Raw genomic sequence first — 56,507 nt, 5'->3', positions numbered from 1 at the left:
ATTCAAATTTCCTTGGGTATATAAAGTATTGCCTTGGGTGGCGAAAATGGCCGCTAGCATTTCCTTGACGCTGGTTTTGCCGTTGCTGCCGGTGACGCCGGCGATTTTGACAGGTAGTTTTTTTCGCCAGTAGCCGGCCAGTTCCGCCAATGCCAGGCGGGTATTCGCAACCAGAATTCGCGGCAGCGAACTGTCGACGGTTTTACTAACCAGCAGGGCGCTAGCGCCGGCTTGTTCGGCTTTATCGCAAAAATCGTGGCCGTCGAAGTGCTGTCCCTTGATGGCGACATAGACGTCCCCTGGCTTCAGGGTACGGGTATCTATACCCACGCCTGTTACCGGCAGATCATTGCCTATCAATCGGCCTTGCACGGCTTGGGTAATTTCAGCGAGCTGCAAATTCATGGTTTTGGGCTCCATGCCGCTAAGGCCTGCTGCACTACGGCTTGGTCGCTAAACGGAAATTTGACGCCCTTGATCTCCTGGTAATTTTCATGGCCTTTACCGGCGACAACCACGCAGTCGTCTTGGTTGGCTTGTTGTATCGCGGTGGTTATTGCGGTGTTTCTGTCGTTAATGACGTTGATTTTATTGCTTAGGCAGCCGCTCAAAATATCCTGGATAATCGTCTCCGATGCTTCGGAGCGAGGGTTATCGTCGGTGACAAGCACGTGGTCGGCGTACGTTTCGGCAATTCGGCCCATCAGCGGCCGCTTGCCTTTGTCGCGGTCGCCGCCGCAGCCAAAAACCGCCCATAATTCGCCTTGGCCTTTTGCGGCGATTAATACTTTTTCCAGCGCGTCCGGGGTATGGGCGTAATCCACGATTACCGCCGGTTTGCCGGTTCCGCCGAAGGATTCCATGCGGCCGGAGACAGCTTTTAAGTGGGATAATTGCGCCACGGCTGCTTCGAAGGGCCGGTCCATTGCCAATAACACGCATAGCACCGTCAGTACATTCTGCAGGTTAACAGCGCCCATCACCGATGTGGTGGCATGCGCAGTTTTGCCTGACCAATGCACGTCGAAACAGATTCCGCTTGCACTGTATTCTATGCGGCTGGCGGTTACGCATTCAACACCGTCGGTTTGAGCATCTAATGTACTGAATCCCCAGCGCTTCACGCGTTGATGCAGGGTTTCCAAAACATCGCGGTTACTGGCGTCGTCCAGATTCACGACGGCAAATGCCAAGGCAGGGTTTTTAAATAGTCCTAACTTGGCCTGCAGATACGCTTCCATAGTACCGTGATAGTCCAGATGGTCGCGGCTCAGGTTGGTAAACACGGCGCCTGTAAATTCGACGGCATTCACTCGACCCTGTTCTAAGCCATGCGAGGATACTTCCATCGCCACTGCTTTTTGGCCGTCTTCGGCTAATGCGCGCAGCATATACTGTACATCCAGCGCATCCGGGGTTGTGTTGAGTGTGGCCTGCAGTCGTCCGGCACGACCCCAGCCCAGGGTGCCGATCACGCCGCAGTCCTTTAGGGTCTGCGCCAGCAATTGGCTGCAGGTGGTTTTGCCGTTGGTACCGGTAATGCCGATCACATCGATTTGCCGCGAAGGATGGCCATAAAACCGCGCGGCGATCTCACCCAAATGCCGGCTTAAATTCGATATGGCGATAAAGTCGTCCTTTATTAAGGATGCGTCATGAACACCTTGCGGATCGTAAATCACAGCGACAGCGCCGTTGGCAAGCGCTTGCCGCGCATGATTCAAGCCATGCTGTAAGGCGCCGTTTAAGGCTATAAATACATCACCGGATTTGATTTTTCTGCTATCCAGGCGCAAGCCTTCGATCTGGTAATCGACGCTTATTTCGGCAATGGATGTCAATAAATCGCTTAATTTCATTGTCTGGTTAGTAATAAAGGCATGGTATCCATGCCATCCGGTTCCACACCGTAAATTCGTAAAATTCCGGCCATGACCCGGGAAAATGCCGGTGCTGCCACTAAGCCGCCGTAATATTGGCCTGTGGTGGGTTCATCCACTACTACGGCAATCACGAAACGAGGATTGCTGGCTGGCGCCATGCCTACGAACACCGATAAATATTTGTCATGGGTATATCCTCCCGATGCCGACGCTTTTTTGACCGTGCCGGTTTTTCCGGCGACTCTGTAGCCTTCCACTCGGGCCTGATAAGCGGTACCTTCCTTGGTAATCACATGCTCCAGCATATCTCTGACGTTGTGCGCGGTAGCCGGCTTAAATATTTGCTTCGAGTCAGGGTCTTCGTCACGCTTTAATAACGACACCGAATGCACGATGCCGTTGTCGGCCAAAGCCGTATAGGCACGTGCCAGTTGCAGTATCGAGGTTGATACGCCGTAGCCGAACGATAAAATGGCTTGATCGAATTCGTGCCAACCCTGGTAATCCAGCAACGAGCCGCTTGCCTCTCCGGGGAAGCCGACGCCGGCCGAAGTGCCGAATCCCAAATTGCTGTAGATGCCCCAGAAATATTCCGGCGGCATGCTCATTGCCAGCTTGGTTACCGCAATGTTGCTGGATTTTTGCAATACTAGAGTCAAATCCAGGGTGCCATAGTTGTGGATATCCTTTACCACGTTGTGGCCAACGTGATAGACGCCATGGGTCTCGATTAACGCATTGGGTTCGACGTAACCGCCATCCAGCGCTGCCGCCACCACAAAAGGCTTTACGGTGGAGCCCGGCTCGAAACTATCTACCATGGCCCGGTTCCGGTAGCGGTCGCTGCGCAACTCTTTACGATTGTTCGGGTTGAATGCAGGTTGACTAACCGAAGCCAGTACATCCCCGTTTTTGGCATCCAGCACTACCAATGATGCTGAATGGGCCTTATGTTTAAGCACGGCGGCCTGCAATTCCCGATAAGCCAAATACTGGATCCGCTCGTCTATGGTTAACACCAAATCCTGGCCGGGTATGGCTTCCTGAATATTCTCGACATCCTTGATAATGTGGCCCTTGCCGTCTTTAATCACCCGCTTTTTGCCGGGTTTGCCGCGTAAAATGTAGTCGTAACCGTGTTCCATGCCTTCCTGGCCGATGTCGTCGATATTGGTAAAGCCCAACAAGTGTCCGGCGGTGGCGCCCGCCGGGTAATAGCGTTTGAAGGCTCGCTCGAAATAAACGCCGGTGATTTCCAAGGCTTTCACTTTTTCGGCCAGGTCCGGGTTAATCTGGCGTTTAACGTATACGAAACGCTTGCCGGCTTCTTTTTTTAAGAATGCCTGCAGGTCTGTATCGGCGATACCCAAAATTTTGGCCATTTGTCCTACTTTGTCCAACTCGCTGTCCTTGAGCTGACGCATGTTCATCCAGATCGATTGCACCGGGGTGCTGATGGCCAGCGGTTCACCGTTTCTGTCCTTTATCTGCCCGCGATAGGCGGGTACGGCGACGATGCCGATATGCTGTAAATCGCCTTTGTCTTGCAGAAATTCTTTATCGAACACTTGTAAATACATGGCCCGGCCAGTCAAAGTCAGCATGGCAGTCAGCATGGTTCCCAGCAGCAGTTTCCGTCTGATAGGAAAATCCAGCGTTGGCAGTCTAGCTGTTACGGTACCCGTTGAAATACGCATTTAAGGTTTTATATACACAATTTTATTTTGAGCCGGTAAAGTCAGCATCAAGCGTTTTCTGGCTTCGATTTCAATTCTGTTTTCTTCGGTCAGGGTGGTTAGCTCCAATTGCAAACGCCCCCATTCCACTTCGTAATCGTCTAGCTGTTTTTCCTTTTTCTGTATTTCAATAAACAACTGTCTGGATTGGTATTTACTGTAAATCACCGCAATTGCCGACAGCAGCAGCATGGCAATCAATATGCTGAGCAGAATATTTTTTATGGCCGCCATTAAATCTTCTCGGCCACGCGCATAATGGCGCTACGAGCCCTCGGGTTAGTCTGCAGTTCCTGTGCTTTTGCGCGTATCGATTTACCCACTTTTTTCAATTGACCTTTGGCAATGTCCTGTTCTTTAACAGGTAGTCTTCCGGGATTATGTTTCAGTCCGGACTCTCCTCGAATAAAGCGTTTTACAATGCGGTCCTCCAGAGAATGAAAGGCAATGACGACGAGCCTGCCTTCTGGCGCCAATACTTGAATCGCTTGTTGCAATGCCGTCTTAACTTGTTCCAGTTCCTGGTTGATCTCAATCCGGATCGCCTGAAAAGTGCGAGTTGCCGGATGTTTGTATTTATCCTTGAATGGCACGCTGTCTTCTATCAATTTGGCCAATTGCAGCGTGGTCTGCAAAGGCTGCAACTGGCGCCTTTCCACGATGGCTTTGGCAATGCGCCTGGCAAAGCGTTCTTCGCCATATTCAAACAAAACCCGCACCAAATCCTGTTCTTCGACTTGGGCTAAGTACCGAGCGGCAGATAAACCATGTGTGGTATCCATTCGCATGTCCAATGGTCCGTCACGCAAAAAGCTAAAGCCGCGCTCCGCGTTATCCAATTGGGGTGATGAAACCCCCAAGTCCATTAAAATGCCATCCACTCTGCCGGTGTAACCTAACTTTTCCGATACGGCAGCCAACTCCGTAAAGCAGCCATGATGCAGATGAAACCTGTGGTCGCTCAATAAATGCTCGGCTTCGCTGCTGTTTATAGCGTCGATGTCCCGATCAAACGCCAGCAATTTCCCGCTTTCACCGAGCTGTTTAAGTATGCCGATGCTGTGTCCGCCGCGCCCGAATGTGCAATCGATATAAATACCATCGGCTTTAATCCCTAAGCTATCAAGAGCCTCTTCATATAATACGGAGTGATGTGGCATAGACCTTAAAACGACAGAGAACCTAGTTCTTCAAGACCCTCGGTATCGCTGCCATCCAGCCACTCCTGTTCTTTTGCCTGCCAAGCCGTATCGCTCCAGATTTCAAATTTATTCAATTGGCCCACCAGAAAAATATGTTTGTCCATTTCGGCAAATTCACGCAGCTTTTCCGGAATCAACAAGCGGCCTTGCGCGTCCATCTCGCATTCCGTGGCATGGCCGATCACAAAACGGCGCAGTTTCCCGGCCATTTTGTTCAGAGTTGGCAGTTTGCTGATGGTTTGTTCCAGCTTTTCCCATTCGGGCAAAGGGTAAAGCCACAGGCAACCCGCTTCACCGACACATTTATCATCCACGGCAACGGTCACAACCATTTGGCGCTCGCAGCAATCTTGTAACTCCTCCCGGTAACGGGTGGGAATCGCAATGCGGCCTTTCGCATCTAGATTGATTGAACTTATGCCTCGGAACAAGATGAACTCCAAATAATCTGAAAAAATCCCTTTTAAACCACTTTACCTCATTTTTGCACCACTATAAGTTTCAATAAGGTCTTAGTCAAGAGACATTCAGATTAAATTCTTTCTTTTTCTACAATGACTTACGCTGGATTTTATTGGGCAAACAAGGGTTTGTTTGTTAGAGAAATAAAGTTTATTTTTATCAGGCGGTTAAAAAATTATCCTGATGTCGAGTGTGACAAAATTGTCAGTGCGTGTTTGAGGGTGTTCGATGAGTGTGATGAGGGAATTTTGTAGCGTTGCTTGCCGGGAAATTGCAAAATGCAATATAAACGATGTTTTTTTATATTTCGGGTTTTTGTTCGCGGGCTAATAAGTTTTGTACGGCTTGAATGGGGGATAGGTTGTTGAATAATACGTTGTAAACCTGTTCGGTAATAGGCATTTCGACATGATGTTTTTGCGCGAGCAGGTAGGCTTCCCGGGCGGCGGATATGCCTTCAACGGATTGGTTGATTTCTTGAAGGGCCTGTTCCCGGCTTTTACCTTGGCCTAGGGCCAGACCGAAGCGGCGGTTTCTGGATTGATTGTCCGTGCAAGTCAGGATTAAATCTCCCAGCCCTGCCAGTCCCATAAATGTATCCGGTTGGCCGCCAAGTTGAGTGCCGAGGCGCATGATTTCGGTGAGACCGCGTGTAACTAACGCGGCGCGCGTGTTAGCGCCCAAACCGAGGCCGTCGGCTATGCCGGCGGCGATGGCCATGACATTTTTGCAGGCGCCGCCCACTTGTACGCCGATAATATCGCTGCTGGTATAGGCTCTAAAGTGATGATTATGTAGGATGGCTGCCACCTGCGAGGCAAAAGCCTGCGAGGCGGATGCCACGGTAATGGCGGTTGGGAGTCCGTCCGCGACTTCTTTTGCAAAGGTAGGGCCGGAAAGTGCGGCTGTTAAGACGTTGCCGCCGAGAATTTCAACGACCACTTCGCTCAATAATGCACCGTTGTCGCTATCAAAGCCTTTGGTTGCCCAGGCAATGCGAGGTTGGTTGCTCAGAAAGGGTTTTATCTGTTGAAGTGTGGATTTGAAGGCGTGGCTGGGTATCGATAACAGCAGCAGCGAGCTAAATTGGGCGCACTGCTGCAGATTATCGGTCACGGTCAGGTTGGCGGGAAATGGGCAACCCGCCAAATAACGTAGATTTTCACCTGCCCGGTTTAGAGCCGAAACATGTTGGGGGTTATGTCCCCACAATAACGTGTCGCACCCGTTCCGCGCCGCTTGTATGGCAAGGGCTGTGCCCCATGAGCCAGCGCCCAAAACGCTAATTGATGGGGGCATACGCTATTAATTAAGTGTCTTGGCTTCCGGGCTTTGTTGGTTTTGCTGGCTCTGTTGCAAGTGTTGCATATAAAGTGCGTCAAAGTTGACCGGGGCCAGAATTAATTGCGGGAAGCCGCCTTTATTGACCAGATCGGATATTGCCTCTCTAGCATACGGGAATAATACATTGGGACAAAAGCTGCCCAGCATGGGGCCCATTTCCTGTTCACTAAAGCCGGAAATAGTAAAAATGCCAGCTTGATTGATTTCGACCAGATAGGCTGTGGTTTCGCCGATTTTTACCGTGACGGTGATGGTTAGGGCCACTTCAAACATTGAGTTTTCTAAGGTCTCAACATGAGTGCCTAAATTCAAATCAAGCGAAGGCTCCCATTTTTGGGTAAACACCTTGGGCGAGTTTGGTGTTTCGAAAGAAATATCTTTGGTATAGATTTTCTGGATGGCGAATTGCTTTTCGCCGGCTGCGTTGGTTTCTGCCATGATTCAGTGCCAGTTTTAGGTTAATGTTAGTCGCGCGTTTTACTGATTTTGATCGGTAATTTATTTTCTTCCCAGGATTGCATGCCGCCTTGCATATGAAATACCTGTTCGAAGCCCTCTTTAGTCAGGGTTTTGCAGGCGGATACCGAGCGGGCGCCGGTTTGACAAATCACAATAAGGGGATGTGTTTTGTGTTTTTCCAGTGAGGGTAATTTCTCATCTAATTTGCCCAATGGGATATTGACGGCATTTTCGATATGGCTTTTCAAAAACTCGTTAGGTTCCCTGATATCGATGATTACCGTTTTGTCGTCATTCATTTTAGTTACGGCAATCAAGGGGGAGATTTTTTCGTAGCCGTTAAAGGAATTTGACAGCAAATCTTGAATCAGCAGAAAGATAACGCAGACGAGTGAAAACGAAAGCAGATAATGGTTGGTTACAAATTCGATATATTGGTCCATCGTGGGGTTTTTGTTGTTTGATTTGGGAGGAAGTTAGGTTCCGCAAAAAACCGTGCGCATCATTTCGATCAGATGAATAACGCGTTTGTCGTCGATAAAATAATAAACACGGTTGGCGTCCTTTTTAAAATCCAGAATGCCTTTGTCTCGAAGTATTGCCAAATGTTGCGAAATATTGCTTTGGCTGGTGCCAACCTGCTCGACGATATCTTGTACACTTATCGATTTATCGCCCAATACGCATAAAATTTTCAGGCGCAAGGGGTGAGACATGGCCTTTAGGCAACGCGCGGCTCGATTGATATCGTTGTCGTCATAGAGTGTGTGATCGTCGTTATCTTCCATAGGGTCTTCTAAAAATTCGATGTGCTGTACGGGTTATTTTCACGCTACGTCAGCATACACCTACTGTATAATGAAGGTAAAGCCAAGTGAAATTATTGCTTAAGTCACCGCAAAAACCCAGCAAATCTAACAGACTGGGCTTTAATGATCAATAGCCGGAACGTATTGGGCTATTCCACGCATTTTTGTTATCTGTAAATTCGTTGCATAAGCAATAGAAACCGATTGGATTTTAAAACGCAATGGTAAATCGATCGAAACCTTTGGTCTTAAATTTAAGCGTGAAGGCAACGCAATTATGGTGGTTTTTATCCCTTGAGTGGTTATCGGTTCGCAAAATACTGACGGTGGCGTGTCTGTGGCGTGGGAGTGGTGAATTAGTCGTATTGGCCGCGATTTTGGGTATACAGTGGTCGAAGGAGCTGGCGGACCGCTGCTTAATTGGGTAATTATGAAGATCAGGTTTTATGTTTTGCTGGCTTTTGCATGTGTCAGTCCGGGACTTTGGGCGGAATCCGATGCTGCAAAGGCTCGCGAATTGGCAAAGGTGCAGGCCAAAATCAAACAAGTCGGCGCCGATGTTAAAAAACTGGCCGCAGAAAAAACCGCTCGGATTGCGCAATTGCGAAAGTTGGAATCGCAATATGGTGAGCAGGTCAATGCGTTAGATGCCATTAAGTCGGAAATACAGCAACAAGAGCAGGCGCTTCGAGATGTCAGGAATAAAATTGTCGCGACGGAAAAAGATCTGCAAGCTCAGCAGGACGGTTTGCAAGGACTGGTCAAGTCTGCCCATGCCATGAGTCATAAAGAGGGGCTGGATGTGCTGTTAAACCAGCGGGATCCTGCTTTGTCCGGACGCATGTTGGTCTATTTTGATTACATGAGCAAAGCGCGTTTGCAAAAATTACAGGCAATAGAAGATGATTTCAGGACTTTGCGTCAGCTCGAGGCGCAGAAAGATACCGAAAGTCAATTATTGCAAGTAGCCCTGGAAAAGAAACAGCAGGAAACCGATGCTCTAAAGCTGTTAAAACAACAGCGGGAAAACTTGTTGGCGCAAATCAACCAGGAGCACGTGAATAAGCGGGATCAGCTCGTAAGTTTGATGCATGACGAGAAAAAATTAACAGCTCTAGTGGCATCGTTACAAAAAACTGATGATAATGGGCCGCAGACTCCTCCGCCTGAGCCGGTTGTCGAGAAAAAACCGGCAATTATCCAGCAGCGGCCGCTGCAAGCTCAGTCTAACAAAGCAGAAAAGCGAACAATTCCGCTGCAGATGGGCAAGGCTTTTGCCGAATTGCGCGGGCAGTTGCCCTGGCCTGTGCAAGGGGCGATCGTGGAGCGGTTCGGTAGTCGGCGATTCGAGACCACCTGGGACGGTACGGTTATTGGCGCGCGCGAGGGGGCGGCTATTCGTGCAGTGGCGGCGGGCCGGGTGGTTTATGCCGATTGGCTGAGGGGTTATGGGCTCATGCTTATTGTCGATCACGGTAAAGGTTTTATGAGTTTGTATGCGTTTAACCAGAGTTTGCATAAAAGTGTCGGTGAATATGTTAAAACAGGCGATGTATTGGCGTCCGTGGGGCGCAGTGGTGGTCGCTCTAGCGCCGCGCTTTATTTTGGTATTCGTCAAAAAGGCAGGGCTGTCGATCCCGAAAAATGGTGTCGCAAACCAGGTAAGGGTTAATTTTTTAGGAAACAGGTTGTTGGAGTTTTAAAACACATGCGGAAAAAAACAAACATTTTGATTTTATTGGTTGGGTTCATTCTGGGAGCCATGGTCAGCATATGCGGCAGTGTGCTCGCGGAAAAAGAAACCGCTGTTTCCTCAAAATCCGAAGATACGCAAACGTTGCCCTTTGAAGAGTTGCGGACGTTTACCGAAATCTTCGGGCGCATCAAACAGGACTATGTTGAGCCGGTGTCCGATAAAAAGCTGCTGGAAGACGCTATTCGAGGCATGCTTTCGGGTTTGGATCCTCATTCAGCCTATTTGGCCGATGAAGAGTATAAAGAGCTGCAGGAAGGTACCACCGGACAATTTGGTGGGCTGGGCATTGAAGTCGGCATGGAAAATGGCTTTGTCAAAGTGGTTTCGCCTATTGACGATACGCCCGCGCAAAAGGCCGGCATTAAAGCGGGGGATTTGATTGTGCGGCTCGACGACAAGCCGGTTAAAGGCATGACGTTGGGCGATGCAGTCAAAATCATGCGGGGCGAGCCGGGTAGTCAAATTGTCTTGACTGTCATCAGGGAAGGTGCGGAGGCGCCGTTAAAATTCGAGATAACGCGCGACATTATCAAAGTAAAAAGCGTCAAAAGCCGTTTATTGGAGAAAGGTTACGGGTATTTACGGATAAGTAGTTTCCAGTCAGGCACCGGCGAAAGTCTGGTAGAGGCTGTTGACGAGTTGAAAAAAGAAAACGAAGCCCCCTTAAAAGGCGTTATTTTAGATTTACGCAATAATCCGGGTGGTGTACTCAATGCTGCGGTTGACGTTAGTGATGCTTTTATTCAATCAGGTTTGATTGTTTACACGGAAGGCCGTATTAAAAACTCAGAAATGCGCTTCAATGCCACCCCTGACGATATCATTGATGGGGCACCTATTGTTGTGCTGATCAATGGCGGTTCGGCATCGGCTTCCGAGATTGTGGCTGGTGCGTTGCAGGATCATAAGCGTGCCATCATTATGGGAGAGAAATCGTTTGGTAAAGGCTCGGTACAAACTATTTTGCCGACCAGTAACGGTGGTGCGGTTAAGTTGACAACCGCGCGTTACTTCACGCCATCCGGACGTTCTATTCAAGCCGAAGGCATAGAGCCGGACGTCACATTAGCCCGTGTAAAGCTGGAAACCTTAGAAAAGGCAAAATTTGAGTCTATAAAGGAAGCGGATTTGTCCGGTCACTTGTCTAACGGTAACGGCGACAAAAAGAAATCAGAGGATAATGATAAATCCGATGATGACGATAAAGATGCCGATGGCAATGAGGCAGATGTTGAAATACGTGATTACCCTTTGCATGAAGCTTTAAACTTGCTTAAAGGTGTCAGTATTCTGAAAAGCCGCTAAGTTTGGGCAATAAAAAACCGGCTAGCCATCTGGTTAGCCGGTTTTTTTGTGCTTATCGATTATTAAATAAGGTACCGAAAAATAAGCGAGACTTAATAGGTAGACGCTTGGTAGCGAACTGTGAAATCCTTGATGGCGGATAATGCCAATTCCATGTCTTTGGGGTCATTAAATTCAAACGTATCCACGCCAACCCTGTGTAAATAAAACACCTGATCGGTCATGTAGTTGCCAACTGCACGAATTTCACCCTGATAGTTGTAGCGGCTTCTTAATAGACGGGCTTGCGAAAAAGTGCGTCCGTCTGAGAACGTCGGAAAATGCAGTTCTATTAGTTTGATGAACGGTAGGTCGTCGCCGAGCGCGGCAACATTGTCGGCCGGTGTGAGTCTTACGCCTACCTTGCCGGAATGTTGCAGCAGAGCCGGCTTATCTTCCGTCCAGCGTTTGACGGATACCGTGATGTCGCCGCCGGCCAATGGGGCGTCGTCGTCTACAAACGTCCAGGTGTTTTCTAAAATCTGTTGATTTTTAATGATTGGCATAAACTTTTTCTCTAAAGGGTTCCAGGCCTACGCGCTTGACGGTTTGCAAAAAAGCTTCCTCTTCCAGGCGGTGCTGAACATAGACATCCAGAATGCGGGTAATGGATTCGGTGATCTGATGCTTGGCAACCGACGGTCCTAGGCGGTCGCCTATGGCGGCTTCATTTTCCGATGAACCGCCCAAGGTGATTTGATACCATTCTTCGCCTTTTTTATCGACGCCCAGGATGCCGATGTGGCCGACACTCTGATGGGCGCAGCCGTTCATGCAGCCGGACATGTTGATTTTGACGTCGCCAATATCGTGAATGTAATCCAAGTCATCGAGCGCTTCGTTAATTTCACGGGCAACACCAATCGATCCTGCGTTGGCCAGCGAGCAGAAATCCAGGCCTGGACAGCAAATCATATCGGTTACTGTGCCTATGTTGGGTGTTGCCAGTTTGAGCGCATCCAGTTTTTGCCATAGGGTATATAGGTCGGCCTGTTTTACATCAGCCAAGACCAGATTTTGTCTATGCGTGCTTCTGACCTCACCAAAACTATAGGCGTCGGCTAAATTCGCTAGGGCATCGAGTTGGTCCGAGGTGATATCGCCAGGTGGGGAATCAGGTGCTTTCAATGAAACGAAAACCGCGCGGTAGCCTGAGACCCGGTGAACGACACTATTATATTTAAACCATTTGGCAAAGGCCTTATCATCGGCTAAGTGTTGTGCCAGGCCGGTGTCGCTGTTTGCTGTGGGTTCGTAAGCGGGAGGTGTGAATTGCGCTTGCATGGCGGCAATGCGTTCTTCACTTAATAGCATGTCATCCCGAATCTGTAGCCATTCGTCTTCCACCATCGCGGTAAATTTCTCCAGGCCGGTTTCCTTGACCAGAATTTTGATGCGGGCCTTGTATTTATTGTCGCGTCTGCCGAGCAGGTTATAAACCCGAAGAATGGCTTCCAGGTAGGAAAGCAGATACTTTTTCTCCAAAAACGGTTTCACGGTTTGACCGATGATTGGCGTTCTGCCTAGTCCGCCTCCGGCCAGGACTCTAAAGCCAATTCGACCTTCCTCATTGCGTACCAGATAGACGCCGATATCATGCAATTGCACCGCCGCTCTGTCTTGTTCCGAACCGCTGACGGCAATTTTGAACTTGCGCGGCAAGTAGGCGAATTCCGGATGTAAAGTCGTCCATTGGCGAATGATTTCGCAATAAGGGCGCGGGTCTTCCAGTTCGTCCGGGCAAACACCGGCTAAATGATCGGAGGTGGTGTTACGCAGGCAGTTGCCGCTGGTCTGTATGGCATGCATCTGTACAGTGGCCAGCTCCGCCAATAGATCGGGAACGCGTTCCAGCGCTGGCCAGTTGTACTGAACGTTTTGGCGAGTAGTGAAATGGCAATAACCTTTATCGTAGTCGCGGGCTACTTTGGCCAACATGCGTAGTTGTCTAGAGGCGAGTAAACCATAGGGTATGGCTACACGCAACATGGGGGCGTGAGTCTGGATATACAGTCCGTTCATCAGACGCAGTGCGCGGAATTCGTCTGGGCCGAGTTCGCCGTTCAGGAAGCGCTGCGTCTGGCCTCGGAACTGGGTAACCCGCTCTTCAATAAGTGTTTGATCCTGCTCGTTATATTGATACATTTACAAGTGGTTTTTTCTGTAGAGACAATTTTGATAAGGGTTGAAATAATATACTGGTGGGCATTAAATGACAAAGATTATTGTATGGTGATAACATGCCCTGCTGATTTTTTTACTATTAATAATGACTAAAACTTACGGATAAAGGGGGTTATCTTGTTGCGCTTACTATTGATTTTGGCTGGCTTGTTATTTTTGCCGGAAATAGCCATGGCTGAAGAGATTAAGAATCTTGGGCTGACGGGAACTGAGCGGGGTGTATACACCGTGCTGATTTTCATAGTGGCTTACGGTTTTGTGATGACTGAAGAGTTTACGCATCTGCGTAAATCAAAACCGGTTATTTTCGCTGCCGCGGTTATTTGGGCGCATGTGGCTATTTTGGCGCAGGAGGCCGGTGTACCTAGCGAAGAGCTGCATAAGTCATTCGAGCACGATTTGAAAGAATATGCCGAGTTGATGTTGTTTTTGCTGGTGGCGATGACTTATATCAATGCGATGGCGGAGCGAAATGTATTTGAAGCGTTACGCTCTTGGATGATAAGAAAACAGTTCGGTTACAAACAGCTGTTTTGGATTACCGGCATTATTACCTTTTTTCTGTCGGCGGTTGCCGATAACCTGACGTCTGCGTTGTTAGTTGGGGCCGTGGTTTTAGCCGTGGGCGCGGACAATGAAAAATTCGTTTCCATTGGGTTTGTTAATCTGGTCATTGCCGCTAATGCGGGGGGCGCGTTTTGTCCGTTTGGCGACATCACGACGTTGATGGTTTGGCAAGCCGGTTATGCGGAATTTTTTGATTTCTTCAAATTGTTCATTCCTTCGGTCGTGAACTATGCGGTGCCGGCTTTCTTTATGTGGCAAGCAGTGCCGGATGAACAGCCAAAGGCAACCGATGAGCTTGCTGTCGAAATGAAGCCGGGTGCACTGGTTATTTGCGGTTTATTCGGTTTGACCATCGTATCCGCAGTCAGTTTTAAGCAATTTTTACATTTGCCGCCTTTCATGGGCATGATGCTTGGTTTGTCCGTGCTGATGCTGTATGGACATTCGCTACATGTGCGTTACAGTGTCGAGGGTGGCGACGGCTTTGATATATTCAACAAGGTAAAAAATGCCGAGTGGGATACTCTTTTATTCTTTTTTGGCGTAGTGTTTGCTGTTGGCGGTTTGGGGTATATCGGCTACCTGGAACTAATGTCCGTCGGTATGTATGACGGGTTGGGCGCGACAACCGCCAATATTTTGGTGGGTATCATTTCCGCGATTGTCGATAATATCCCGGTCATGTTTGCCGTATTGAACATGAGTCTGGATATGGATTTGTATCAATGGTTGTTGGTAACCTTGACAGCGGGAGTGGGTGGCTCGATGTTATCGATAGGCTCCGCCGCCGGCGTTGCCTTAATGGGCCAATCCAATCATAAATACACCTTCTTCAGTCATTTGAAGTGGACGCCTGTTATTGCAGCTGGTTACATTGCCAGTATCGTCACGCATTATTTGATTAATGGGTAATTAGGCTTTTTAGCGCTCTTTAATTTAATTAAGGGAGGAAGTGTTTGGCAATAACACCACATAGTTGGCGCCACGCTTTCTCCGTTTATACCCAGCCTGAAGTGCTGGGTATGATCTTTTTAGGCTTTTCCGCCGGTCTTCCTTTTATTTTGGTCTCTTCGACTTTATCCGCTTGGTTGGCGGATGAACAAGTCAGTCTTTCGGTTATCGGTTATTTCAGTCTGGTAGGCGTTGCATATTCCATTAAAGTGTTTTGGGCGCCTGTTATCGACCGCTTGCCGCTGCCTTTGCTGACCCGGATTTTCGGGAAGCGGCGTAGCTGGATGCTGCTATCTCAAGTGGGCATTGCTGTGGGGTTGTGGGGAATGAGCTTGCTGCCTGTTGGTAATCAGTTGCAGCAACTGGCTTGGCTGTCCGTTTGGGTGGCGTTTTGTTCCGCAACCCAGGATATTGTTATCGATGCTTACCGCATCGAAGTGGTGGCTGTGAAATTCCAGGGTGCAATGGCAGCTACCTACGTGTTCGGTTATCGGTTGGCGTTGTTAGTGGCGGGTGCGGGTGCCTTATATCTGGCTGAGTTTATCAATTGGCAAATTGCCTATCAGGTAATGGCGGCGCTGATGCTGGTGGGTATTGTTTCGACTTTGCTTATTCACGAGCCCGCTCATAATGTCAATTTATCCGCGCAAACTATTGAGGCAGCATTGGAGCGTTCGTTGCATGTAGAGGCGGATGGTGGGTTACTACGCTGGTTTGTAGATGCGGTAGTGAGTCCCTTTTTGGAGTTTTTTCAGCGCAATGGGCGGCGAGGCTTGTTGATTTTGGCCGTGATAGCGCTATATAAAATGAGCGACATCGCCATGGGCGTCATGGCAAATCCGTTTTATCTGGATTTGGGTTTCAGCAAAAAAGAAATCGCCGATGTGACTAAGGTATTCGGTTTCTTTATGACTATCCTGGGGACCTCGCTGGGCGGCGTTTTTGTATTGCGCTATGGAGTTATGCGACCCTTGCTATTCGGTGCGATCATTGTGGCGCTGACGAATTTGTTGTTTGCGGTTTTGGCTGTGGTTGAGCCTAATTTGTATTTGTTGGCTAGTGTGGTAAGTGCGGATAATCTCTGTGGCGGGATCGCTTCAGCCGTATTTATTGCTTATCTATCCGGTTTAACGAATAGTGCATACACTGCAACTCAGTATGCCTTGTTCAGCTCGTTAATGACGTTGCCTGCCAAATTGATTGGCGGTTTTTCAGGGGAGATTGTGTCTGGCTATGGATATGACGGTTTTTTTGTGTATGCGGCGTTAATAGGTGTTCCGGCCATTATTTTAGTTGCATTGGTCATGCGCATGCCGTTTGGTGGCGAGAATGGCGATTTAAAAAATCGGACAAACGATTAAAGTTATTGATTTTTTTATTGCGGTAATTTTAAGCAGGCTTTATCATAAGCAGTTCTCTATTATGATGTGGCCCAAAACGGGTATGTGAGCAATATGAAACCAGAAATTCATCCTGAATATAAACAGATTACTGTCACTTGTGGCTGCGGTAACACCTTTCAAACCGGTTCAGTTTTGTCGCAAGATTTACACATAGAAGTGTGTTCTTCTTGCCATCCTTTCTACACGGGTAAACAACGGCTGGTTGATACCGCCGGTCGTGTTGATAAATTCCGTAAAAGATTCGGTAAATAAGTTCAAAAAACTGTCCTGCATAGCCGCTGGTTACCACGGGCGGCTATTAGTTATTTTAGCCACTAAAATAACGTTTCCTTTAACCACTCCTCGTCAAATTCGAATTCCGGTTGCTTGGGCTGGGAATATCTTTGCGGAGCAGTCTCGGTTGTAAAATACTCCCACAGGCCGTTTTTATCGCTCGGATCCAATAACAATCCGTCGCTGGGGTTGATATAGGCTTGCACGATACCTTCAGGTACGGTCAACGGTTTCTCCGGGACGTTCTCCAGCGCGGTTTTCATAAACTCAATCCACATCGGTAAGGCGACTTTGCCTCCGGTTTCTCCCCTGCCCAAGGGGTGCGAATTATCAAAACCTATCCAGGCGGAGGCGGCAATTTCCGGGGTGAAGCCGTTGAACCAAGCGTCTCGCTGATCATTGGTTGTTCCGGTTTTGCCAGCCAAGTCTGTTCTCTGTAACTGTTTAGCCAATGTTGCGGTACCCCTTTCAACAACGTCGCGAAGCAGGCTGTTCATCAGGAAATGTGTTTGTACCGAAATAACCCTTGGTGCGGGGTTGGCTTCGCTTTGAATGCCGGCCAAGCACTCTTTGCATACCGTTTTCGGGTTGGCTTTAAATAGAGTGGCTCCTGTGTGGTCTTCAATACGCTCGATTAAATACGGTGTTACCAGATAGCCGCCATTGGCAAATACGGCGTAGGCGGCAGCCATTTTAAGAGGGGGAGCATAGCCGCTGCCTAAAGCAAGCGACAAGGTTGCAGGCAATTGCTCGCGGGAGAAGCCAAAGCGCATTGCGGTTTCCAAGGCGTTGGGTATGCCGACGTCCTGAAGTAGGCGAATGGACACCAGGTTGATCGATTGGCGTAAGGCCTTTCGCAACGCGGTCGGGCCTAAAAATTTACGCGTGTAATTTTCCGGGCGCCAATCATTTTCCAGCGAAGGATCTTCTATAACGATGGGTGCGTCGTTAATGATGCTGGCGGGTGTAAAGCCTTTTTCCAGCGCCGCGGTATAAATGAAAGGCTTGAAGCCTGAGCCGGGTTGGCGCTTGGATTGAGTGGCGCGATTAAATTTACTGAGATAAAAATCATAGCTGCCGGTTATGGCCAATATGGCGCCGTTATAAGGGTTAACGGCCGCAAGCGCGCCCTCCGCCGCCGGTATTTGACTCAGTGTCCAGCTTTGGTCGGGCAACTGCCGGATCCAGACTGTGTCGTTTGGTTTGATTGTGGCTGAGAGCGTAGCCTGAGCGTTGGTGCTATGGATTTGAAGGGGCTTCCAGGGAATATGGTCCCAGGGAATCAGCATGGAAGAACCGTCGGATACCGTGGTCATAATTCCGGTCGGCGATAAGCTTGTCACTACTGCTTGCCGACAATCGCCCAAAGCTTTAAGTTTATGCAAAGTACTGCCCGGTCTGAACTTTTTATGCGGTAGCCCTCGGTAGCCGTGGCGATCATCATAGTCATGCAGCGCGCTCTGAACGGCTCTGTCTGAAGCGAGTTGCAGCCGTGATGGGACGGTCGTATGGACTTTTAGGCCTAATGTGTAAGCCTCGTCCCCGTATCGGTCCACTATTTCCTGGCGAGCCATTTCAGCGATGAAGGGGGCGTTGAACTCAATATTGCTCGGTTGAGTTGCGGCATCGTCAGGGGTATTTATCGCTTGTTGGTATTCAGCGGGCTGAATGAAGTTTAATGCCAGCATGCGGCGCAAAACATAATTACGCCTTTCCAGTGCTCTTTCCGCGTTCACGATTGGATTGTATACCGATGGTGCTTTCGGCAGCCCCGCTATCATGGCTTGCTGGTGCAGTTTGAGATCGTCTAAATTTCTGCCATAGTAAGTTTGTGCGGCAGCCGCTAATCCGTACGCCCTTTGTCCCATGTAAATTTTGTTTAAATAGAGTTCCAGGATTTGGTCTTTGGAATAGCGTTGCTCGATTTGTATGGCCAATAGTATTTCTTTCAGCTTGCGTAAAAAAGTCTTCTCTTTGCTAAGCAAAAAGTTACGCGCCACCTGCATGGTGATGGTGCTGCCGCCTTGGGTTTTTTTGCCTGTGATCATTAATTGATTGGCGGCTCTTAACAGTCCCTTGTAATCAACGCCGGGGTGGCTGTAAAAGCGCTCGTCTTCCGCGGCAAGAAAAGCTTGAATTTGTGGGTGAGGGATTTCGGCAACGGTGACGGGGATGCGTCTTTTTTCGCCATATTGCCCAATTAACAAGTTGTCCTGTGTATAGATGCTTAATGGTGTCTGTATTGGACATTTTCTAATTTGCCGATGTCGGGCAGTTCTTTGCTGAGCTCGACAATAAAAAAGTAGCAAGCTACTAAAAAGCTGATAAAAAAGCTAAAAATAATAAAAAAAAGCCACTTGAATAGTGTTCCGATCAACCGTTTGGGTTTGGGCTCTTTCCTAATAGGCACAGGTTTTCAAATTTTAAAAGGGTTTAAATATTGCTAGCCAAAATACCTGCTTTTGATATCAAGAACAACTTAAAGTGTGAAATTACGGAATGGCCTACCTGTGAAAATTACAAAACCTATCTATACTTGCCGAACAGTAGGAGTCAGCAAGCATCTAATAGAGGCAATTGCAGGCCCATTTAAAATTACTAAGATTCAATAGGTTTCATTCATGAGCTGGTTTAACAGGAATCAGTCCGCTTTGCTTGGCATTGATATCAGTACCGCAGCGGTTAAATTGTTGGAGTTAAGTCGAACCGGCGCTCGCTTCAAAGTTGAAAGCTATGCGGTAGCGCCGCTACCGCAAGACGCGATTATTGATAAAAATATTACCAATGTTGAATTGATCGGCAATGCCATAAAGGCCGCCGTCAAGCAATCCGGAAGCAAGGCAAAGCGAGCTTGCGTTGCCGTTGCCGGATCATCGGTTATGACCAAAATCATATCCATGCCGGCGTCGCTCAACGATGCCGAAATGGAAGAACAGATCATGGTTGAAGCGGATCAATACATACCCTATTCGCTGGATGAAGTTAATCTTGATTTCGATGTGCAAGGCATTTCAAAGAACAACCCCGAGATGTTGGATGTGTTATTAGCTGCTTCACGTAGAGAAAACATTGAGGACCGGATTGAGGCTTTGGCATATGCCGGTTTAAAGGCGGCAATTGTGGATGTTGAGGCGTTCGCTATGGAAAATGCCTTTGCCCTGTTAGTTGATCAATTGCCTGAGAGAGTTGAAAACAAAACCGTGGCGATTGCCGATATCGGTGCCACCATGACTTCGTTGAATATCCTGCATGAAGGTAAAACCATTTACACCCGTGAACAGGGTTTTGGCGGCCGGCAGCTTACCGAGGAAATCCAACGACGTTACGGGTTGTCTTATGAAGAGGCTGGGCTTGCCAAGCGGCATGGCGGCTTGCCCGATAACTACATCCCCGACGTATTGGAGCCTTTTAAAAAGGCCATGCTGCAGCAGATTGCCCGGTCATTACAGTTTTTTGTCTCTTCTAGTGCTAATAGAGGCGTCGATGCATTAATTTTGGCGGGAGGCTGTGCTTCCATTGCAGGCTTGGAAAAGTTGGTTGAACGTGATTTGGGTATACCTTCATATATCGCTAACCCATTTATCAATATGGCGCTTTCCAACCGCGTCAAGCCACAGAGCTTAAGTAACGATACGCCTGCCATGATGATAGCTTGCGGTTTAGCGTTAAGGAGTTTCGATTAATGGCAAAAATTAACTTACTTCCATGGCGAGACGAGTTACGCAAGAAAAAACAACAGGATTTTGTGGCGGGAATTGGCGCCGCCGTATTAGGCACCGGATTGCTACTGATCTTGGTGTATATGTATATCGAGGGCTTAAAAGAGCACCAGAGATTCCGCAATCAGATGCTTAACAATGAAATCGCGGTGCTGGATAAGAAAATTGCGGAAATTAAAGATATCGAAGACAAGAAAAATAAGTTGTTGACCAAAATCGATGTTATTCAAAAATTGCAAGAAAGCCGGCCTGAAATCGTGCATTTGTTTGATGAACTGGCAAAAGTTACCCCAGAAGGCGTTTATCTAACCAAGTTCACCCAGCTTGAAGCTACGCTAACCTTGGACGGCAAGGCGGAATCGAATGCCCGGGTATCGGCCTATATGCGGGCTATCGACAACTCGCCCTGGCTCAATACCCCGGTTTTGAGCGTTATCAAAGGGGAAGGTAAAAATAATGGCGAAATGAACGATTTTTCCATGACAGCCAAACAAGGAAAAAAAGCGGATAACGATCAGGCTGGAGTAGCGCAATGAACCTATCTGAAGTGAATTGGGATATAAATGCAGCCGGTACTTGGCCTACCCCAATAAAAATTGCCGCAGCATGTATTGTGTCGTTGCTGGTCGTTATTGCCGATATTTATTACGTCAGCGTGCCACAGCTGGACGAACTCGAGGTTTTGGAAAAAGAAGAAGAAAGTCTGAAAGCTTCTTTTGAACGTAAGCAGAAAAAAGCCATTAATTTGCCAGATTACCGGGATCAGTTGGAACAAATTGAGTCATCTCTGGGGGATATGCTGAAACAGATGCCCACAAAAGCCGAAGTCGCCAATTTATTGGTGGATATTTCCCAGACAGGTTTGGCCAGTGGATTGGAGTTTAAGCTGTTTCAGCCCAGCGGAGAAGTACGCAAAGAGTTTTATTCCGAACTGCCGATTAATATTCAAGTGGTTGGTAAATATGAAGAGTTAGGCTTATTTGTGAGCGGCTTAGCTTCCTTGCCCAGGATTGTCACCGTCCACAATGTCAATATCGCGCCACTGACAGAAGACAGTAAAACCAGCAAAGACAATAAAGGCGCTATGGCTATGTCGGCCGTCATTAAAACCTACAATGAAGGCGCGCAAGGCGGCGTGACACCAGTCAGACCTAAAAGAAGAGGGAGCAGATGATGTCAGTAAAACCCATGTCATTAGCTTCTAACCAATCGTTAAGCCTGATATGTGTGGTCTTATCGGGATTGTTGACAGCCTGTGGCGGCGACGATGTGAGCGATTTAACTAAATTTATTCAGGATGTCAAAGCACGCCCCAAAGGGGCCATCGAACCTTTGCCCGAGAAAAAAATAGTCGAAAGCTTTGTATTCAAACCCGAAGGATTACGTGATCCTTTTCGACCTACCGAAAAGAATATGGACGACGCAAGCCTGGATGTTTCGGGTGTTAGTGGTATTCGTCCCGATACCGAGCGCAGAAAAGAAGAGCTGGAAGCTTTTTCACTGGATTCATTAAGAATGATGGGAACCTTGAAAGATCAGCGAGGGATATGGGGTTTAATCAGAGCCAAAGACGGGACAGTACACAGCGTTCAGGTAGGCAACCATATGGGACAAAATTACGGCAAGATTATTCGTATCCTCGAAGACAAAATTGAATTAATGGAGATCGTGCCCGATAAGCCGGGCACCTGGCGCGAACAACAAGCAACATTAGCATTGGCTGAGTAAAAAAGGTTACAGACATGAGTACTAAGCAAAACATTATGATGAGGAATTTACAGGGCCAGTTTGCTCGCCAGTGGCTGTTGATGTTGATGTTGACACTGCAGATTTTCTCAGTCTCAGCCGATGAGACTACGATCAATAATTTGGAGTTTTCAACATTGGCCGGCAATCAGCTGCAGATACAACTGGAGTTGAGTAGCGCTGTCGTAGAGCCGAAAATTTTTCAGACTGATAACCCGTCCAGGCTCGCTTTGGATTTTGAGGGTGTGAAAAGCAACTTGGCGAAAAAGAGTTTTCCGATTAATCAAGGTGCGGCGAACACAGTCTATGTGGTCGAGGCTTCGGGGAGGACGCGGGTAGTTATCAATCTGACGGAAAAAGTTCCTTATGAAACCAAAATTGACGGTCATAAATATTACATCGTATTGAAATCGGCGGGTTCGGTAGCCGCCGTCAATAAAATAATGCAAACCAGTGCTGCAAAAGAAAACGCACTCAGTCGTTTCCTGCCGGAACAATCGATCAAAAGTATCGACTTTAGACGCGGTCCAAATGGTGAAGGCCGATTATTGCTGGGATTGTCCACGCCCAACACGGTAGTGGATGCTAAACAAAGTGCCGGTAAGGTAGTCTTAAATTTTTTGAATACTAAAATCCCCGAGGCTTTGGTCAAAAGCTTCGATGTGGCGGACTTCGCCACGCCTGTGCAGAAAATTGAAGCCATGCCGCGAGGTGAAGGGGTCACTATTACCATAACTCCGAACAATCCTAATTATGATTATTCGTCATACCAGGCTGATAATTTGCTCACTGTAGAATTCAGGCCCATGACGCCCGCTGAAAAAGAGGCGCAGCTTAAAGAAAAAACCCCGTATATCGGTAGTAAGTTGTCCCTCAACTTCCAGGAAATCGATGTTAAAGCGGTATTAATGATACTTGCCGACCATATCAAAACCCAAGAAGGTAAGGAAATCAACATCATTACTACCGATTCCGTATCGGGATCAATTGCCTTGCATGTTAATGATGTGCCATGGGATCAGGTTTTGGATGTGGTAATGAAGCTGCGCGGGCTTTCCAAACGGGAAAATGGCAACGTTATTTTGATTGGACCCACCGAAGAAATTAAGGTATTGGAAGAAAAAGAGCTAGAAGCCAGAAAAGTTCAGGAAGAGCTCGAGCCGCTCAAAACGGAGAATATCCAGATCAACTACGCCAAAGCCGAAAACATTTGTGCCATTTTATTGGGTCGCAGTGTGTCGGCGGCGATGGCGGGGGCGTCAACTCAAGGTAGTAGTGGTGGGCGAGGTGGTAGCACAAGCGGGGTTAGCGGAGGGAGCGGCGGCGCATGTGGATCGACTACTGGTATGCAGTCAATAGGGCAAGTTGCTGGGGGCTCAGCTGGAACTGGTACTACTCAAAACATGAGGTTGTTATCCACCAGAGGGTCGGTGATAGCCGATGGAAGAACCAATGTGTTAATCATAAAGGATACCGCTACGCAACTCGAAGAAATTCATAAAATGATTGTCAAACTGGATATTCCCATAAGGCAGGTGATGATCGAGGCACGCGTGGTAATTGCCAGCACCACGTTTGCCCGCAATTTGGGAATGCGCTTCGGCGTTAATAGAAACAATAATCTCACCACTGCCGACAACGCCAGTTCGATGTTGAGTAATCTTGGTTATACGCTGGCCGCGGCCAGCCCGCCGGGCGCATTGGCATTTACCTTGGCCAGCGGTGCCAACTACTTATTGAGTCTGGAGATTGATGCCTTGCAAACTGAAGGCAAGGGGCAGCAATTGTCCAATCCACGTGTGTTGACGTCTAATCTTCAAACGGCTCACATCGAACAAGGTACGCAAATTCCTTTCCAGTCTTCATCGGCGAACACCGGTCCCGTGACCGAATTTATAAACGCGACTTTGGTAATGGATGTTACTCCGCAAATTACCCCGAACGGTAGTATTATCATGGACATTGAAGTCCAAAAAGACGCACCCGGTACGGCGGTACCTACGGGAACCGGTACGGCGCTTCAAATTGAAAAGAAAAACGTCAAAACCAGCGTACAAGTGGAGGATGGAGAAACTGTTGTGCTGGGTGGGGTTTACGAGGCTAACCTAGACATGACCAAGCAAAAAGTCCCTTGGTTTGGCGACTTGCCGTTGTTTGGTTGGCTATTTACGCCGTCAGACAATGTGAATCGTGATGACAAAACCGAGTTGTTGATTTTTGTAACTCCCAAGGTGGTTAAACCTAATTCGACCGCAAACTGAGTATTTGCCTTACCGTCAGCGTGCTGGCGCGGAGTTCCCATCGGAGTTCGAGTATCTCGGTATAGCTCGACAGGTTTGATATTGAAGACTTTCCGATCGGGCGGGAATTTTCGGTGGGTAACAGGCGCTTCTTATTGGTGGCACCCAGTTACTTACCGAGTTCGATCCAGTTTTCGATAGCCTATCGCTTCGCTCAAATGCTTAATTTCTATGGTTTCGGAGCCAGTTAGATCGGCAATGCTGCGAGCCAGTTTTAGAATACGGTGATAGGCTCTATGGGACAGGCCAAATTTTTCTAAGGCTTGTTCCAGCAGGCTATGACCAGCTTCGGTCAGTTCGCAATATACGTTTACTTCTTTGGCATTAAGCTCGGAATTCGTTTTGCCTTGGCGCCGATAAGCGATTTGTCTGGCAGCTATTACGCGATCACGTATTACTTGACTGCTTTCTTCGCCTTCCTTGGCGCCTTTTCTCAAAACATCCAGAGCCACACGCGGCACTTCCAGATGCATATCGATTCTGTCCAGTAATGGTCCGGAAACGCGGGCCCGATAGCGAGCAACTTGTTCAGAGCTGCAATGGCAGCGGCCGGATGCGTCGCCGAGATAGCCGCAAGGGCAAGGGTTCATGGCGGCAATCAGTTGGAACCGGGCCGGAAAATCGGCCTGGCGGTTGGCGCGGGAGATAGTGATATGCCCTGTTTCCAAAGGTTCCCGTAGCACCTCTAAAACTTTTCGATCGAATTCAGGTAGCTCGTCTAAAAATAAGGCGCCGTGATGGGATAAGGATATTTCACCCGGTTTCGGGTTACTGCCGCCGCCGACCAATGCCGCTGCGGAAGCGGTGTGATGAGGCGAGCGAAAGGGGGGTTTTCGCCATCGGCTGATATCAAAACCCTGGTCGCTGATGGAGGCAATAGCAGCTGTTTCTTGTGCTTGTTGTTCGCTTAGCTCCGGCAATATGGTAGGCAGACGGGCCGCCAGCATCGATTTACCGGTGCCGGGTGGTCCAAGCAGCAATATATTGTGAGCGCCAGCGGCTGCGATTTCGAAAGCCCGCTTGACGTGAAATTGGCCGTGTACATCGGCAAAATCAATATCAAATTGCGATTCCGGAATAGCAATAAGCGGCTTTGCCAGAGGAATTTGGCTTTGTCCGGTCAAATGCGCGCAAACCTCCAGCAAATGATGAGCAGGCAAAAGCTGTGCGTCGTTAATCAAGCCGGCTTCATCGGCGCAGCCAACAGGCAAGATCAGTTGCCTGTTGGCGTTGCGCGCGTGTATGGCTACCGGCAAAGCGCCGGCAATGGGCCGTAGCTCACCGCCTAAAGAAAGTTCGCCCACGCATTCATATTGAGCCAGATTGTCCCTGGGTATTTGCCCGGAGGCGGCCAAAATGCCTAGGGCTATTGCCAAGTCAAACCGTCCGCCTTCCTTGGGTAAATCGGCAGGGGCTAGATTGATGGTGATGCGCTGAAATGGAAACTCGAACCGCGAATTGAGAATTGCCCCTCGCACCCGGTCTTTGCTTTCTTTAACAGCCGTTTCGGGCAGGCCGACGATGTTAAGCGCCGGCAACCCGTTACTAACATGAACTTCAACGGTCACTAGCGGTGCATCGATGCCGGAGCGTCCCCGGCTAAAGACAACAGCCAGTGACATCGTATCGTTACTCTGGCGCTATTTGTTTTTCGAGTTCGACGACCCGTTTTTCCAAATCTTCTAGACGGGCACGGGTTTTGGACAGCACGGCTTTTTGCACTTCAAATTCCTCGCGGCTAACCAAATCCAGTTTGGATAAGGCGCTTTGCAGCAAGGCGTGGACGTTTTTCTCCATATCGTCTTTGAAGTTGTTTAAGCCCGGTGGAATGGCGCTAGCTATTCGGTCGGCAATATTGTCTATGGATTTTGGATCGAACATGGTTATTACTCTTGGTTTATGAAGGAGTTGAATTTTGGAATATGGTCACGGCATATTTTATCTGTGTCGTCGCGCTCCAGGTCTTCGTCGGTTAAGCCGCACTGATAATGATGCTCGACCACTCTAAAATGATCGCAGGTCCGGCACATGCCGAAACTTTTACTTTGATTGACTTTTTGTAATAAACCCAACGTTGCTTGCAAGGCGTTTTCGATATTATCGAACTCCTGGTGACTGATTTTATGTTCCGCGTGCTTAAACATGTCCAAGGGTTTTAACTCATCGACCAAAGCCAAGCCTGTTTCGGTCAAGCTTAAATGCACGACGCGGCCGTCGAGGCTGTCAGTGGTTTTCTGAAGGTAACGTTTGCGCTCCAGAATCTGTATGCTTTGAGAAACAGTACCTTTGGTTAAACCCAGGTAGTCGGCAACAGATGCGTGGGTGTTACTATATTTGTTACATTTGGCCAGATACTCCAGAACCTGGCCATGAACCGGCTGCAAACCAATAGCGGCGTATTTTTTACGCTCTTCCGAGCGTAATAGCGAACTGATGCGTTCGATCAGCTTAAAGGTTTCTAATTCATGCATTGCTATAATTTTAGCATAAGCATCGAACATTACTTGGAAATGCGCATGTATAAGGCGTTTGCACTACTCTACTTTCTCAGGTCACAATAAAACAACTAATTGACTAGCCGGCTAATTATGCATCACGCACTTCATCAACTACTCGCTTGCGCCGATACCGTCATTTTAGGTAAACAGCAGCAAATTCGTTTGGCCGTCTGCTGTTTGTTGGCCAAAGGCCATTTGCTGATAGAAGACATTCCCGGAGTCGGCAAAACCACGCTTTCGCATACGCTAGCGCATTTGTTCGGCCTGGCATATCAGCGGATACAATTTACCAGTGATATTTTGCCCGCCGACATTATCGGTTCATCGGTGTTCGACAGCCAACAAAACAGTTTTACTTTTCACTCCGGGCCATTATTTAATCAAATGATCTTGGCGGATGAAATCAATCGAGCTACCCCAAAGGCGCAAAGCGCATTGCTGGAGGCGATGGAAGAAAGACAGGTTACGGTCGAGGGCCAAACTTATCGCTTACCCGAACCGTTTTTTGTCATAGCGACCCAAAACCCGTCCTATCAGATCGGCACCTTTCCATTGCCGGAGTCGCAATTGGACCGATTTTTGATGCGGATTGAGTTGGGATACCCCAGCCGGCAGGCCGAGCGGGAACTGCTGATGGGACAGCCTCGACATAGTTTGATCAAAAGCCTGCCGGTTTATTTGCCTGACGAACAGTTGGCGGCGCTGCAGCATGAGGTCAGTCAGGTGCATGTGGCGCCGGCATTATTGGATTATGTGCTCTCTATCATCGAGTTTACCCGGCAGAGTGACTATCCTTGCGGGCTGTCGCCACGGGCGGGGTTATCGTTGTTGGCGGCAGCCAAAGCCTGGGCATTCATGGATCAACGCCAGGCTGTGTTGCCGGAAGATGTGCAAGCGGTTTTGCCGGCGGTTGCGGCGCATCGATTGCTGGCAGCTAGTCATGATTCGGCAGCCACTGTGGCCCCTATTCTGCAACAGGTGGCCGTCTTTTGACTTCCCGGCGATTACCTTTGAAACAACGGTTTAAATTGAGCCGATTTATTCGAGGAGAAGCGCCTACTGCTGGGCCGATTAGTTTAAATCAACGGCGGGTATTTATCCTGCCTACGCAAAGGGGTATGGTTTTTGTCGTCCTGGTTGCGTTGGTATTGTTGATTGCCTTTGTTTATAACAACAATCTGGCTTATATGTTGGGCTTTTTACTGGCCAGTATTTTTTTTGTGACTATTTTGCATAGCTTCAATGCTCTGTCCGGATTGGTGGTGCGGGCGGGGGCTAATTCGCCGGTGTTTGTCGGTGAAAAAGCAGCCTTTAATTTCGTGATTCATAATCCCACTAATCGGCAACGCCTGGCGTTGGATATTCGGCTACAGAACATTAGAGAGATTAGTCTAAAGCCACATGAGACTCAGACGGTATCTTTGCCAATGGATGCGAAAAAGCGCGGCTGGTTGGCTTGCAACACTTTAATCTTGTCCAGCGGTTATCCGTTGGGATTATTTCGGGCTTGGTCGCCGTTACGCTTTGATAGCCGGGTGCTGATTTACCCCTGTCCCGCCAAGTTGGATTTGGCATTTCCCGAAACCGCCGCCGGACAGGGTCAGCAAGGACAGTCCAAACGGGGCGGTGATGAGTTTTACGGTTTGAAGTCGTATCAAAGTGGCGATCCAATACGGCAGATTCATTGGAAAGCGTATGCCAAAGGCCGTGGTTTGCACAGCAAGCAATACGCAGGTACCGCAAGTACTGAGTTTTGGCTGGATTATGATGAAACGCCTGGCAGCGATATCGAAGCACGACTTAGTCAATTATGCCGTTGGATAATAGATGCCGAACGGGCGGGTTTTCGCTACGGTTTGGCTTTGCCGAGCGTCAAGTTGGCTCCGGATAACGGAAGTTCCCATTGGCAGGCCTGTTTGCGTGAACTGGCCTTGTTTGGATTAAGTTCGTAATGGATTTTCGGTTGAATTAATGATGGATGCCAAGGCGGTTGCCCCAACAAAATTGCACTTCGATAGCCGAGGGATTGCTGATAACGCGCTTAACTCGCGCAGCCTCAATTTTTTGCTGGGTTCCATCGCTTTGATCACTCTGCCGCATGCCGGGCATATTCCCCCACCTATATTCGGCTTTTTCGCGATTTTACTGATATGGCGGTTAGCAGGCGTTTGGTATCGCCACTGGCTGCCGAATCGATGGTTGTTGTTTTTGTTGACGATATTGGGCATTGTGCTGCTGATAGCTCAACATCGTGGGGTGTTTGGGCGCGATGCGGGCACGGCATTGTTTGTAGTGGCGCTGGGCCTAAAGCTGATGGAAATTCACAGCAAACGCGATGTGTTTTTAATCGTGTACTTGGCATTTATTGTGGCCGCCTCTCAGTTTTTATACGAACAAAGCATTCTGATGGCGGGTTATATTCTGTTGGTCTGTGCGGTGTTATTGGCAACCTTGATCACTCAAAATGCCACACATGTGCAAACGCAAGCGGCGCTTAAAACGTCTGCCACCATCATGTTGCAGGCGTTACCAATGGCAATGGTGATTTTTGTATTGTTTCCGCGCTTGGAAGCGCCGCGCTGGATGTGGCTGGCAGACGATAATAAAGCACTTTCCGGCTTGAGTGATGTCTTGGAGCCTGGCTCCATCAGCGATTTGAGTTTATCCGATGAGCTGGTGTTCAGAGTGCGGTTCGACGGCAATGTGCCGCCGCCCGTCCTGCGTTACTGGCGTGGCCCGGTCTATGCGAATACCGACGGCGTGCATTGGACCAAAGACTCAAATCATAATCAGCCAACCCAGCCTGTTGATTTCAGTGGTGATGCGTTTCATTACACCTTATTGATGGAGCCTCAGAAACAAAATTGGGTGTTCGGGATGGATATGCCGGAAAGTTTCGATACCAGCTTGCATCGAAACGATACCTTCCAGTTGCTGTCCAACAAAAGGCCGGCCGACCGAGCCGAATACAAAATCGTCTCCCGGCCTGCCTATAACACAGGCCCAATATCGCCGACCGATTATCGGCGCAATTTGCAACTACCGGCAGCGGCAACCGATAAACAGCAGGCATTAGTTAACAAGTTACGGGGTTTCGACGGCCGGCCAGAACAGTTCATCCAAAATTTGTTGAACTATTTCAGGGAAGAAAAGTTTTATTACACCCTCTCCCCGCCCCTGATGCCGGACAATCCCATCGATACCTTTTTATTCGAAACCCGCAGCGGATTTTGCAGCCATTACGCAACCGCGTTTGTGTATTTGTTGCGAATTGCCAAGATTCCGGCCCGCGTAGTCGGCGGCTATCAGGGCGGCGAATTTAACAAAGTCGGCGGGTTTTTGGAAGTGCGGCAGGCCGATGCGCACGCCTGGGCCGAAGTTTGGCTGGAAAATAAAGGCTGGGTCAGATTCGACCCCACGGCCGCAATTGCGCCGGAACGTGTTGAGCGTGGGGTAAATGTGGATTTGCAAGTCGCTAGCGGGGCGGTGAATTTCGGCCCGCTCATCAACGAATCGGCGGCATTAAACTGGCTAAAACGCAGTCGGCAGCTATGGCAGAGTATCGATTATAACTGGCAACGGTGGGTTATTAATTATAATGGCGCTAATCAAATGCAGTTTTTGCAAGCACTGGGCATAGACGGTATCGCCGCGCTAGCCAAATGGCTGGTCGGTAGTCTAATAATAGTTACCCTGCCGTTGGCTTGGTGGTTATTGAAACAACCTAAAAAACCGGCCGACAAAACGTTATTGATTTATCGGCGCTTTTGTAACAAGCTGGCTAAAACGGGTGCTGCAATCAGGCCGGGCGAAGGGGCAAAAGACTTTGCTGAGCGCGCCAAAAAACAGTGTCCCGAAATGGCGGCACAGATTGATCAAATCACAGCGCTGTTTATCCGGCTGCGTTATCAATCCGATGCAAGGGACGGTGATTTGCAAAGGTTGAAAACGCTTGTTGGAGGCTTGGTGGTCAAGAAAGTAATTTAAGCCTAATGCAAGTCGGGTACTTCCGAGCTAGGTGTGGCCTGTTGCTTACTGAGTTGGGCCTTTTCCTGTTGCATTTGCTTGTTGCCCTCGCCGAACATGACGGCAGCGGCCATGAACAAAATGGCCGAAATCATAATAACGGGCAGGCGACCGGGTTTATCCATCCATAACAATATCCATTTGGGTTTGAACATGCCGACACCCAGCACTATCAGGGAAAGAATAAAGACGTTAAAGGCATAATAAATCAGGGTATTCATGAATTGGGTCCTATAACCAGCAAGTTTAAGAGGGATGCATTATTATTAGTCGAGTGACAGTTTGCAATAAACAATAATTTCAATTGGAAAATTTAGGAGGCGCTATGGGCGGCTTTGGCTTGTTTGTAACCATGCTGTTTGTATTTGCAGTGTTGTTGGTGTTTATGAGTGTCAAGTCCGTGCCGCAAGGCATGGAGTATACCGTTGAACGCTTTGGTAAATACACCAATACCCTGACCCCGGGCTTGAATATCATTATGCCTATCATCGATAGGATAGGTCGAAAATTAAATGTGATGGAGCAGGTGTTGGATGTGCCGTCCCAGGAGGTGATAACCAAGGATAATGCCATGGTGCGTGTCGACGGGGTGGTATTTTACCAAATCATGGACGCAGCCAAGGCAGCCTATGAAATTACCTACCTGGATATGGCCATCATCAATTTGGTGATGACCAACATCCGTACCGTGATGGGTTCGATGGATCTCGACGAACTGCTGTCGCGTAGGGATGAAATCAACGCCCGCCTGTTAAATGTGGTCGACGAGGCTACTTCGCCTTGGGGTATAAAGGTGACGCGCATCGAAATCAAGGATATTGCTCCACCCAAGGACTTGGTCGATTCAATGGCCCGGCAAATGAAGGCCGAGCGGGAAAAACGCGCACAGATTCTGGAAGCGGAAGGCATGCGGCAGGCGGAAATTCTGAAAGCCGAAGGCTTAAAACAAGGCGCGATACTGGATGCGGAAGGTCGAAAGGAAGCCGCATTCCGCGATGCCGAAGCCAGAGAACGGTTAGCCGAAGCCGAAGCTCGGGCTACTGCCATGGTTTCGGAGGCCATTGCCAAGGGCGATGTGCAAGCCATCAATTACTTCGTGGCGCAAAAATACATCGAATCCTTGAAAGACGTAGCCACTGCCAACAATAGCAAACTGATCTTTATGCCCTTGGAAGCCTCCAGCGTGATCGGTGCGTTGGGCGGTATCGGCGAATTGGCCAAAGAAGCGCTGGCGAAAAAGGGCTGAGCCATGGCCGAGCAAGACGTGGTGTTTTGGTATTGGTGGGTGCTGGCGGTCGGTTTTCTGGCGTTGGAAATTGTGGTTACCGGCTTCTTTTTTCTATGGCTATCGGTTGCGGCGTTCATCGTCGGGGCGGTATTACTGTTGATGCCGTCTACAAGCTTTGAAGTGCAGTTGTTTCTGTTTTCCGTGCTGGCCGTGTCATCGCTACTAGGATGGCGAAAATATGCCCGCACCCGTGAAGTTGATCAGACCGACCACCCGTTTCTGAATAAACGCGGCGCGCAGTACATCGGAAGGACTTTCGAAATGGTTACGCCGATAAAAAATGGTCAGGGAAAAATCAAGGTAGGCGATAGCTTGTGGTTGGTAAGGGGCGAGGATTGCCCGTTAGGCTCGAAAGTTAAAGTGGTGGCGGTGAAGGGGACGGTGTTTGAGGTAGAAGTTTGCCGGTAGCTATGCGGTTCTAGTAGCGGCTTTTCTTTGATATTTGTTAACCCGTCAATTCGAGGGGTAGCCGCTACTTAACTCGCCGATGGCATTAAAGCCGTAACTTTCCTTGCTACAATGTGCCGCATCTAAATCATTAGGCTGAATTCAGTTAATACATTATGCGATTGTTATTGGTAGAAGACGATGCCATTCTGGGCGATGGCCTGAAGGCGGGCTTGACCTTGGAAGGTTATGCGGTGGACTGGCTGACCGATGGGGCTCAAGCCGACGAGGCATTGAAGCTGAATCATTACGATTTGATCGTGCTGGACTTGAACCTGCCGCGGATGGATGGCATGAGTGTGTTAAAGAGTTTGCGCAAACGTAAGGACAGCACGCCGGTTTTAGTATTGACAGCGCGTGACGGGGTGTCGGAACGGGTGGCTGGGCTGGACAACGGCGCCGATGATTTCGTCTGCAAGCCGTTCGATTTGACCGAGGTTTGTGCCAGGTTGCGCGCACTTGCCCGCCGCAATGAAGGTCATGGTTTACCGGTGCTGGAGCATAAAGGTGTGAGTATAGACCCGGCTGCCCACCAGGTGTTTTATCGCGGTGCGGCGGTGGAGTTGTCGCAAAAAGAATATGAGATTTTGAATTATCTGATGACCCATATCGGACATGTCACCTCCCGTGCCAGACTGGAAGAAGCTTTGTATGCCTGGGGGTCGGAAGTGGAAAGTAATGCCGTTGAGGTGCATATTCATCATTTGCGTAAAAAGCTGGATGCCAATCTAATCCGCACCATACGTGGGGTGGGTTATATCGTCGACGAAAACTAGGGGTATGCGGCTCAAGTTTCGCCCGCGATCGCTGAAAAAACAACTACTGTTTTTTCTGTTGTCCTCCCTGCTATTGGTATGGGGGGCGACCGTCTACGTCAGCTATCAGCAAACCCGAGACGAAATCACTAAATTGTTCAATGCAGAATTGGCGCAATCGGCGCGGGTAGTGCATGCATTTGTCGAGAATTTGTTGCAGCAGCGCCGCTTGACCAAACTATGGGATCAGGATAAATCGCCGGACCTGTTTTACATGCCGATTCTCGGGCACAAATATGAGCGTAAAATTGCCTTTCAGTTGCGTTCGGTCAAGGAAGGCGTGGTATTGCGCTCGGAAAGCGCGCCGGAATTTGCGTTGTCCCTGACCCGAAACGGGTACAGCGAAACCTTGATAAACAACCATGTCTGGCATGTGTTTAGTATCGGCACCGAAAATGGCGATTATGTGATACATGTTGGCCAGCGCGACGATATTCGCCGCGAGTTGATTGAGTCTTTGGCCAATCAGCAGTTGCTGGCCATGCTGCTGGCTTTTCCGGTATTGGGTCTGGTGATTTGGCTGATTGTCAGCCGTACTTTACGGCCAGTCGTTCAGCTTAAGGAGCAGTTGGCTTCGCGGGAAGTGGGTTATTTGCAGCCCTTGTCGCTCGACAAATTACCCGAGGAAGTGGTGCCCATGGTGGAGCAGATCAACACCTTGTTTGTACTGCTGGAACAGGCTTTTGCCAACGAGCGTAATTTCACCTCGGATGCTTCCCATGAGCTTAAAACGCCACTGGCTGGGTTGATGACACAGTTACAGGTGGCGCAAAAGACCAAGGATGCCGCCATGCGTGGTCAGGCGCTGCAGAAGTGCCAGCAGGCCGTTCTGCGCATGACTCATATGGTGCAACAACTGTTAACTCTGTCAAGAGTTCAGCATCAAAATGTACAGCTCGGCAAGCAATGGGTGAATCTCAATCAAGCCATGATTGCCGTGATTGCCGAAATTGAATTTTCAGCGCACGAAAAAAACATCGAAATCGAATTGCAAGGCGATGATGGCATAGCTATACAGGCGAATTCACAGCTATTGAATATCTTATTCCGTAATTTAATCGATAACGCCATTAAATATACGCCGGCTGACGGCAGAGTGAGTGTGACTTTGCTACGTGAGGTTAAACAGGTAAGGGTGTTAATTGAAGACAGCGGTCCGGGCGTTGCGGACGAGGACTATGCGCGGATTACCCATCGCTTTTTTCGTTGCGTGGATACCGCTCAAGCCGCTGAAGGTAGCGGACTTGGTTTGTCGATTGTCACGCGCATCATCCGGCTGCACGATGCGGATATTGACTTTTCAAAGGCGCAATTGGGAGGCTTAAAAGTTTCGTTACGATTCGATTTGCCAAAATCAGCCCTTAAAACCAATTAAAATTCAGCTTTTAGATTCGTTATGATGTACTCAGCGGTTGTTTTTTCAGTGGTTTTTAGATGTCGAATTTAACGTTGCCGAAAGTGCATAAAGTTTTGCTGATTTTGCTGATTTTGAGCCAGCCGGCCTGTGGTCGCTTGTTCAGCGGCTCAAATAGTGCAAACCCGGTTGGGGATATTACTGTTGTATATCCCTTAGGGCAGCAGTTTGCCGGGCAAAATCTGCTCGGCTTTGACGTCTATAACGAAGATGGCACCTTACACGCACTGGTTGCTGTAGCAACGGCTCAGCCTAAACAGCCTTATATCGCTTATTTGCGTTCCGATGATGGCGGATTGAACTGGTCTAATCCGATCGAGGTCGGGCAATATGCAACGGGGACAGTAGAATCCGGAGCCGGTAACGATGTGCAGATAGCGGCGTTCGGTAGTTCGTTGATGGTAATTTGGCAAGTGACCGGTGAGATTCCGGGTATGGGGCCTTTGCAAGCGGTTTATTCTCAGGATGGGGGGCGGTCTTGGGCGTTGGGGGCGAATCCTACGGCGAGTGAAGTGGATCAATCCCACTCTGATCTGGTGGCTGATCAAACAGGCCGGTTCCATTTGGTCTGGCTGGATGATCGCGACGAAAACGGCCATCAGGGGCTGAGGTATGCCCGTAGTTCCGATCTTGGCCGGCGGTGGGAGATGGTGCAAACCATAGATGAGTCTACTTGTTCCTGTTGCTGGAATCGTTTATCGGTTGGTTTTGATGGACAGCTAAATGTGCTTTATAGGGATATGGAACCGCGCGATATGGCGCTGGCGCAGTCGTCGGATGCCGGACAAACCTGGCGGCGTATTAGCGCGGTCGGCGAATTTAACTGGATATTCGATGGTTGTCCGCACAACGGCGGTGCCTTGGCTTGGGGTGGGGGGCAAACTTGGCATGGCTTGGTTTGGACCGGTGCCGAAAATCAAGCCGGCCTGTATTATGTGCGGTCCACGAATAACGGGAGTAGTTGGTCGAAACCGCAAGCCATGGGCGAAGAAAGCCTGGCCTTCCATAGCGATATTACGGTTATGGGAGCAGAGCATTTGCTGGCTATTTGGGATGCCGTGGGGCCGAGCGGATCCGCGGTTATAATCAGCGAGTCTTTCGATCATGGCGAGCATTGGTCGAATGCCAGGCGGATTTCCGTGCTGGGTAGTTCGGCGGCATTTCCTCGAGTTGTTGCTACCCGGTTCGGAGCGTTGGCAATGTGGATTGAGCAAAAACCGGGGGCGGCCAAGCAATGGGTAGCTGCGTTACTAAAATAATTTTAATCATTGAAGAGATTGTCATGCCTAAATTAACAACACTACTAAAACCCTTGCTCTTGTTTACTATGCTATTGATTCCGATTGCAGCTTCGGCGCATGCGATTTTGGTTAAATCACAGCCAGCCAAAGACGAAGAAGTCACGGAGGCGCCGAAGCAGATCGATTTGTGGTTCAACGACCCAGTCAGAAGTGAATATAAGGCGTTGGCGGTGATCGATAGCGATGGCAAGCGGGTTGATAAGCGAGACGTTGAACAAGATTTGCTGGATGGCTCGCATATTCATGCCGGTGTTGAAGATTTGCAGCCCGGCACGTATACCATACGCTATCGGGTAGTTTCGCAAGATACCCATATCGTCACCGGCAAATTTCAATTTACCGTAAAACCTTAATATAGTCAGTGCTCTTAATCGCCCTAAATTCATGAATATTCAGCGTCTATTTAATTTCTTGGTGCCCGTGTTAATGGCGGGTGTGTTATTGCTGGCTGGCTGTGAACAGCTTGGTTTCGGCGCCAAACAATCCAACGCATTGGGAAACAGGCCCGATCTGGATTGCATTATCGCCAACGATTTTTATGCGGTGCATTTCAGTGCTTATCTGCAGCCAAGTAAAGCAGAGCTGAATCCCGAAAATAAAGCTGCATTTGTGCCTTTTTGCCAAAAAATTCCGCGGGCCGGCAAAATGTTTTTTACCGCGGATTTGATCGATCGGGATATTCGGGCCACTCCTATCGGTATTAAGCTGGTGGAAGTGGAAAAAACCGGTCAAAAGGTGCCTGATGACATCCGTGAAATTCGCACCCTTGTTGAAATTCCCGCAAAGCTCTATCCGCGCGGTGCGGTAGAGGCGCAAGCTGATGTGGATAAAAACGGCGATTATGTGCTGTATTTTCTGATCGGCGATGCCGTCGAGGAAGATGACAGATTCCGGGTGCCTTTGGAAGTGGGAGTGAATCCTGATGATAACGCCTTGGTTTGGATTGTCGGTATTGCCGTAGTGCTGGTCATTATATTAGGTGTGGGTTTTTTGCTGTATGTATATAAATTCAAGCCGCAAAAAAGTGACGACTTGCAGGTATAAAGGATTCTTGATGGGTGTCAGCGGCGGCATTGCGCGCAGTTTTGCTTTTCTATTATTGCTTTTGGTTGCAAGTGGCGGTTGGGCTCACCCGCCCGGGCTGAGTTCTATTTATCTGCAGGTTGAGCGGCATGATATCGCTGCACGAATGACCTTTGCGCTACAAGATATTGAAGCGTTCGCTCCGATGGATAGTGATCTGGATGCCGAAGTGACGGATGTCGAGCGCGATGCGGCCAAGCCTAGCATTGCAAAGCTGCTGTCAAGGCAGCTCAAATTGTCGCTGGATGGGCAGGCAATAGAGCCAAGTGAGCCGGGAAAGGTAAATTTCGATGAGCAGAATAATGCGCACGTCGATTTTCATTTTGGTTTGCCGGACAACGGGGGGCGGCAATTAAGTTTGCAATCCGAATTTCTGGTTTTATTGCCTGAAGGGCATCAGCAGCAGCTTACAGTCAAAAATGCCGATAACCAAGTCATTGCGGAAGTCATGCTCAGTCGTGAGCACCCGGATTTGAAGTTGGATCTACAAAGCACGCAGTTGCCATCTGCATTTACGACGTTTGCGGGCTTTTTTAAGCTGGGTGTTGAGCATATCGTTACCGGCTATGATCATTTGTTGTTTTTATTCGGTTTGCTCATGGTGACGCATAGCTTTTGGCCGGCCATTAAAATCATTACCTTTTTTACCATCGCTCATTCCATCACATTAGCACTGGCCGGTTTAAATATTATTGAGCTGCCCAGTAGTTTTGTCGAACCTTTTATCGCCGCCACGATTATGTATGTTGGGGTGGAAAATATTATCCGTGGCGATCACCCTAAGGGCCGGCATTGGCTAACGTTCGGGTTTGGATTGATACATGGTTTTGGCTTCGCCAGCGTTCTGAGGGAAATGGAAATCGGTAATGCGGATTTTGGGATATTGCTGCCGCTGTTATCGTTTAATCTTGGAATTGAAACCGGCCAAATTGCGGTCGCATCCATAGTATTGCCGTTGATTTGGGCATTAAACAATCGAGTGGAAACATCGCGGAAATTTTTGACAGCCTGTTCCGGCGCCATTAGTTTGATGGGGGCATATTGGCTAATCGAGCGTACTCTGCTTTAGAGGGTGTTCTTCAGTAATATGTGCTATAAATCCGGTGAGATGCGGGATAACGTAACTACGCGAAACAGCTGTTTTTGGGTAAGTCAGCGGATCAATTTGGTGGTAGTAATGCGGGAACTAGTCCGATTTGAGGGGGCTTACGCTTGTTATCTTATGGGCGTGTAACCGGTCATGAGTGCTGTGTCGCAAAGCTACTGCTTTTGAAGGTTAATAATCAAAAGCAGTGTAAGGCTTGAATTGAAAATGCAGGATTAAAGGTCGGGTATTCCAGACAAGCCTTCTACCGACCAATTCTCAATATTGCTGGCGCCCGACAAGTCGTCGCCGTTTTCATATTGAATACGACAGACATACTGATAGGCGGTGCTCGGCGTATCTTTCGTGGCTATTTCAACTGTTGCGTTAATGATGTATTCATAATTCCCGATACTCCAGGCATTGGTCGGCTGGCTGGCGAACGCCGCGGTAGTTTCCGTCGAGTCGAATTGACTGTTTATATGGCTATTGCAATGAGTAAAGGCAAGGGCTGTCATGTCGTTCGAAATGGGCATGGGATCCGCGTTGTCCTTGCTGTCGACCAGAAATAAATCGGAAGCGGCTATGTCGTACATCCACGGCAGAAGAAACTTAATTTGCAGCGCAAGCAGGACAGCTAAGCAGGCAACAAAAAGGATAATTTTTTTTTTGTTCATGGCAATTTGGTGTGTGGTGGTGTTGTTGTAATTAGAAAGAGCACTCTTCGCGAGGATTCTAGCAAAAAACAATGGGTAGCGTTAAGTGATTGCCTTAAGGGGCAAGAGTGTATGAAAAAGAATAAAAAACCGGAATATGGTATTGACAAGGAATGCCGAGATGGTAGACTGCAAGGCACTCTAAGGGAGGTGAGTGACTTATTCGAATTGAATAGGTTTTTAATAAAGGGACAAACAAAGAACTCCCGGTTAAGTGCCGGGGATTTAGATAATCTTTTAGGAGGTAGAAATGGCTGCTACAACTGAATCAGTTAAGGCTGATGCTGCGGAAGCACCGCTTTTAAATAGAAGAAACCTGACACTAGGCATTTTGCTGTATCTGGTTTTTTATTCTTTCATTCGTTGGTACGAAGGCGTCTACGGCTGGTCAGCTGGTCTTGACTCGTTTGCTCCAGAGTTTGAAACATACTGGATGAACATGCTGTACATCGAGATCGTTTGTGAAGTTGTCCTGTTCGCAGGTATCAACGGCTATCTATGGAAAACTCGTGATCGTAAAGTAATGTCAATCACTCCACGTGAAGAACTGCGTCGTCATTTCACACACTGGATCTGGTTGGTTTGCTACGGTTGGGCTATCTACTGGGGCGCTTCTTACTTCACAGAGCAAGACGGTACTTGGCACCAAACCATCGTTCGTGATACTGACTTTACACCAAGTCACATCATCGAATTTTATCTGTCTTACCCAATCTATATCATCACTGGTACTGCTTCTTTCATGTATGCAAAAACAAGATTGCCTACATACCATGAAGGTCTTCACCTGATGTATATGGTTGTTGTTGTCGGTCCATTCATGATTTTGCCTAATGTTGGTTTGAATGAATGGGGTCACACATTCTGGTTTATGGAAGAGTTGTTCGTTGCACCATTGCATTACGGTTTCGTATTCTTTGGTTGGGCTGCTCTGGGTATTCTGGGTGTGGTGAATACCGAAGTAATGGCAATTACCAAATTGCTGAAAAAAGATCTGGCTTAATAAGTCAAGTCTGTAAAAGTAAATACTATCTCCTTTCTTGCCCCGCTTAGGTGGGGCAGGATAAGGGAAAGTAAAAAAAATATAATTTTAATTCTTTAGGAGGTAAGCTAATGAGCGCATCTCAATCAGCTGTACGTTCTCGTGCGGAAGCGGTACAAGTTTCCCGTACGTTTGACTGGATGATTCTTTTTACACTGTTCGTAACGGTTCTGGGCGGTTATCACATTCACTATATGTTGACTGGTGGTGACTGGGACTTCTGGACCGACTGGAAAGATAGACGTCTGTGGGTAACCGTAGCACCTATCGTTTCTATTACATTCCCTGCGGCTGTTCAAGCGTGCTTGTGGTGGAGATACAAACTGCCTGTCGGTGCTACTGTTTCCGTAGTTGCTCTGATGTTAGGTGAGTGGATCAACAGATATATGAACTTCTGGGGTTGGACTTACTTCCCAGTAAATTTCGTATTCCCATCTAACCTGATCCCAGGTGCTATCGTTCTTGACGTTGTCCTGATGTTAGGTAACAGCATGACTCTGACCGCTGTTGTTGGTGGTTTGGCTTATGGTTTGTTGTTCTACCCAGGTAACTGGCCTGTAATCGCTCCATTGCACGTGCCTGTAGAATACAACGGCATGATGATGACTTTGGCTGACTTACAAGGTTATCACTACGTTAGAACTGGTACACCTGAATACATCCGTATGGTAGAGAAAGGTACATTAAGAACTTTCGGTAAAGACGTTGCTCCTGTATCAGCGTTCTTCTCTGGATTCGTTTCTATCATCATTTACTTCTTGTGGCACTTCTTCGGCAGATGGTTCGCTAAAACCGACTTCATCGCTGACGACGCATCCTAATCTGAAGTTTTGATTGAAAATGACATCTGACAAATTTGAATAATCAAGTTAGTCGGTAGATCTTAATTACAAGATTCTCTAGTAATAGAGGAGGAAATATGAAAATAATAAAAGACAAAGTTGCAAAACTGTCCTTTGTCGCACTGCTGATTACAATGACAGCAGCGATGTTTTACGCTCCAACAGCATCTGCTCATGGTGAAAAGTCACAGGCTGCGTTTATGCGTATGCGGACAATTCACTGGTTTGACTTGAACTGGTCAAAAGAAGAAGTGCCTGTTAACGACACTATGACCATTTCAGGTAAATTCCTGGTATTCGCAGGATGGCCTGAAACTGTTGATAAGCCAGAAGTATCGTTCTTGAACATTGGTATTCCTGGTCCAGTATTTATTCGTGCTGGTTCTTGGATCGGTGGTCAGTTGGTTCCTCGTTCAGTTTCTCTGGAATTGGGCGAAGTTTATGAGTTCAAAGTACTGTTGAAAGCACGTCGTCCAGGTGACTGGCACGTTCATTCAATGATGAACGTTCAAGGCGGTGGTCCAATCATCGGTCCAGGTAAATGGGTAACCATTACTGGTTCAATGAGCGAGTTTGTTAACCCAGTTACTACTCTGACTGGTCAAACAATCGATTTGGAAACCTATGGCCTGGATAACGTTTATTTCTGGCACGCAGTATGGTTTGCAATTGCCATTGCTTGGTTGATGTTCTGGTTCAAACGTCCAATATTTGTTCCACGTCACATCGCTGTAAGCACTGGTAAAGCAGATACTCTGATCTCAGCTGGTGATAAAAAAGTCGGTATGTTGTTCGCTGTAGGTACTATGGTTATCGTTGCTGCTTCTATGGGCGCAACTAACGAAAAATACCCAGTAACAACTCCATTGCAAGCTGGTTTGTTGCGTGGTATGAAAACTTATCAAATGCCAGAAGCAACTGTTTCTGTTAAAGTTGATGATGCTACATACCGTGTACCAGGTCGTGCTATGCAAATGACTCTGACCATCACTAACAATGGCGACTCTGCTGTACGTTTAGGTGAGTTCAACACCGCTGGTGTTCGCTTCCTGGATCCAGCAGTACATGAAGATGAAACTGCATATCCTGATGACTTGTTGGCTGAAGAAGGCTTGACAGTTAGCGACAACAGCCCACTGGCTCCAGGTGAGACACGTACTGTTGAAGTAACAGCTTCTGACGCAGCATGGGAAGTATACCGCTTAGCTGACTTGATCTACGATCCAGACAGCCGTTTCGCGGGTCTGTTGTTCTTCTGGGACGAAAGTGGAAACCGTCAATTGGTAACAGTTGATGCTCCATTAATCCCATCTTTCATCTAATGAAAGAAATCTAAGATTCGTCTTAGATTGATAGGATGAAAACCTCCGTTACCTTAGGGTAACGGGGGTTTTTTTTTAAGTTTGATACCTAAAGTGGACATGATGTTTGGGCGCAAAGCCTTATCAGGTAAAAATTAAATTGGTTATAGAGAAAGCCAATAAATAAGACGTCTGACTTTTTGTAGTGTATGAAAAGTCACTAATGGTAATAAGTTACAGAAAATTTAAGAGTTGCTAACTAAACGGTCAGTAAAAAAATGAAGAAAGTAAGATTGGTATCGGTCATCATGGTGACCATGATATTAGCGGGGTGTTCGGAAAAAACGCAGTATGAGCAAGCCGTTCTACAACAGATGCAGCAAGATAAAGATATAAAGGATTACCATATAGCACCGGAAAAAATGGTTCAATGCGTGGTCATGACTTCATCCAAGGATATGCCGGGTATGATTCCTATAGATCCAATGCGGAAACAGGCCTATAAAAACTACACAAGGATGCTAACGCTGACTGAATCAGAAGATCCTAAAAAAACATTGGAAGAGCTTAGAAAAGACTTTGGCTCGCCAAAAGCGCTAGCGGAAGCACATGCAAATTACGCAGAAAGTGTCGTGGAATGTATGTCCGGGTTAGTAACAGGAACTGAAGAAGAGTTGGAAAATAAAGCGGAATAAGCAAAGCATGCAAAATTGAGGGTTGTCTTAATTGCTTAAGAAATAATTAAGTCACTGAGAGTTAACAATGTTGGCTAGTTGCAGATATGCACATCGAATAGAATACAACTGACTGCAATGATGCAGAATAATCCAATGTAGGAGTACTCCAATGGCTGAATTACATCTGTCCTTACCTGAGGACGATCAAAAACGCGTATCTAAACTACCTGTTATGGATGGTACTTTAGGACCTTCGGTTGTTGATATACGCAGCCTATATGCGCAAACCGGATACTTTACTTACGATCCTGGATTTACTTCGACAGCAAGTTGTTCATCAAAAATTACCTACATTGATGGCGATAATGGCGTTTTATTATATCGGGGCTATCCAATTGAACAATTAGCCGAGAAATGCGACTTTCTTGAAGTTTGCTATTTATTGTTGAATGGTGAGTTACCAAACGGTGCCGAAATGAAGGAATTTGTCACTACTATCAGCAAGCACGTCATGGTACATGAGCAGTTGACAAGGTTCTATAGCGGATTCAGGCGGGATGCTCATCCGATGGCGGTATTGGTTGGCGTGGTAGGTGCTTTATCTGCTTTTTATCATGACGGCACAGATGTGACTTGCCGTGAAGATCGATACACAGCCGCAATCAGGCTAATTGCCAAAATGCCGAACATAGTAGCTATGTGCCACAAGTACAGTACTGGCATGCCCTTTATATACCCCAAAAGAAAGTTGGGATACGCGGAAAATTTCATGCGTATGATGATGGGCGATCCATGTGATGAATATGTTCCAAATCCGATATTGATAAGAGCGATTGATAGAATCCTAATATTACATGCGGACCATGAGCAAAACGCGTCAACATCAACGGTGAGGCTAGCGGGCTCGAGTGGAGCAAATCCCTATGCTTGTGTCGCTGCCGGTATCGCCTGCTTATGGGGAGCAGCACATGGTGGTGCGAACGAGGCAGTGTTAAATATGCTGGAAGAGATAGGGGATGCTTCGAATATCCCTGAGTATGTGGCCAAAGCAAAAGACAAAAATGACCCATTCCGGTTGATGGGCTTTGGGCATCGGGTATACAAAAACTATGATCCGCGCGCCAAGTTAATGAGGCAAACTTGTCACGAAGTCCTTGACGAACTAAATCTGCATAATGACAGAATGTTCAAATTGGCAATGGAATTAGAGCGGATTGCCTTGGAAGACCCCTATTTTGTAGAAAGAAAGCTTTATCCAAATGTAGATTTTTATTCCGGTATTGTTTTAAGGGCCTTGGGAATTCCAACAGAAATGTTCACGGCAATATTTGCACTAGCCAGATCGGTAGGCTGGATTGCTCAATGGGATGAAATGATTTCAGATCCGGAACTCAAAATTGGTCGACCACGACAATTATATCAAGGTGTTCCTCAGCGCGACGTACAGCCAATATCAAGCCGCTAAAAATGACTTGAGTTAGGAATTTGAAAAGAAATGAATGTTCAGATTCCTAACAGTTAAGCTAAAAAATAATAGCTTATGCTTCCCTTGAATCGTGTGGATTGCGGTTCACTACCAAAATTGCATGATCAATGGCGCTGATGGCGGCATCTCGCATATCCTGATGCTCTGTTTCGGTCATGCCGGCACCCTTATCTACGATATTGCGCACATAGCAGGCAGGTAAAGAATTAAGCGCAACGCAGGCTACATCGATAAGGAAAGATTGAGAGAGCGTTTCTTCGCTTTGTTTCTTCAATTGCCACAACTGATCGGTCACTAATTGTTCGTAATAATTGGAAATATCAAACATGGAGTCCTCAATTAGGCTAAATAATTAATTGCTTATTTTAAACGTAGTCGATAAACCATAACAACGCTAACTATGGTGTAAGGCAAAAATTTTATTCGGCTCTTAACGCATCCAAGGGGCTTAATCGCGATGCTTTAATGGCTGGAATCACGCCGGAAGCAATGCCGATAGCGAAAGAAATTAAAAAAGCCAGGGAAATATAATTCCACGCTAATTGGACAGGCAATGCAGGAACCAAAACCGACGCTAACTGCGTCAGAAAAAAGCCTAACAGAATACCTCCTGCCCCGCCAAACAAGCTTAGCAGTAAAGCCTCGCTCAAAAATAATCTAAAAATGACAAACCGTTCTGCTCCGATTGCCCTTAATAATCCGATTTCGGTCACGCGTTCAGAAACGGCAATAGTCATGATAGTAAATATGCCGACTGAACCCACTAATAAAGAAATGCTACCTAAGGCGGCAACAGCCAAAGTTAAAACGCTAAGCACGGAATCCATTTTTTCCAGCATTTGGTTTTGGGTGATGATAGTAAAATCCTCGGAACCATGACGCATAATCAGGCGTTCCTTAATCCGTTGTTCGATAATATCGCTGGACGCCTGGCTGTTATAAAGGACATCAATTTCCATCAAGCTTTGCCGGTCAAACATTTCCATGGCTTTGCCGCTAGGAATATAAACGCTGTCGTCCAAATCCAAGCCCAACATTTGGCCTTTGGATTCCATAACACCCATTACGCGGAAGCGGTCGTTACCAATCCGAATTCTCCGGCCTAACGACGAGGATGTTCCAAACAGTTCGGTTTGTATTTTACTGCCCAATACCGCAAAAGCACGGGGGTTTTCAAGGCTGTCGTTGGGTAAAAAACGTCCGCTTTGGATATTGAATTGCCAAACCAAGGGTAACGCCGAGCTGACACCGAATACCGTGGCTCTGCGCTGTTTTTTATCGCCTTCAATGCGGGCATTACCCTGTATTACCGGCATGGCCGCAATTACCTGATCAAGATTTTGCAAGCTATTCGTATCGGAAATAGATAAGGGCCGAACCGTGCTGATAGTCGCCCCGGATAAACCGAAGGTGGTGGTTTTACCGGGATATACGGCGATTAAATGCGTGCCAAACTGAGTGAATTCCGCCAAAACAAAACGATGGATACCTCGGCCAATTGAAGTCAGTATCACAACGGCCGCGATACCGATAATCAGGCCGAGAGCGGTTAATAACGACCGCTGCTTATGGCTGGAAATGCTGCGTAACGCAAGTGCCAATAAGTCGGGCCAAAGCATTGACTACCGCCTTGCCAGAGAAGACACAGGGTCTAACCGGGCCGCTTTCCTGGCAGGTAGTACCCCAAAGAGCAAGCCAGTACCGAGCGCCACCGCAATTGCGGATAGCCAAGACCAGAAGGGCAGGCTAAGCGGAAAGTCGGGATAAAGCCATTGCAAAATAATAATCCCTGATTTGCCAAGTAAGCTGCCGACAAGCGCGCCCGCGAGTGAAAGTAAGGCTGCTTCCGATAAAAATAACATTAGCAATTGCCGTTGAGTCGCGCCGAGCGCTTTTAGCAAACCGATTTCGGCCGTACGCTGACTGACGCTTACCAACATGACATTCATAACTAAAACACCGGCAACAGCAAGACTGACGGCTGCAATGCCCCCAACGGCAAGCGTCAAGGCAGATAAGATTTTGTCAAAAGTGTTAACTACACTGTCCTGTGTGATCACAGTGACATCTTCCTCGCCCTCGTGCCGCAGCTTGATAATCCGCTTAATTTCATCGATCGCTTTATACATGGCGTCCTGGGAGTAAGTTTCAATCAATATGCGGAACAGTGAATGGCTATCGAATAACGCCATGGCTGAAGCGACCGGAACGATAACCAGTTCATCAAAACCAACCCCAATGGATTGTCCTTCCCTTGTCAGCACGCCGATAACGCGAAAGCGGCGGTCGTTGATACGCAGCCATTGGCCGACAGCTTGACTATGGGAGAAAAGTTGATCCGCAATCGTTTGACCGATCACGCACACGGGAATCTCTTTATCGGCTGCCGCATTGGGCAAGAACCGGCCTCGCGAAATACTTAAGTGCCTCACTTTTTTTAACGCAAAGGTCGAGCCCATGATATTGGTTTCGCGTTCCAGACCGCCGGCGGAAATAGGTGCGGAGCCGATGTTAACCGGTGCGATTGCGGCGATATTGCGACTTCTGGATAACGCATTGGCATCGTCAAGGGTTAGATCGCGCGGGGTTTCGCCAAAAATGGGCGGATGACCGCCGGTCGTTTCGCTGCGGCCAGGCAGCACAATAATTAAATGGGTGCCGAGCGATTCGAATTCATTAATCACGTAGTTGCGGGCGCTATCGCCCAAAGCAATTAAAACGTTTACGGACGCTACGCCGATACTCATGGCCAGCACGATTAGCGAGGCTCTGACTGTTTGAGTGTTAATCGCCTTGAGGGATTGAAACAGAATGTCTTGTGGCAGCATGAATAATCTTATGTGGGTATAACTGCAGTGTAGCGCCGATAAAACGTCTTGTCACAGCTAAACGGTTAAACTAGTCAAGTAGCCAGCCATTGAGCCCGTAGCGTCAATAAACCCACTCCAAATAATAGTGAATAAGCCCCGTACATTTCGCAAACTACCGAATTATCATGCCTTATCGGTCGGGCATAAGGGACTGATGGAAATGGTGCTGGCTTGTTTATTGTTTTCATTGATGAATGCTTGTGTCTACGCCACAAAATTATTCGATGCCGAGTTGCCGGCGGCGATGGTGAGCTTTGTCAGGGTTCTGAGTAATTTGTTAATATTGATTATGCCGGCGATTGTTCATAAAAACGTCAAAGCGTTACGAGGCGATGGACGCCCATCACTATGGTTACGCGGCTTATTTGGTTCCATGGCGCTGATGTTGTCTTTTACGGCAATTACCCGTATCGGCCCTGGCGAAAGCGCCTTTTTAACCGCCAGTAGCGGTGTATTTGTGGCCTTGTTAGGACCATGGGTGTTAGGGCAGAAAAATTCCTGGATGGCTTGGCTGGCGATTTTAGGTTCATTAGTTGGCGTGGCATTATTGTTCAAGCAGGATGGACACGACAGCGATTTGATAGGCCGGGCAATGGCGTTGTCAGCCGGATTTTTGTCGGCATTGGCCTATTTGATGGTGGCGAGGGCCGGTCGCAGTAATTCGCCGCAATCCGTGATTTTTTACTTTTGCCTGGTAGCGATGTTGTTACATTTTGTATATTTTGCCAATTTCGGATTTCAAACGCCGCATCAACAGGAAACGTGGGGCTTGTTGTTGCTAACCGGAATCCTAGGCAGCGGCGCTCAATTTTACATGACGCGGGCGTATCAAGCGGCGCCGGCAGCCCTGGTCAGTGCGGTCGGTTATCTGGCGCCGGTATTGAGTTTGGCGTGGGGTATCGCCTTTTTTGCCCAATTGCCAGGGCAGAATGCCATGCTGGGTTCTTTGCTGATCGTGCTGTTTGGCGTGATATTGCCATTCATCCGAAAGTTGTAATCTGGCAACTATTGTTAACGTTGCACAACAGCGGTGCGGAGTGCACCAGCTAGGGCTGTTTTGTCATGGTTAGTTATTGGTAACTAATTGATTAATAACGGAATTATGTGGGGCATGCATTTTGCTGAAATGTGTTTGTGTTCTAGTCTGAGTGAGGCGCGCCATGGCACACTGTCAACGATTCAGCGATATTTCTGTTTCGGAACGAATACTCAATAGCTTGTTTTTAGTAAGTATTGCAATGGGCTACCTGTTTTCATTGGGGCAGGTGTTTTTCGTTCATCAGGGCCGGGATGGACAGCCTGGGTTATCGATTGCGGATATTGTTATCGCCTATCATGGCAGTCCGGAACAAACCCGCCTGACCGCCGCCATTAATGGACCCATGGCTGGGAATCTGAAATCCGCGCAAGATAAAGAAATCATACTGGATTGGATAGACTCCGGTGCCAGGCAAGCCATATACGATGCGCAGGTTGCGCCGATCCTACAGCGCGATTGCCTGGGTTGTCATTCGCAGGAAAGCGGCATGAATATTCCCCCGCTGACCAGTTATGAACAAGTGGCCAAACTCACGGAAGCCGACAAGGGAGCATCGATCCCCTCGTTGGTGCGGGTGTCACACATTCATCTGTTTGGAATTGCCTTTATTCTGTTTTTCGTCGGCAAATTATTCGTACTTTGCCAGATTCCAGTCTGGTTGAAACGCTTGACCATCGGTATCCCGTTTTTGAGTATGTTGACCGATATTTTTGCCTGGTATCTGACCCGGGAAACCCCTGAATTTGCCTACCTGTTAGTGTTGAGCGGCGGCCTGATGGGCTTATCGCTGAATTTTCAGATTCTATTGAGCCTGTACCAAATGTGGTTGCCGTTATTAACAATGCAAAGCTTGCAAATTAGTCTGGCCCGTGCCGCCGACCAGCCCAAAGCGATTGCAAGCCAACTTGCGCGTGAATTAAGCAAAGGCTGGCGGCATTTGATAAACATCGGATGGAGATGGTTAACCGACAAGCGTACGCAGCGCATGATGGAGAACCTAAAGAGGCAAATTTGCTATTTTGCGGAGCGCATAAACAACCGCCTACCGAACGACAGACGGTTGTTTTAAGTATCAGTCTCTCCAGGCCTGCTTAGTTGAAATAACTGCTGGGACTTTCCGGTTGTACGACCGGTTAAAATCCTGCCGGAAGCGGAAATGGTGCGGTGACAAACGGGTAAATGCCCGCCGGTTCGCGAGTGACGATCACGCCCAGGCCTTTGGCAAAGCCGCTAGGGTAGGCCGCCAATGGCGTAATGGCTAGCGGCGCGGCCAAGGCCGTTTTTGTTAGGCTTTTTCATGGCGAGCTTCAAGACAAAACCTGGCGGCAGAATAGGCATTACCGTTCGGTCTCGGTAATTTATCCGATAGTCTGGTTTTTACCTCAAACGTTTTGGGTTTGACTCGCTGTGCGCTAGGCTGCAAACTCTTGAGCTGACGAATAAAACAATCAGCAGGAGATCACAGTCATGAACAATCAAGCTAAATTGCGTTGGGGGATATTAGGTGCTGCTCGGGTTAATGAGAGACTGCTGCCGGCCATCCTCGAAGCGCCCAATACCGAATTAATCGCCATCGCCAGCCGCCGGCCCGGTGCCGCGGCAGAAACGTTAGCCAAATACGCGCCTTGTTACCCCCATATTCAAGCCTACGATGATCTGGATGTTTTATTGAGCAATCCCGACGTGCAGGCCGTGTATTTGCCCATGGCCAATCACGAACATGCGGAGTGGGCCTTGCGGGCCATTGCACAGCGCAAGCACGTACTCTGCGAAAAACCCATGGCTTTGACCGTGGCTGATATCGATGCTATCGAAACCGCCGCTCGCCGCTATAAAGTCACGGTGATGGAAGGTTTTATGTACCGTTTTCATCCGCAGCACGCCAGGGTCAGGGAGATTTTAAATTCCGGCTTGATCGGCGAAATCCGTTCCGTGCGCGCTAGTTTTTCCTTCATGATGCGTCCGGCGCGCATGTACCGGTTGGCTGAAAATGTGTCGCATGGCGGTGGGGCGATGTGGGACATCGGTTGTTATGCAATTCATACCCTACGGATGTTTTTCGAACAGCCGCCTCTGGCGGTTACAGCCATGGCCCGCTATGCCGATAGTGGCGCCGATATTTCCACTAGCGGCATTCTGGATTACGGCGACGGCAAATTCGCCCAGTTCGATTTTAGTTTTGAGCGGGGCCGGCGTTGCGAGTACGAAATCGTCGGTACCCAGGGCGGCCTGAAATGCCATGTGGTCTGGCAATTGCCCGGCGATGTGCCGGTGATTTCCTGGTGGACAGAAGATGGCCGACAAGGCGAAGAGCGGCTGCCGGCCGCCAACCATTTCAATCTGGAAATCGAACATTTCAGCGATTGCGTGCTGAATAATAAAGAACCGCGATTGTCGTTTGAAGATGCCCGGGAAAACTGCCAAATCATCGTGGCAGCCTTGGAATCGGCCGCGACCGGACAGGTCGTGAAAATTTAGCCGCCGAAAAGGAAAAGCACTGTTTGACTGTAAAGCCCCCTGCTCTACAAACACCGACTGAACAGGTCAAGCCACGCCGGCGAATTTTTCTGCGCGTGGGTTTTTGGCTGTTGATTATCGGTGTGGCTGTAGGCGCCGTCTGGGGGCAGCGCGGCGCGGTTTTGCAATGGGCATTAAAGCAGGGTTTGCAGCAAACCGCGCTGTTAAGCCCCAAACTATCCGGCGCTTGGTTTGATTTTCAGCAAGCCGAATTAGCGAATCTGCAATTTAGCCTGCAGACCGACACCGGGCTGGTAACGGCCGAACTTGAAGGCATCAAAGCTGATTACGATCTGCGTTCCGTCCGGCTTAACAGCATCAAAATGGCCAAGGCCCGCTTGCGGTTTGCCTATCAAGCAGCCGATACAGCGGCCGGCCGGCAGCAGGCAAATGATGAAGTATTTGCTTTGCCGGTACAGCAGCTGAGTATCGAACAGCTGGAACTTGAAGTGGATACGCCGTGGGGCACGAGCCGATTTACCGGACGTTTCGATGCTAATGTTCAGCAGGGAAAACCGCTGTTTATTTTGCTTGCGGATGCAGATCAGTCAATTAAGGCTGAAGTAAATCCTCGGTTTAATCATGCCACGTTGGCGGTCGAACAAAGCGGCGGCCGCGGAATTTTGGATTTAGATTTGGATCGACCCGCGCCAACCCGGCTGCAAAGCAATCTTACGGCTAACCTGCCTGAAGTATTGCAATGGCTGCAATCCAACAGTTTGGTTCCTGTTGAGTTGCGGCGCGCTATTTCGACAGCAACCATTATTCGTAGCCAAGCCAATCTGGCTAACGTTCAATTGAGTCTGTCGGCCCAATCCAAGGATAACTTAGCAAATTTAAAAGGCCGGGTAGAGCTGACGCGCAATCAGGCGTATTTGGCGAGTGCCGAACTGGCTCTGAACGCTGCCAAGCCACAATTGGTTGTTGACGGCCATTTGGATTTGTTGCTTGGCGAGTTCGTCAGTCTAGTCAAACCCTGGCTGCCGGAAGCCATCACTAACTGGCAATTTCCCGCCGGTCAAGTGATGGGTACCGTACGATTGAATTGGCAACCTAAACGCCCGCTAAAAGGCGAGATTTATCTGAATGGCTATCAGCTAGGTATGCTGGCTGGGCCGGTCAAGGCGGATGATGCTTATATCCGTTTTGCTGTCAAAGACTTGGTCAAATTGGCTATGCAATTGGAAGTGGATGCACCTAATCTGCAACTAGGTCAGGAAACCACGCTACACAATCTGCACTTAAAGACCCGGCTAAAGAATCGCGATCTGAGTGTGGACAGGTTTAGCCTGCCGGCGCTCGGCGGGCAACTGTTGGTTGTGCCGGACACGGTAAACATCGATCAAAGGCCGGTCAAATTTACGCTGGAAGTGAAAAACCTGGACCTGGCGCAATTGCTGGACAGTTTAAATTACCCTCAGCTCTCCGGCACCGGCACGCTGAGCGGTAAGTTGCCGTTAAGGCTAGCTTTGGATAGTATCGAACTGAAAGACGGTAAACTGACGGGTACCCGCCCCGGCGTGCTGCGTTATCAGGGGCCGGTATCCGATAATGAAAACCTGGCTTTTAGCGCCTTACGCAATTTGCAGTACCATAGTCTGCAAGCCAAGCTGAATTATCAGCCGGACGGGCACTATCAAGTCGGTTTGCGTTTAGAAGGTAAAAATCCGCGAGTATTATCCGGGCATGCGGTGGCCTTTAATCTGAATCTAAACGGACTGTTGCCGGATTTGTTGCAAAAAGGTATTTTGGCCGGCGACTTTGAAAAGCCTATCCTGGAGCAAGTCAAAGCCGCCGGGCGACACTAAAAATCAGCCTCCCATGGAGGATTATCAACGTATGCCGTCGCTGGGCGGAGTGGAGAAGTCAATGAAGTGGAGAGCCGCAAATAGCATAGGCATTATTTGTAGTGCCTTATATCTGATGGGGTGCTCGCCATCCGTCAGATTGGAAGCGCCGGAAAAACCCATCGAAATCACCATGAATATCAAGATCGAACATGAAATTCGCTTGAAAGTGGAAAAAGATGTGGACGCGCTGATTAGCAGCAACAAAGATCTGTTTTAAAGGAGTGAGCGATGAAAAACAATTATGCGATGAAACTGTTGGCAGCCTTAACATTTTGCCTGTGGTTCGCGGCCTCTCCGGTCAATGCGGCCGACTTGGGACAGGCGAAGGCTGCGGGCTTGGTGGGCGAATTGATGAACGGCTATTTGGGATTGGTGGACGGTAACGCGCCCGCGGATGTGAAAGCTCTGGTCGACAGCATCAATGCCCAGCGGCGAGCCGAATATCAACGCATCGCCGCAAAGAACGGAGTGCCGGCAGAGGAAGTGGCAAAACTGACCGCACAGAAAGTCATAGGCCAAACCGCGCGCGGACAGTTTGTACAAACGCCATCGGGTTGGCAAAAACGTTAATCCGCTTTTTTAGGCTTCGACTGTTCGCTAACAGTCGAAGAAATAATAACGCTTTTAACCGCAGGTACCGGATGGTAAAAACCATGAGTTGGCACCGCATCAGACTCTCGCGGCAGGAATACGAATCCGGCGAAATGGCCATGCTGTTCAGTGTATTTCGAGCCGCCTATGTGGCGAGAAACGGGCCGGAGGGTATGGCGATGTTCGGCTGCTGGAGTGATGATGGTAGTTGTTATTTCGTCTACACCACACCTAGGTCGGTACGGCATATCATCCCCCTCTTGGACGCCTATTCGGCCAGCCGGATCGATACGCCTGACCGAGCCAGTCTATCCTTGATTTATGGAGACGAATCCGACCAATCCTTCTCAGAGATTGGCTTCGAGGCCTGATGCCTCGATTTGAAGTATCTAACCGCTGTGGTTAATTGTGTATTCAACTGCATAGCCCGCAAATTCGAACCGAACCGAGCGGCTGGAATGCGCGCCACCATGCCTGATTGGGCGTGTTGTTACAGAGCGAAATAGATAACGGTCACCGGTCGCGACACTTGGGCTAATGGTTACGCTCAGATTTTGCGACCTTATTGGTCGCCGGGTTCAACCGCGGATGCGGAAAACCGCATGTCCGGCGGTGTGGGAGAGGTGGCGGGTCAAGAGCGAAAACTTTTTTGAAACACAGCCAATCGATAGGGGCAGTCAGTTAATTTTACAGGACTAAAAAAGTCAAGAATAAACGCTGAAATAGGGCAATAAGGAATGCGATTGACTGCAGTCTGCATACCGTAAAGTTAAAGCCGAACGCCTTGTTCGTTGCCCGGCGCTCGAAGCTCACATTTCATGCATTAGGATCAAACAACATCCCTAACAGCGAGTTGTATTTCAGCTGTGGATTGTAGCGAGCCTACCGTATGAATTGAATAGTTTGTGTTTTTATGAACATATTCCGCTCAGCGGCAGGTTATGAATTATCTCAAGCCTATGCCGTAGCTCGGCTATACGCAATAATAACTGTTACTTTTGCGCCTCTTTTTTTTCGCGCCTACGCATCAAGCATAAAGGCTCGACACCGGACGGACTCGTGGCTAGCGACTGTCTGGGCGGAATTCACACCCGCTAGTTTATGCTGCATTCTCTGGCCTTACGGATTGGAAACCACTTTATTAAACATAGCAACACGATCGCAGATCGATGTTGATTGATTGCTAAGCACTTAAGCGACAAGTTTTCTATGTTTTTGAGGGGGAAGAGACCTGATTAAATCGATCAAGGTGTCAGTTTTTATTACACATGCACTAACCCCCTCAATTGTTAATTTTAGAGAGATGAGTCCAAACCCTCGAACTGGTTTTATTGGGTTCACGACTGAATGTGCGTTTTCAGAAGCATAAAATCGCGCTTATGTCGGATAGTTCGGCGACAAAACCCCTGCAATGAACCAAAGCATTACAGATTTATTATATGGTTATATTATTGATTTACATGATTAAAAAATTCAGAGGGTTGCGGCTTAGAACTTAATTTTGGTAAACACGGCAGCCGGTCAAGATAGTTGACGCCAAACACGCAGATTATTGTTGATTGGTTGTTAAGCACTTCATCGACAAGTTTTCCATGTTTTTTTGAAGAGGCAGAGGTCTGATTAAATCATTCAAGGTGTCAGCTTTTTTTACACATGCAATAGATATCCTAATATTCAAATCAACAGGGTTATTGACTTAATAAGACTTTGGTGCTTTGGCATATACTTTGCGCATATATTGTCATTCCATAAAATTCATAAGGAAATACCATGAAAAAGCTTTTTTTAGGTTTGTTTATTAGTTGCCTTCTTGGTCAGGCTAATGCTGCATCATTTTCAGAGGTAGGTGATGCTGGTGAATTAATTAATACTGCGCAAGTAACTACTGGCAGTGGTCCGCTTACCTCAATTACCGGCTCTTTGATTGATTTAGGACAAGGTGTAGATGATATTGATTTGTTTGAGATATTTATTTCAGATACCTCCGTTTTTTCAGTAACGGTTACTTCAAATTTCTTTAAGGATGACGGCTTAGCTGGGGATAATGATTCAACCCTGTTTTTATTTGATTATTCCGGCGTTCTGGCCGCCTTTGCTGAAGATATTGACAATGCAAATGGAAACTACCTTCCTCAGTTCAATACTGGAGACGTTGATTTTTTATCCAACGGCACCTACTTTTTAGGTTTTGCTTTGTATGACACATACCCAACATTTCCAGTAACTGACCCACTTTCCGGATGGGACCGGGATCCATGGGAGTTTCAAACAGGGGCTTACACGCTTACTTTAACAGGCACCCAGTTTTCTGTACCAGCGCAAACATCTTCTGTACCAGAGCCAACCTCTATTGCTCTATTAGGAGTTGGTTTAGCTGGAATGGGCTTTTCAAGAAAAAGAAAATCGCCTAATTAATTTAGTTTTGACAAAATAAAGTCTCGATTTTTATCAGGGCTTTATTGCACCGAGGACACTCATGGTTTTACCAAGAAATTATTAAATGATCGTTTAATATAAAAGGTTTGTAGTCATATATCGGACTTATTGAGGCGCTAGCTCTATTTTTGATGGAATATGCTAAGCCTATTACCTTCAGATATGCGATTTTTAAAGATCAATATAATAAACAGAATTACCAACTTAAATACTCCGTTTTTTCAACTAATTTGTGATATTTGTAATTTATAATTAAAACAAAGCTATTAAAACTAAACCTATTGTAAAGTAGGGGCAGAAAGTCGCGGTTCCTTCCCAGAAGGAAAGCCGGATTGCCGAATATCGACCTCGTAAGCGTCGCAATCTGTAATTTATTTTATGGGAGGTATTCTGTGAATACCCTAAATACAATAATATCCAGGCGAGCTACACTACTTTTAGTGACTACCGCGCTAGCACTGGGAATCAATCAAGCTCTCGCCGATGACGGCAGTAACGGTGAAGCCGGCAAACCAATACTGAAGAGCACGTCCAAGTTGCCGTCCCCAACGGTAGCAGGCTACCTGGACGAGGCCGAGCACGCCTTCATCGGCCAGATGAAATTTTACGTACCAATGCAGGCCGCAAGCGGGGCCGAGTCAGGGACTGATCCTGACGCCAACTCGGACGGCAGCCTTTACTTCGACATTGATGGCAATAAGAAAGATACGCGTACTTTGGCTAAGCCACTGGTCGACGTTCACATGTTCGGGCCCATGATAGAAGTGCCTGGCGTTGGTTTTATCGGTCACGGCAAGCGCGATGCCTACGCTTCGGTGAGCCTGGACGACGGCATCACCTGGAAAAAGACCAATCTCTCCGACTCAGCTTCCGAGACATCTTGTGACAACGCCAACTGCAATGTCACGCGGACGGATGTACCTTTGTTCGCAGACACCGCATATAAATAGAGTCTGCTCAGTAAGTTCATCTTATTGATATATAATGATAATAAAGGTTTTTTTGGTATAATGATGCACGAAAAATGAGCCACCATCCCCAAAAAG

Annotated in this window: 57 protein-coding genes and 1 riboswitch (1 of these 58 running past the window's edge); of the genes, 35 read left to right on the top strand and 22 right to left on the bottom strand. The window is 48.1% G+C overall.

Annotation, left to right across the window (positions count from 1 at the left end):
• The 10 genes from murF to M0R33_RS14915 all read right to left on the bottom strand — a co-directional run.
• Window positions 1–405 carry the 5' portion of a UDP-N-acetylmuramoyl-tripeptide--D-alanyl-D-alanine ligase gene (murF, locus tag M0R33_RS14960; RefSeq protein WP_292570849.1) on the bottom strand. The gene continues 963 nt to the left of window position 1, outside the view, so the window shows 405 of its 1,368 coding nt (coding positions 1–405); it begins with the start codon at window positions 403–405; its stop codon lies off the left edge, out of view.
• Window positions 402–1,859 (bottom strand): UDP-N-acetylmuramoyl-L-alanyl-D-glutamate--2,6-diaminopimelate ligase, encoded by a 1,458-nt coding sequence (locus tag M0R33_RS14955; RefSeq protein ID WP_292570846.1) that lies wholly within the window; start codon window positions 1,857–1,859, stop codon window positions 402–404. Before M0R33_RS14955 ends, murF begins: the two co-directional genes overlap by 4 nt.
• The gene (locus tag M0R33_RS14950; RefSeq protein ID WP_292570843.1) at window positions 1,856–3,580 is read right to left on the bottom strand and encodes a penicillin-binding protein 2; all 1,725 of its coding nucleotides are present in this window, start codon (window positions 3,578–3,580) and stop codon (window positions 1,856–1,858) included. The genes M0R33_RS14955 and M0R33_RS14950 overlap by 4 nt, the downstream gene beginning before the upstream one ends.
• Entirely contained in the window at window positions 3,581–3,853 is a 273-nt protein-coding gene (ftsL, locus tag M0R33_RS14945; RefSeq protein ID WP_292570840.1) for a cell division protein FtsL, read from the bottom strand.
• A complete protein-coding gene (gene rsmH / locus M0R33_RS14940; RefSeq protein WP_292570837.1) occupies window positions 3,853–4,779 on the bottom strand; it encodes a 16S rRNA (cytosine(1402)-N(4))-methyltransferase RsmH in 927 nt (308 codons plus the stop codon). The genes ftsL and rsmH overlap by 1 nt, the downstream gene beginning before the upstream one ends.
• Before the next feature lie 5 nt (window positions 4,780–4,784).
• Window positions 4,785–5,252: a division/cell wall cluster transcriptional repressor MraZ gene (gene mraZ, locus M0R33_RS14935; protein ID WP_292570834.1), complete on the bottom strand. Its 468-nt coding sequence runs from the start codon at window positions 5,250–5,252 to the stop codon at window positions 4,785–4,787.
• A 331-nt stretch (window positions 5,253–5,583) separates the two neighbouring features.
• Window positions 5,584–6,582 (bottom strand): NAD(P)H-dependent glycerol-3-phosphate dehydrogenase, encoded by a 999-nt coding sequence (locus M0R33_RS14930; RefSeq protein ID WP_292570831.1) that lies wholly within the window; start codon window positions 6,580–6,582, stop codon window positions 5,584–5,586.
• Between the two features lie 6 nt (window positions 6,583–6,588).
• Complete coding sequence (gene secB, locus M0R33_RS14925; protein ID WP_292570828.1) at window positions 6,589–7,065, bottom strand: protein-export chaperone SecB; 477 nt, start codon at window positions 7,063–7,065, stop codon at window positions 6,589–6,591.
• A gap of 26 nt (window positions 7,066–7,091) precedes the next feature.
• Window positions 7,092–7,529 (bottom strand): rhodanese-like domain-containing protein, encoded by a 438-nt coding sequence (locus tag M0R33_RS14920; protein ID WP_292570825.1) that lies wholly within the window; start codon window positions 7,527–7,529, stop codon window positions 7,092–7,094.
• Between the two features lie 33 nt (window positions 7,530–7,562).
• Window positions 7,563–7,874 (bottom strand): metalloregulator ArsR/SmtB family transcription factor, encoded by a 312-nt coding sequence (locus M0R33_RS14915; RefSeq protein WP_292570822.1) that lies wholly within the window; start codon window positions 7,872–7,874, stop codon window positions 7,563–7,565.
• A gap of 451 nt (window positions 7,875–8,325) precedes the next feature.
• Here M0R33_RS14915 and M0R33_RS14910 point away from each other — a divergent pair, with 451 nt between their 5' ends.
• Together M0R33_RS14910 and M0R33_RS14905 are read left to right on the top strand one after the other, a co-directional pair.
• Complete coding sequence (locus M0R33_RS14910) at window positions 8,326–9,567, top strand: peptidoglycan DD-metalloendopeptidase family protein (protein ID WP_292570819.1); 1,242 nt, start codon at window positions 8,326–8,328, stop codon at window positions 9,565–9,567.
• A gap of 36 nt (window positions 9,568–9,603) precedes the next feature.
• A complete protein-coding gene (locus M0R33_RS14905) occupies window positions 9,604–10,956 on the top strand; it encodes a S41 family peptidase (protein ID WP_292570816.1) in 1,353 nt (450 codons plus the stop codon).
• 92 nt (window positions 10,957–11,048) lie between these two features.
• Here M0R33_RS14905 and M0R33_RS14900 read toward each other — a convergent pair whose 3' ends face one another.
• Entirely contained in the window at window positions 11,049–11,501 is a 453-nt protein-coding gene (locus M0R33_RS14900) for a DUF934 domain-containing protein (protein ID WP_292570814.1), read from the bottom strand.
• Window positions 11,488–13,140, bottom strand: coding sequence for a nitrite/sulfite reductase (locus tag M0R33_RS14895; RefSeq protein ID WP_292570811.1), 1,653 nt, complete (start codon window positions 13,138–13,140; stop codon window positions 11,488–11,490). Before M0R33_RS14895 ends, M0R33_RS14900 begins: the two co-directional genes overlap by 14 nt.
• Window positions 13,141–13,296: 156 nt before the next feature.
• On the opposite strand from M0R33_RS14895, the gene nhaD reads away from it, so the two are divergent.
• From nhaD to rpmE, 3 genes are all read left to right on the top strand, one after another.
• Entirely contained in the window at window positions 13,297–14,658 is a 1,362-nt protein-coding gene (nhaD, locus tag M0R33_RS14890; RefSeq protein WP_292570808.1) for a sodium:proton antiporter NhaD, read from the top strand.
• A 44-nt stretch (window positions 14,659–14,702) separates the two neighbouring features.
• Entirely contained in the window at window positions 14,703–16,058 is a 1,356-nt protein-coding gene (locus M0R33_RS14885; RefSeq protein ID WP_292570805.1) for an AmpG family muropeptide MFS transporter, read from the top strand.
• Between the two features lie 93 nt (window positions 16,059–16,151).
• Complete coding sequence (gene rpmE, locus M0R33_RS14880; protein WP_013817002.1) at window positions 16,152–16,352, top strand: 50S ribosomal protein L31; 201 nt, start codon at window positions 16,152–16,154, stop codon at window positions 16,350–16,352.
• Between the two features lie 62 nt (window positions 16,353–16,414).
• On the opposite strand, the gene M0R33_RS14875 is transcribed toward rpmE, so the two are convergent.
• Window positions 16,415–18,580 (bottom strand): penicillin-binding protein 1A, encoded by a 2,166-nt coding sequence (locus M0R33_RS14875; protein ID WP_292570796.1) that lies wholly within the window; start codon window positions 18,578–18,580, stop codon window positions 16,415–16,417.
• A gap of 414 nt (window positions 18,581–18,994) precedes the next feature.
• Here M0R33_RS14875 and M0R33_RS14870 point away from each other — a divergent pair, with 414 nt between their 5' ends.
• Genes M0R33_RS14870 through pilQ form a run of 5 tightly spaced genes read left to right on the top strand, consistent with a single transcriptional unit; the run spans window position 18,995 to window position 24,099 of the window.
• Window positions 18,995–20,056, top strand: coding sequence for a pilus assembly protein PilM (locus tag M0R33_RS14870; protein WP_292570793.1), 1,062 nt, complete (start codon window positions 18,995–18,997; stop codon window positions 20,054–20,056).
• Window positions 20,056–20,628: a PilN domain-containing protein gene (locus tag M0R33_RS14865; RefSeq protein ID WP_292570790.1), complete on the top strand. Its 573-nt coding sequence runs from the start codon at window positions 20,056–20,058 to the stop codon at window positions 20,626–20,628. The genes M0R33_RS14870 and M0R33_RS14865 overlap by 1 nt, the downstream gene beginning before the upstream one ends.
• The gene (locus tag M0R33_RS14860; protein WP_292570787.1) at window positions 20,625–21,266 is read left to right on the top strand and encodes a type 4a pilus biogenesis protein PilO; all 642 of its coding nucleotides are present in this window, start codon (window positions 20,625–20,627) and stop codon (window positions 21,264–21,266) included. The genes M0R33_RS14865 and M0R33_RS14860 overlap by 4 nt, the downstream gene beginning before the upstream one ends.
• Window positions 21,266–21,820 (top strand): pilus assembly protein PilP, encoded by a 555-nt coding sequence (locus tag M0R33_RS14855; protein WP_292570784.1) that lies wholly within the window; start codon window positions 21,266–21,268, stop codon window positions 21,818–21,820. The genes M0R33_RS14860 and M0R33_RS14855 overlap by 1 nt, the downstream gene beginning before the upstream one ends.
• A 14-nt stretch (window positions 21,821–21,834) precedes the next feature.
• On the top strand, window positions 21,835–24,099 hold the full coding sequence (gene pilQ, locus M0R33_RS14850) for a type IV pilus secretin family protein (RefSeq protein ID WP_292570781.1): 2,265 nt from the start codon (window positions 21,835–21,837) through the stop codon (window positions 24,097–24,099).
• A gap of 152 nt (window positions 24,100–24,251) precedes the next feature.
• On the opposite strand, the gene M0R33_RS14845 is transcribed toward pilQ, so the two are convergent.
• The 3 genes from M0R33_RS14845 to M0R33_RS14835 are packed head-to-tail and all read right to left on the bottom strand — an operon-like array spanning window position 24,252 to window position 26,609.
• Entirely contained in the window at window positions 24,252–25,760 is a 1,509-nt protein-coding gene (locus M0R33_RS14845) for a YifB family Mg chelatase-like AAA ATPase (RefSeq protein WP_292570779.1), read from the bottom strand.
• Between the two features lie 7 nt (window positions 25,761–25,767).
• A complete protein-coding gene (locus M0R33_RS14840; protein WP_292570776.1) occupies window positions 25,768–26,019 on the bottom strand; it encodes an accessory factor UbiK family protein in 252 nt (83 codons plus the stop codon).
• A gap of 5 nt (window positions 26,020–26,024) precedes the next feature.
• The gene (locus M0R33_RS14835; protein WP_292570773.1) at window positions 26,025–26,609 is read right to left on the bottom strand and encodes a MarR family winged helix-turn-helix transcriptional regulator; all 585 of its coding nucleotides are present in this window, start codon (window positions 26,607–26,609) and stop codon (window positions 26,025–26,027) included.
• Between the two features lie 117 nt (window positions 26,610–26,726).
• On the opposite strand from M0R33_RS14835, the gene M0R33_RS14830 reads away from it, so the two are divergent.
• The 3 genes from M0R33_RS14830 to M0R33_RS14820 all read left to right on the top strand — a co-directional run bounded on the left by M0R33_RS14830 (window position 26,727) and on the right by M0R33_RS14820 (window position 30,623).
• Window positions 26,727–27,629, top strand: a complete 903-nt coding sequence (locus M0R33_RS14830) for a MoxR family ATPase (RefSeq protein WP_292570771.1) — start codon at window positions 26,727–26,729, stop codon at window positions 27,627–27,629.
• A gap of 125 nt (window positions 27,630–27,754) precedes the next feature.
• On the top strand, window positions 27,755–28,588 hold the full coding sequence (locus M0R33_RS14825) for a DUF58 domain-containing protein (protein ID WP_366043960.1): 834 nt from the start codon (window positions 27,755–27,757) through the stop codon (window positions 28,586–28,588).
• Window positions 28,589–28,607: 19 nt separating this feature from the next.
• Window positions 28,608–30,623, top strand: coding sequence for a DUF3488 and transglutaminase-like domain-containing protein (locus M0R33_RS14820; protein WP_292570766.1), 2,016 nt, complete (start codon window positions 28,608–28,610; stop codon window positions 30,621–30,623).
• A gap of 2 nt (window positions 30,624–30,625) precedes the next feature.
• Here M0R33_RS14820 and M0R33_RS14815 read toward each other — a convergent pair whose 3' ends face one another.
• Window positions 30,626–30,883 (bottom strand): hypothetical protein, encoded by a 258-nt coding sequence (locus M0R33_RS14815; protein WP_292570764.1) that lies wholly within the window; start codon window positions 30,881–30,883, stop codon window positions 30,626–30,628.
• A 104-nt stretch (window positions 30,884–30,987) separates the two neighbouring features.
• Between M0R33_RS14815 and M0R33_RS14810 the strand changes: the two genes are divergently transcribed.
• The 8 genes from M0R33_RS14810 (at window position 30,988) to M0R33_RS14775 (ending at window position 38,079) form a co-directional block, all read left to right on the top strand.
• Window positions 30,988–31,908 carry an SPFH domain-containing protein gene (locus M0R33_RS14810; RefSeq protein WP_292570763.1) on the top strand — a complete coding sequence of 307 codons (921 nt, stop codon included), beginning with the start codon at window positions 30,988–30,990 and terminating at the stop codon, window positions 31,906–31,908.
• 3 nt (window positions 31,909–31,911) lie between these two features.
• Window positions 31,912–32,358: an NfeD family protein gene (locus M0R33_RS14805; protein ID WP_292570761.1), complete on the top strand. Its 447-nt coding sequence runs from the start codon at window positions 31,912–31,914 to the stop codon at window positions 32,356–32,358.
• Window positions 32,359–32,513: 155 nt separating this feature from the next.
• On the top strand, window positions 32,514–33,173 hold the full coding sequence (locus M0R33_RS14800) for a response regulator (protein WP_292570759.1): 660 nt from the start codon (window positions 32,514–32,516) through the stop codon (window positions 33,171–33,173).
• Between the two features lie 4 nt (window positions 33,174–33,177).
• Window positions 33,178–34,587, top strand: a complete 1,410-nt coding sequence (locus M0R33_RS14795) for an ATP-binding protein (RefSeq protein ID WP_292570757.1) — start codon at window positions 33,178–33,180, stop codon at window positions 34,585–34,587.
• Between the two features lie 59 nt (window positions 34,588–34,646).
• A complete protein-coding gene (locus M0R33_RS14790) occupies window positions 34,647–35,885 on the top strand; it encodes a sialidase family protein (protein ID WP_292570754.1) in 1,239 nt (412 codons plus the stop codon).
• A 23-nt stretch (window positions 35,886–35,908) separates the two neighbouring features.
• The gene (locus M0R33_RS14785; protein WP_292570751.1) at window positions 35,909–36,280 is read left to right on the top strand and encodes a copper resistance CopC family protein; all 372 of its coding nucleotides are present in this window, start codon (window positions 35,909–35,911) and stop codon (window positions 36,278–36,280) included.
• Between the two features lie 31 nt (window positions 36,281–36,311).
• A complete protein-coding gene (locus M0R33_RS14780; RefSeq protein ID WP_292570748.1) occupies window positions 36,312–36,971 on the top strand; it encodes a hypothetical protein in 660 nt (219 codons plus the stop codon).
• A 10-nt stretch (window positions 36,972–36,981) separates the two neighbouring features.
• On the top strand, window positions 36,982–38,079 hold the full coding sequence (locus tag M0R33_RS14775; RefSeq protein ID WP_292570745.1) for a HupE/UreJ family protein: 1,098 nt from the start codon (window positions 36,982–36,984) through the stop codon (window positions 38,077–38,079).
• Between the two features lie 251 nt (window positions 38,080–38,330).
• On the opposite strand, the gene M0R33_RS14770 is transcribed toward M0R33_RS14775, so the two are convergent.
• Window positions 38,331–38,771 carry a hypothetical protein gene (locus M0R33_RS14770; RefSeq protein ID WP_292570742.1) on the bottom strand — a complete coding sequence of 147 codons (441 nt, stop codon included), beginning with the start codon at window positions 38,769–38,771 and terminating at the stop codon, window positions 38,331–38,333.
• 289 nt (window positions 38,772–39,060) lie between these two features.
• Here M0R33_RS14770 and amoC point away from each other — a divergent pair, with 289 nt between their 5' ends.
• The 5 genes from amoC to gltA all read left to right on the top strand — a co-directional run bounded on the left by amoC (window position 39,061) and on the right by gltA (window position 44,137).
• Entirely contained in the window at window positions 39,061–39,813 is a 753-nt protein-coding gene (gene amoC / locus M0R33_RS14765) for a bacterial ammonia monooxygenase, subunit AmoC (protein ID WP_292570739.1), read from the top strand.
• Window positions 39,814–39,923: 110 nt separating this feature from the next.
• Complete coding sequence (amoA, locus tag M0R33_RS14760; RefSeq protein ID WP_292570736.1) at window positions 39,924–40,673, top strand: bacterial ammonia monooxygenase, subunit AmoA; 750 nt, start codon at window positions 39,924–39,926, stop codon at window positions 40,671–40,673.
• A gap of 98 nt (window positions 40,674–40,771) precedes the next feature.
• Window positions 40,772–42,016 carry a bacterial ammonia monooxygenase, subunit AmoB gene (amoB, locus tag M0R33_RS14755; RefSeq protein ID WP_292570733.1) on the top strand — a complete coding sequence of 415 codons (1,245 nt, stop codon included), beginning with the start codon at window positions 40,772–40,774 and terminating at the stop codon, window positions 42,014–42,016.
• A 257-nt stretch (window positions 42,017–42,273) separates the two neighbouring features.
• Window positions 42,274–42,690, top strand: coding sequence for a hypothetical protein (locus tag M0R33_RS14750; RefSeq protein ID WP_292570731.1), 417 nt, complete (start codon window positions 42,274–42,276; stop codon window positions 42,688–42,690).
• Between the two features lie 151 nt (window positions 42,691–42,841).
• Entirely contained in the window at window positions 42,842–44,137 is a 1,296-nt protein-coding gene (gene gltA / locus M0R33_RS14745) for a citrate synthase (protein WP_292570728.1), read from the top strand.
• A gap of 73 nt (window positions 44,138–44,210) precedes the next feature.
• Here gltA and M0R33_RS14740 read toward each other — a convergent pair whose 3' ends face one another.
• The 3 genes from M0R33_RS14740 to M0R33_RS14730 all read right to left on the bottom strand — a co-directional run bounded on the left by M0R33_RS14740 (window position 44,211) and on the right by M0R33_RS14730 (window position 46,986).
• Complete coding sequence (locus M0R33_RS14740) at window positions 44,211–44,486, bottom strand: late competence development ComFB family protein (RefSeq protein WP_292570725.1); 276 nt, start codon at window positions 44,484–44,486, stop codon at window positions 44,211–44,213.
• Window positions 44,487–44,577: 91 nt separating this feature from the next.
• Window positions 44,578–45,777 (bottom strand): ABC transporter permease, encoded by a 1,200-nt coding sequence (locus M0R33_RS14735; protein WP_292570723.1) that lies wholly within the window; start codon window positions 45,775–45,777, stop codon window positions 44,578–44,580.
• Window positions 45,778–45,780: 3 nt separating this feature from the next.
• Window positions 45,781–46,986 (bottom strand): ABC transporter permease, encoded by a 1,206-nt coding sequence (locus tag M0R33_RS14730; RefSeq protein ID WP_292570720.1) that lies wholly within the window; start codon window positions 46,984–46,986, stop codon window positions 45,781–45,783.
• Between the two features lie 127 nt (window positions 46,987–47,113).
• Between M0R33_RS14730 and M0R33_RS14725 the strand changes: the two genes are divergently transcribed.
• Together M0R33_RS14725 and M0R33_RS14720 are read left to right on the top strand one after the other, a co-directional pair.
• Window positions 47,114–48,025 (top strand): DMT family transporter, encoded by a 912-nt coding sequence (locus M0R33_RS14725; RefSeq protein ID WP_292570717.1) that lies wholly within the window; start codon window positions 47,114–47,116, stop codon window positions 48,023–48,025.
• Between the two features lie 163 nt (window positions 48,026–48,188).
• Window positions 48,189–49,136: a hypothetical protein gene (locus tag M0R33_RS14720; protein WP_292570714.1), complete on the top strand. Its 948-nt coding sequence runs from the start codon at window positions 48,189–48,191 to the stop codon at window positions 49,134–49,136.
• 64 nt (window positions 49,137–49,200) lie between these two features.
• Here the strand turns inward: M0R33_RS14720 and M0R33_RS14715 are convergent, their stop codons facing one another.
• Window positions 49,201–49,341: a hypothetical protein gene (locus M0R33_RS14715; protein WP_292570711.1), complete on the bottom strand. Its 141-nt coding sequence runs from the start codon at window positions 49,339–49,341 to the stop codon at window positions 49,201–49,203.
• Window positions 49,342–49,534: 193 nt separating this feature from the next.
• Here M0R33_RS14715 and M0R33_RS14710 point away from each other — a divergent pair, with 193 nt between their 5' ends.
• From M0R33_RS14710 to M0R33_RS14680, 7 genes are all read left to right on the top strand, one after another.
• Window positions 49,535–50,545 carry a Gfo/Idh/MocA family oxidoreductase gene (locus M0R33_RS14710; protein ID WP_292570709.1) on the top strand — a complete coding sequence of 337 codons (1,011 nt, stop codon included), beginning with the start codon at window positions 49,535–49,537 and terminating at the stop codon, window positions 50,543–50,545.
• A gap of 23 nt (window positions 50,546–50,568) precedes the next feature.
• Window positions 50,569–52,392 (top strand): YdbH domain-containing protein, encoded by a 1,824-nt coding sequence (locus M0R33_RS14705; protein ID WP_292570706.1) that lies wholly within the window; start codon window positions 50,569–50,571, stop codon window positions 52,390–52,392.
• Between the two features lie 61 nt (window positions 52,393–52,453).
• Window positions 52,454–52,651: a YnbE family lipoprotein gene (locus M0R33_RS14700; RefSeq protein ID WP_366043949.1), complete on the top strand. Its 198-nt coding sequence runs from the start codon at window positions 52,454–52,456 to the stop codon at window positions 52,649–52,651.
• A gap of 11 nt (window positions 52,652–52,662) precedes the next feature.
• Window positions 52,663–53,004 (top strand): YdbL family protein, encoded by a 342-nt coding sequence (locus M0R33_RS14695; protein WP_292570703.1) that lies wholly within the window; start codon window positions 52,663–52,665, stop codon window positions 53,002–53,004.
• A gap of 83 nt (window positions 53,005–53,087) precedes the next feature.
• Window positions 53,088–53,396, top strand: coding sequence for a hypothetical protein (locus M0R33_RS14690; protein ID WP_292570700.1), 309 nt, complete (start codon window positions 53,088–53,090; stop codon window positions 53,394–53,396).
• A 1,399-nt stretch (window positions 53,397–54,795) separates the two neighbouring features.
• Window positions 54,796–55,440: a PEP-CTERM sorting domain-containing protein gene (locus M0R33_RS14685; RefSeq protein WP_292570697.1), complete on the top strand. Its 645-nt coding sequence runs from the start codon at window positions 54,796–54,798 to the stop codon at window positions 55,438–55,440.
• A 282-nt stretch (window positions 55,441–55,722) separates the two neighbouring features.
• Window positions 55,723–55,801, top strand: a riboswitch (cyclic di-GMP riboswitch).
• A gap of 52 nt (window positions 55,802–55,853) precedes the next feature.
• A complete protein-coding gene (locus M0R33_RS14680; RefSeq protein WP_292570694.1) occupies window positions 55,854–56,411 on the top strand; it encodes a hypothetical protein in 558 nt (185 codons plus the stop codon).
• The last annotated feature ends 96 nt before the right edge of the window (window positions 56,412–56,507 follow it).

The organism is Methylomonas sp. (genome assembly GCF_023228165.1).
Lineage (GTDB): Bacteria > Pseudomonadota > Gammaproteobacteria > Methylococcales > Methylomonadaceae > Methylomonas.
This window is presented reverse-complemented; position numbering and strand designations above follow the sequence as displayed.

What these genes read in the sequence shown, in the direction of transcription:
- M0R33_RS14905 (WP_292570816.1), top strand. Translation starts at nt 9,604, where the DNA reads ATGCGGAAAAAAACAAACATTTTGATTTTATTGGTTGGGTTCATTCTG.
- M0R33_RS14895 (WP_292570811.1), bottom strand. Translation starts at nt 13,140, where the DNA reads ATGTATCAATATAACGAGCAGGATCAAACACTTATTGAAGAGCGGGTT.
- amoC (WP_292570739.1), top strand. Translation starts at nt 39,061, where the DNA reads ATGGCTGCTACAACTGAATCAGTTAAGGCTGATGCTGCGGAAGCACCG.
- M0R33_RS14930 (WP_292570831.1), bottom strand. Translation starts at nt 6,582, where the DNA reads ATGCCCCCATCAATTAGCGTTTTGGGCGCTGGCTCATGGGGCACAGCC.
- M0R33_RS14845 (WP_292570779.1), bottom strand. Translation starts at nt 25,760, where the DNA reads ATGTCACTGGCTGTTGTCTTTAGCCGGGGACGCTCCGGCATCGATGCA.
- M0R33_RS14915 (WP_292570822.1), bottom strand. Translation starts at nt 7,874, where the DNA reads ATGGAAGATAACGACGATCACACACTCTATGACGACAACGATATCAAT.
- M0R33_RS14740 (WP_292570725.1), bottom strand. Translation starts at nt 44,486, where the DNA reads ATGTTTGATATTTCCAATTATTACGAACAATTAGTGACCGATCAGTTG.
- M0R33_RS14910 (WP_292570819.1), top strand. Translation starts at nt 8,326, where the DNA reads ATGAAGATCAGGTTTTATGTTTTGCTGGCTTTTGCATGTGTCAGTCCG.
- M0R33_RS14950 (WP_292570843.1), bottom strand. Translation starts at nt 3,580, where the DNA reads ATGCGTATTTCAACGGGTACCGTAACAGCTAGACTGCCAACGCTGGAT.
- M0R33_RS14780 (WP_292570748.1), top strand. Translation starts at nt 36,312, where the DNA reads ATGAATATTCAGCGTCTATTTAATTTCTTGGTGCCCGTGTTAATGGCG.
- pilQ (WP_292570781.1), top strand. Translation starts at nt 21,835, where the DNA reads ATGAGTACTAAGCAAAACATTATGATGAGGAATTTACAGGGCCAGTTT.
- amoB (WP_292570733.1), top strand. Translation starts at nt 40,772, where the DNA reads ATGAAAATAATAAAAGACAAAGTTGCAAAACTGTCCTTTGTCGCACTG.
- M0R33_RS14695 (WP_292570703.1), top strand. Translation starts at nt 52,663, where the DNA reads ATGAAAAACAATTATGCGATGAAACTGTTGGCAGCCTTAACATTTTGC.
- M0R33_RS14865 (WP_292570790.1), top strand. Translation starts at nt 20,056, where the DNA reads ATGGCAAAAATTAACTTACTTCCATGGCGAGACGAGTTACGCAAGAAA.
- M0R33_RS14800 (WP_292570759.1), top strand. Translation starts at nt 32,514, where the DNA reads ATGCGATTGTTATTGGTAGAAGACGATGCCATTCTGGGCGATGGCCTG.
- rpmE (WP_013817002.1), top strand. Translation starts at nt 16,152, where the DNA reads ATGAAACCAGAAATTCATCCTGAATATAAACAGATTACTGTCACTTGT.
- M0R33_RS14900 (WP_292570814.1), bottom strand. Translation starts at nt 11,501, where the DNA reads ATGCCAATCATTAAAAATCAACAGATTTTAGAAAACACCTGGACGTTT.
- M0R33_RS14830 (WP_292570771.1), top strand. Translation starts at nt 26,727, where the DNA reads ATGCATCACGCACTTCATCAACTACTCGCTTGCGCCGATACCGTCATT.
- M0R33_RS14805 (WP_292570761.1), top strand. Translation starts at nt 31,912, where the DNA reads ATGGCCGAGCAAGACGTGGTGTTTTGGTATTGGTGGGTGCTGGCGGTC.
- M0R33_RS14840 (WP_292570776.1), bottom strand. Translation starts at nt 26,019, where the DNA reads ATGTTCGATCCAAAATCCATAGACAATATTGCCGACCGAATAGCTAGC.
- M0R33_RS14770 (WP_292570742.1), bottom strand. Translation starts at nt 38,771, where the DNA reads ATGAACAAAAAAAAAATTATCCTTTTTGTTGCCTGCTTAGCTGTCCTG.
- M0R33_RS14775 (WP_292570745.1), top strand. Translation starts at nt 36,982, where the DNA reads ATGGGTGTCAGCGGCGGCATTGCGCGCAGTTTTGCTTTTCTATTATTG.
- M0R33_RS14685 (WP_292570697.1), top strand. Translation starts at nt 54,796, where the DNA reads ATGAAAAAGCTTTTTTTAGGTTTGTTTATTAGTTGCCTTCTTGGTCAG.
- M0R33_RS14710 (WP_292570709.1), top strand. Translation starts at nt 49,535, where the DNA reads ATGAACAATCAAGCTAAATTGCGTTGGGGGATATTAGGTGCTGCTCGG.
- M0R33_RS14920 (WP_292570825.1), bottom strand. Translation starts at nt 7,529, where the DNA reads ATGGACCAATATATCGAATTTGTAACCAACCATTATCTGCTTTCGTTT.
- ftsL (WP_292570840.1), bottom strand. Translation starts at nt 3,853, where the DNA reads ATGGCGGCCATAAAAAATATTCTGCTCAGCATATTGATTGCCATGCTG.
- M0R33_RS14785 (WP_292570751.1), top strand. Translation starts at nt 35,909, where the DNA reads ATGCCTAAATTAACAACACTACTAAAACCCTTGCTCTTGTTTACTATG.
- M0R33_RS14955 (WP_292570846.1), bottom strand. Translation starts at nt 1,859, where the DNA reads ATGAAATTAAGCGATTTATTGACATCCATTGCCGAAATAAGCGTCGAT.
- M0R33_RS14825 (WP_366043960.1), top strand. Translation starts at nt 27,755, where the DNA reads ATGGTTTTTGTCGTCCTGGTTGCGTTGGTATTGTTGATTGCCTTTGTT.
- secB (WP_292570828.1), bottom strand. Translation starts at nt 7,065, where the DNA reads ATGGCAGAAACCAACGCAGCCGGCGAAAAGCAATTCGCCATCCAGAAA.
- M0R33_RS14835 (WP_292570773.1), bottom strand. Translation starts at nt 26,609, where the DNA reads ATGCATGAATTAGAAACCTTTAAGCTGATCGAACGCATCAGTTCGCTA.
- M0R33_RS14720 (WP_292570714.1), top strand. Translation starts at nt 48,189, where the DNA reads ATGGCACACTGTCAACGATTCAGCGATATTTCTGTTTCGGAACGAATA.
- M0R33_RS14820 (WP_292570766.1), top strand. Translation starts at nt 28,608, where the DNA reads ATGATGGATGCCAAGGCGGTTGCCCCAACAAAATTGCACTTCGATAGC.
- M0R33_RS14810 (WP_292570763.1), top strand. Translation starts at nt 30,988, where the DNA reads ATGGGCGGCTTTGGCTTGTTTGTAACCATGCTGTTTGTATTTGCAGTG.
- M0R33_RS14815 (WP_292570764.1), bottom strand. Translation starts at nt 30,883, where the DNA reads ATGAATACCCTGATTTATTATGCCTTTAACGTCTTTATTCTTTCCCTG.
- amoA (WP_292570736.1), top strand. Translation starts at nt 39,924, where the DNA reads ATGAGCGCATCTCAATCAGCTGTACGTTCTCGTGCGGAAGCGGTACAA.
- M0R33_RS14790 (WP_292570754.1), top strand. Translation starts at nt 34,647, where the DNA reads ATGTCGAATTTAACGTTGCCGAAAGTGCATAAAGTTTTGCTGATTTTG.
- M0R33_RS14870 (WP_292570793.1), top strand. Translation starts at nt 18,995, where the DNA reads ATGAGCTGGTTTAACAGGAATCAGTCCGCTTTGCTTGGCATTGATATC.
- rsmH (WP_292570837.1), bottom strand. Translation starts at nt 4,779, where the DNA reads ATGCCACATCACTCCGTATTATATGAAGAGGCTCTTGATAGCTTAGGG.
- gltA (WP_292570728.1), top strand. Translation starts at nt 42,842, where the DNA reads ATGGCTGAATTACATCTGTCCTTACCTGAGGACGATCAAAAACGCGTA.
- M0R33_RS14735 (WP_292570723.1), bottom strand. Translation starts at nt 45,777, where the DNA reads ATGCTTTGGCCCGACTTATTGGCACTTGCGTTACGCAGCATTTCCAGC.
- M0R33_RS14730 (WP_292570720.1), bottom strand. Translation starts at nt 46,986, where the DNA reads ATGCTGCCACAAGACATTCTGTTTCAATCCCTCAAGGCGATTAACACT.
- M0R33_RS14750 (WP_292570731.1), top strand. Translation starts at nt 42,274, where the DNA reads ATGAAGAAAGTAAGATTGGTATCGGTCATCATGGTGACCATGATATTA.
- M0R33_RS14690 (WP_292570700.1), top strand. Translation starts at nt 53,088, where the DNA reads ATGAGTTGGCACCGCATCAGACTCTCGCGGCAGGAATACGAATCCGGC.
- M0R33_RS14795 (WP_292570757.1), top strand. Translation starts at nt 33,178, where the DNA reads ATGCGGCTCAAGTTTCGCCCGCGATCGCTGAAAAAACAACTACTGTTT.
- M0R33_RS14860 (WP_292570787.1), top strand. Translation starts at nt 20,625, where the DNA reads ATGAACCTATCTGAAGTGAATTGGGATATAAATGCAGCCGGTACTTGG.
- M0R33_RS14700 (WP_366043949.1), top strand. Translation starts at nt 52,454, where the DNA reads ATGAAGTGGAGAGCCGCAAATAGCATAGGCATTATTTGTAGTGCCTTA.
- M0R33_RS14855 (WP_292570784.1), top strand. Translation starts at nt 21,266, where the DNA reads ATGTCAGTAAAACCCATGTCATTAGCTTCTAACCAATCGTTAAGCCTG.